The 54,184-nt window shown below is 45.3% G+C and carries 52 protein-coding genes, 1 pseudogene and 1 riboswitch; of the genes and pseudogenes, 17 read left to right on the forward strand and 36 right to left on the reverse strand.

Annotated features, from left to right (window positions below; genetic code table 11):
• Positions 1 to 594: 594 nt before the first annotated feature.
• On the forward strand, positions 595 to 1,050 hold the full coding sequence (locus R7P36_RS22120) for an RNA-binding protein (protein WP_017821270.1): 456 nt from the start codon (positions 595 to 597) through the stop codon (positions 1,048 to 1,050).
• On the opposite strand, the gene murI is transcribed toward R7P36_RS22120, so the two are convergent.
• Genes murI through btuB form a run of 3 tightly spaced genes read right to left on the reverse strand, consistent with a single transcriptional unit; the run spans position 1,013 to position 4,435 of the window.
• Positions 1,013 to 1,816: a glutamate racemase gene (gene murI, locus R7P36_RS22125; protein ID WP_213900082.1), complete on the reverse strand. Its 804-nt coding sequence runs from the start codon at positions 1,814 to 1,816 to the stop codon at positions 1,013 to 1,015. The genes R7P36_RS22120 and murI overlap by 38 nt on opposite strands.
• Before the next feature lie 31 nt (positions 1,817 to 1,847).
• The gene (locus R7P36_RS22130) at positions 1,848 to 2,540 is read right to left on the reverse strand and encodes an ATPase (RefSeq protein ID WP_005378675.1); all 693 of its coding nucleotides are present in this window, start codon (positions 2,538 to 2,540) and stop codon (positions 1,848 to 1,850) included.
• Between the two features lie 59 nt (positions 2,541 to 2,599).
• Positions 2,600 to 4,435, reverse strand: coding sequence for a TonB-dependent vitamin B12 receptor (gene btuB / locus R7P36_RS22135; protein WP_213900081.1), 1,836 nt, complete (start codon positions 4,433 to 4,435; stop codon positions 2,600 to 2,602).
• Between the two features lie 55 nt (positions 4,436 to 4,490).
• Positions 4,491 to 4,691: riboswitch (cobalamin riboswitch) on the reverse strand.
• 184 nt (positions 4,692 to 4,875) lie between these two features.
• Here btuB and trmA point away from each other — a divergent pair.
• Entirely contained in the window at positions 4,876 to 5,985 is a 1,110-nt protein-coding gene (gene trmA / locus R7P36_RS22140; protein ID WP_005389691.1) for a tRNA (uridine(54)-C5)-methyltransferase TrmA, read from the forward strand.
• 64 nt (positions 5,986 to 6,049) lie between these two features.
• Here trmA and R7P36_RS22145 read toward each other — a convergent pair whose 3' ends face one another.
• On the reverse strand, positions 6,050 to 6,415 hold the full coding sequence (locus tag R7P36_RS22145; RefSeq protein ID WP_005378634.1) for a YijD family membrane protein: 366 nt from the start codon (positions 6,413 to 6,415) through the stop codon (positions 6,050 to 6,052).
• The gene (gene fabR, locus R7P36_RS22150) at positions 6,415 to 7,056 is read right to left on the reverse strand and encodes an HTH-type transcriptional repressor FabR (protein ID WP_005378632.1); all 642 of its coding nucleotides are present in this window, start codon (positions 7,054 to 7,056) and stop codon (positions 6,415 to 6,417) included. Before fabR ends, R7P36_RS22145 begins: the two co-directional genes overlap by 1 nt.
• A gap of 263 nt (positions 7,057 to 7,319) precedes the next feature.
• Here fabR and sthA point away from each other — a divergent pair, with 263 nt between their 5' ends.
• The gene (sthA, locus tag R7P36_RS22155) at positions 7,320 to 8,750 is read left to right on the forward strand and encodes a Si-specific NAD(P)(+) transhydrogenase (protein ID WP_132937312.1); all 1,431 of its coding nucleotides are present in this window, start codon (positions 7,320 to 7,322) and stop codon (positions 8,748 to 8,750) included.
• Between the two features lie 57 nt (positions 8,751 to 8,807).
• On the opposite strand, the gene dinF is transcribed toward sthA, so the two are convergent.
• The 3 genes from dinF to lexA form a co-directional block, all read right to left on the reverse strand.
• On the reverse strand, positions 8,808 to 10,157 hold the full coding sequence (dinF, locus tag R7P36_RS22160) for an MATE family efflux transporter DinF (RefSeq protein WP_213900080.1): 1,350 nt from the start codon (positions 10,155 to 10,157) through the stop codon (positions 8,808 to 8,810).
• 55 nt (positions 10,158 to 10,212) lie between these two features.
• Positions 10,213 to 11,007, reverse strand: coding sequence for a class I SAM-dependent methyltransferase (locus tag R7P36_RS22165; protein WP_025768172.1), 795 nt, complete (start codon positions 11,005 to 11,007; stop codon positions 10,213 to 10,215).
• Between the two features lie 199 nt (positions 11,008 to 11,206).
• Complete coding sequence (gene lexA, locus R7P36_RS22170; protein WP_005378682.1) at positions 11,207 to 11,827, reverse strand: transcriptional repressor LexA; 621 nt, start codon at positions 11,825 to 11,827, stop codon at positions 11,207 to 11,209.
• Positions 11,828 to 12,195: 368 nt separating this feature from the next.
• Between lexA and plsB the strand changes: the two genes are divergently transcribed.
• Positions 12,196 to 14,622, forward strand: coding sequence for a glycerol-3-phosphate 1-O-acyltransferase PlsB (gene plsB, locus R7P36_RS22175; protein ID WP_213900079.1), 2,427 nt, complete (start codon positions 12,196 to 12,198; stop codon positions 14,620 to 14,622).
• A 64-nt stretch (positions 14,623 to 14,686) separates the two neighbouring features.
• Here the strand turns inward: plsB and ubiA are convergent, their stop codons facing one another.
• On the reverse strand, positions 14,687 to 15,541 hold the full coding sequence (gene ubiA / locus R7P36_RS22180; protein ID WP_005378684.1) for a 4-hydroxybenzoate octaprenyltransferase: 855 nt from the start codon (positions 15,539 to 15,541) through the stop codon (positions 14,687 to 14,689).
• Positions 15,542 to 16,081, reverse strand: coding sequence for a chorismate lyase (locus R7P36_RS22185; RefSeq protein WP_005378686.1), 540 nt, complete (start codon positions 16,079 to 16,081; stop codon positions 15,542 to 15,544).
• 161 nt (positions 16,082 to 16,242) lie between these two features.
• Between R7P36_RS22185 and R7P36_RS22190 the strand changes: the two genes are divergently transcribed.
• Positions 16,243 to 16,653 (forward strand): flagellar basal body-associated protein FliL, encoded by a 411-nt coding sequence (locus R7P36_RS22190; RefSeq protein WP_005378687.1) that lies wholly within the window; start codon positions 16,243 to 16,245, stop codon positions 16,651 to 16,653.
• A gap of 63 nt (positions 16,654 to 16,716) precedes the next feature.
• Here the strand turns inward: R7P36_RS22190 and glpG are convergent, their stop codons facing one another.
• The 6 genes from glpG to ftsY form a co-directional block, all read right to left on the reverse strand.
• Positions 16,717 to 17,559 carry a rhomboid family intramembrane serine protease GlpG gene (gene glpG / locus R7P36_RS22195; protein WP_213900078.1) on the reverse strand — a complete coding sequence of 281 codons (843 nt, stop codon included), beginning with the start codon at positions 17,557 to 17,559 and terminating at the stop codon, positions 16,717 to 16,719.
• Positions 17,559 to 17,879: a thiosulfate sulfurtransferase GlpE gene (gene glpE, locus R7P36_RS22200; protein WP_005378691.1), complete on the reverse strand. Its 321-nt coding sequence runs from the start codon at positions 17,877 to 17,879 to the stop codon at positions 17,559 to 17,561. The genes glpG and glpE overlap by 1 nt, the downstream gene beginning before the upstream one ends.
• Before the next feature lie 493 nt (positions 17,880 to 18,372).
• Positions 18,373 to 19,230, reverse strand: coding sequence for an RNA polymerase sigma factor RpoH (rpoH, locus tag R7P36_RS22205; RefSeq protein WP_005378693.1), 858 nt, complete (start codon positions 19,228 to 19,230; stop codon positions 18,373 to 18,375).
• Between the two features lie 176 nt (positions 19,231 to 19,406).
• The gene (gene ftsX, locus R7P36_RS22210) at positions 19,407 to 20,375 is read right to left on the reverse strand and encodes a permease-like cell division protein FtsX (protein ID WP_005378695.1); all 969 of its coding nucleotides are present in this window, start codon (positions 20,373 to 20,375) and stop codon (positions 19,407 to 19,409) included.
• The gene (ftsE, locus tag R7P36_RS22215) at positions 20,365 to 21,039 is read right to left on the reverse strand and encodes a cell division ATP-binding protein FtsE (protein ID WP_005393800.1); all 675 of its coding nucleotides are present in this window, start codon (positions 21,037 to 21,039) and stop codon (positions 20,365 to 20,367) included. The genes ftsX and ftsE overlap by 11 nt, the downstream gene beginning before the upstream one ends.
• 22 nt (positions 21,040 to 21,061) lie before the next feature.
• Positions 21,062 to 22,294 (reverse strand): signal recognition particle-docking protein FtsY, encoded by a 1,233-nt coding sequence (ftsY, locus tag R7P36_RS22220; RefSeq protein ID WP_064354405.1) that lies wholly within the window; start codon positions 22,292 to 22,294, stop codon positions 21,062 to 21,064.
• 230 nt (positions 22,295 to 22,524) lie between these two features.
• On the opposite strand from ftsY, the gene rsmD reads away from it, so the two are divergent.
• Positions 22,525 to 23,124: a 16S rRNA (guanine(966)-N(2))-methyltransferase RsmD gene (gene rsmD / locus R7P36_RS22225; protein ID WP_005378702.1), complete on the forward strand. Its 600-nt coding sequence runs from the start codon at positions 22,525 to 22,527 to the stop codon at positions 23,122 to 23,124.
• 25 nt (positions 23,125 to 23,149) lie between these two features.
• A complete protein-coding gene (locus R7P36_RS22230; protein WP_005378704.1) occupies positions 23,150 to 23,416 on the forward strand; it encodes a DUF1145 domain-containing protein in 267 nt (88 codons plus the stop codon).
• 56 nt (positions 23,417 to 23,472) lie between these two features.
• On the opposite strand, the gene R7P36_RS22235 is transcribed toward R7P36_RS22230, so the two are convergent.
• From R7P36_RS22235 to R7P36_RS22250, 4 genes are all read right to left on the reverse strand, one after another.
• On the reverse strand, positions 23,473 to 24,057 hold the full coding sequence (locus tag R7P36_RS22235; RefSeq protein ID WP_005389671.1) for a YhgN family NAAT transporter: 585 nt from the start codon (positions 24,055 to 24,057) through the stop codon (positions 23,473 to 23,475).
• A 106-nt stretch (positions 24,058 to 24,163) separates the two neighbouring features.
• Complete coding sequence (locus R7P36_RS22240; RefSeq protein WP_005378711.1) at positions 24,164 to 24,385, reverse strand: YecH family metal-binding protein; 222 nt, start codon at positions 24,383 to 24,385, stop codon at positions 24,164 to 24,166.
• Between the two features lie 69 nt (positions 24,386 to 24,454).
• Complete coding sequence (locus R7P36_RS22245; protein ID WP_005389670.1) at positions 24,455 to 25,075, reverse strand: lysoplasmalogenase; 621 nt, start codon at positions 25,073 to 25,075, stop codon at positions 24,455 to 24,457.
• 1,081 nt (positions 25,076 to 26,156) lie between these two features.
• Positions 26,157 to 26,525: a hypothetical protein gene (locus R7P36_RS22250; protein ID WP_005378717.1), complete on the reverse strand. Its 369-nt coding sequence runs from the start codon at positions 26,523 to 26,525 to the stop codon at positions 26,157 to 26,159.
• Between the two features lie 327 nt (positions 26,526 to 26,852).
• Here R7P36_RS22250 and R7P36_RS22255 point away from each other — a divergent pair, with 327 nt between their 5' ends.
• Complete coding sequence (locus R7P36_RS22255; RefSeq protein WP_005389668.1) at positions 26,853 to 27,182, forward strand: DUF2500 domain-containing protein; 330 nt, start codon at positions 26,853 to 26,855, stop codon at positions 27,180 to 27,182.
• On the opposite strand, the gene R7P36_RS22260 is transcribed toward R7P36_RS22255, so the two are convergent.
• The 7 genes from R7P36_RS22260 to rhtB all read right to left on the reverse strand — a co-directional run bounded on the left by R7P36_RS22260 (position 27,179) and on the right by rhtB (position 33,854).
• Positions 27,179 to 28,192, reverse strand: a complete 1,014-nt coding sequence (locus R7P36_RS22260; protein ID WP_017821298.1) for an acyltransferase — start codon at positions 28,190 to 28,192, stop codon at positions 27,179 to 27,181. The genes R7P36_RS22255 and R7P36_RS22260 overlap by 4 nt on opposite strands.
• A gap of 283 nt (positions 28,193 to 28,475) precedes the next feature.
• Positions 28,476 to 29,693 (reverse strand): organoarsenical effux MFS transporter ArsJ, encoded by a 1,218-nt coding sequence (arsJ, locus tag R7P36_RS22265; RefSeq protein WP_104979841.1) that lies wholly within the window; start codon positions 29,691 to 29,693, stop codon positions 28,476 to 28,478.
• A 254-nt stretch (positions 29,694 to 29,947) separates the two neighbouring features.
• Complete coding sequence (locus R7P36_RS22270) at positions 29,948 to 30,442, reverse strand: cyclin-dependent kinase inhibitor 3 family protein (RefSeq protein ID WP_005383629.1); 495 nt, start codon at positions 30,440 to 30,442, stop codon at positions 29,948 to 29,950.
• 12 nt (positions 30,443 to 30,454) lie between these two features.
• Positions 30,455 to 31,456, reverse strand: a complete 1,002-nt coding sequence (locus R7P36_RS22275; protein ID WP_005383630.1) for an ArsJ-associated glyceraldehyde-3-phosphate dehydrogenase — start codon at positions 31,454 to 31,456, stop codon at positions 30,455 to 30,457.
• 42 nt (positions 31,457 to 31,498) lie between these two features.
• Positions 31,499 to 31,834 carry a metalloregulator ArsR/SmtB family transcription factor gene (locus R7P36_RS22280; RefSeq protein ID WP_005378730.1) on the reverse strand — a complete coding sequence of 112 codons (336 nt, stop codon included), beginning with the start codon at positions 31,832 to 31,834 and terminating at the stop codon, positions 31,499 to 31,501.
• A gap of 154 nt (positions 31,835 to 31,988) precedes the next feature.
• Positions 31,989 to 33,212 carry an EAL and HDOD domain-containing protein gene (locus tag R7P36_RS22285; RefSeq protein WP_005378731.1) on the reverse strand — a complete coding sequence of 408 codons (1,224 nt, stop codon included), beginning with the start codon at positions 33,210 to 33,212 and terminating at the stop codon, positions 31,989 to 31,991.
• Between the two features lie 24 nt (positions 33,213 to 33,236).
• Positions 33,237 to 33,854 (reverse strand): homoserine/homoserine lactone efflux protein, encoded by a 618-nt coding sequence (gene rhtB / locus R7P36_RS22290; protein ID WP_005378732.1) that lies wholly within the window; start codon positions 33,852 to 33,854, stop codon positions 33,237 to 33,239.
• 65 nt (positions 33,855 to 33,919) lie between these two features.
• Between rhtB and R7P36_RS22295 the strand changes: the two genes are divergently transcribed.
• Together R7P36_RS22295 and R7P36_RS22300 are read left to right on the forward strand one after the other, a co-directional pair.
• Complete coding sequence (locus R7P36_RS22295) at positions 33,920 to 34,930, forward strand: alpha/beta fold hydrolase (RefSeq protein WP_005378733.1); 1,011 nt, start codon at positions 33,920 to 33,922, stop codon at positions 34,928 to 34,930.
• A 244-nt stretch (positions 34,931 to 35,174) separates the two neighbouring features.
• Positions 35,175 to 35,999: a Cof-type HAD-IIB family hydrolase gene (locus R7P36_RS22300; protein ID WP_017636084.1), complete on the forward strand. Its 825-nt coding sequence runs from the start codon at positions 35,175 to 35,177 to the stop codon at positions 35,997 to 35,999.
• Between the two features lie 50 nt (positions 36,000 to 36,049).
• Here R7P36_RS22300 and R7P36_RS22305 read toward each other — a convergent pair whose 3' ends face one another.
• Complete coding sequence (locus R7P36_RS22305; protein ID WP_172563449.1) at positions 36,050 to 36,520, reverse strand: EVE domain-containing protein; 471 nt, start codon at positions 36,518 to 36,520, stop codon at positions 36,050 to 36,052.
• Positions 36,521 to 36,567: 47 nt separating this feature from the next.
• Between R7P36_RS22305 and R7P36_RS22310 the strand changes: the two genes are divergently transcribed.
• Both R7P36_RS22310 and R7P36_RS22315 read left to right on the forward strand, forming a co-directional pair.
• Positions 36,568 to 38,118: a COG3650 family protein gene (locus tag R7P36_RS22310; RefSeq protein WP_213900077.1), complete on the forward strand. Its 1,551-nt coding sequence runs from the start codon at positions 36,568 to 36,570 to the stop codon at positions 38,116 to 38,118.
• Entirely contained in the window at positions 38,118 to 38,714 is a 597-nt protein-coding gene (locus R7P36_RS22315; protein WP_172563447.1) for a tRNA-uridine aminocarboxypropyltransferase, read from the forward strand. Before R7P36_RS22310 ends, R7P36_RS22315 begins: the two co-directional genes overlap by 1 nt.
• Positions 38,715 to 38,797: 83 nt before the next feature.
• On the opposite strand, the gene R7P36_RS22320 is transcribed toward R7P36_RS22315, so the two are convergent.
• From R7P36_RS22320 to lptM, 7 genes are all read right to left on the reverse strand, one after another.
• Positions 38,798 to 41,284, reverse strand: a complete 2,487-nt coding sequence (locus tag R7P36_RS22320) for an EAL domain-containing protein (protein ID WP_172563446.1) — start codon at positions 41,282 to 41,284, stop codon at positions 38,798 to 38,800.
• 138 nt (positions 41,285 to 41,422) lie between these two features.
• A complete protein-coding gene (yigB, locus tag R7P36_RS22325; protein WP_182039482.1) occupies positions 41,423 to 42,139 on the reverse strand; it encodes a 5-amino-6-(5-phospho-D-ribitylamino)uracil phosphatase YigB in 717 nt (238 codons plus the stop codon).
• 8 nt (positions 42,140 to 42,147) lie between these two features.
• On the reverse strand, positions 42,148 to 43,080 hold the full coding sequence (gene xerC, locus R7P36_RS22330; RefSeq protein ID WP_182039483.1) for a tyrosine recombinase XerC: 933 nt from the start codon (positions 43,078 to 43,080) through the stop codon (positions 42,148 to 42,150).
• The gene (locus R7P36_RS22335) at positions 43,046 to 43,777 is read right to left on the reverse strand and encodes a DUF484 family protein (protein ID WP_174844528.1); all 732 of its coding nucleotides are present in this window, start codon (positions 43,775 to 43,777) and stop codon (positions 43,046 to 43,048) included. Before R7P36_RS22335 ends, xerC begins: the two co-directional genes overlap by 35 nt.
• Positions 43,771 to 44,601, reverse strand: a complete 831-nt coding sequence (gene dapF / locus R7P36_RS22340) for a diaminopimelate epimerase (RefSeq protein ID WP_005383396.1) — start codon at positions 44,599 to 44,601, stop codon at positions 43,771 to 43,773. The genes R7P36_RS22335 and dapF overlap by 7 nt, the downstream gene beginning before the upstream one ends.
• Positions 44,602 to 44,611: 10 nt before the next feature.
• Entirely contained in the window at positions 44,612 to 45,865 is a 1,254-nt protein-coding gene (gene lysA / locus R7P36_RS22345) for a diaminopimelate decarboxylase (RefSeq protein ID WP_005378745.1), read from the reverse strand.
• Positions 45,866 to 45,926: 61 nt separating this feature from the next.
• The gene (gene lptM / locus R7P36_RS24830; RefSeq protein ID WP_005378746.1) at positions 45,927 to 46,043 is read right to left on the reverse strand and encodes an LPS translocon maturation chaperone LptM; all 117 of its coding nucleotides are present in this window, start codon (positions 46,041 to 46,043) and stop codon (positions 45,927 to 45,929) included.
• Positions 46,044 to 46,117: 74 nt separating this feature from the next.
• On the opposite strand from lptM, the gene cyaY reads away from it, so the two are divergent.
• Positions 46,118 to 46,432: an iron donor protein CyaY gene (gene cyaY, locus R7P36_RS22355; protein WP_047104004.1), complete on the forward strand. Its 315-nt coding sequence runs from the start codon at positions 46,118 to 46,120 to the stop codon at positions 46,430 to 46,432.
• 69 nt (positions 46,433 to 46,501) lie between these two features.
• Here cyaY and R7P36_RS22360 read toward each other — a convergent pair.
• Positions 46,502 to 49,029, reverse strand: a pseudogene (locus R7P36_RS22360) (class I adenylate cyclase).
• 346 nt (positions 49,030 to 49,375) lie between these two features.
• Here R7P36_RS22360 and hemC point away from each other — a divergent pair.
• From hemC to R7P36_RS22380, 4 genes are read left to right on the forward strand one after another with little or no spacing between them, the layout of a single operon-like run.
• Positions 49,376 to 50,314 carry a hydroxymethylbilane synthase gene (gene hemC / locus R7P36_RS22365; protein WP_033907277.1) on the forward strand — a complete coding sequence of 313 codons (939 nt, stop codon included), beginning with the start codon at positions 49,376 to 49,378 and terminating at the stop codon, positions 50,312 to 50,314.
• Positions 50,315 to 50,316: 2 nt separating this feature from the next.
• A complete protein-coding gene (locus R7P36_RS22370; RefSeq protein ID WP_005383386.1) occupies positions 50,317 to 51,045 on the forward strand; it encodes a uroporphyrinogen-III synthase in 729 nt (242 codons plus the stop codon).
• 17 nt (positions 51,046 to 51,062) lie between these two features.
• On the forward strand, positions 51,063 to 52,274 hold the full coding sequence (locus R7P36_RS22375; protein ID WP_151514311.1) for a uroporphyrinogen-III C-methyltransferase: 1,212 nt from the start codon (positions 51,063 to 51,065) through the stop codon (positions 52,272 to 52,274).
• Positions 52,274 to 53,455, forward strand: coding sequence for a heme biosynthesis protein HemY (locus R7P36_RS22380; RefSeq protein ID WP_213900076.1), 1,182 nt, complete (start codon positions 52,274 to 52,276; stop codon positions 53,453 to 53,455). The genes R7P36_RS22375 and R7P36_RS22380 overlap by 1 nt, the downstream gene beginning before the upstream one ends.
• Positions 53,456 to 54,184: the final 729 nt, after the last annotated feature.

Consider the following 54,184-nt stretch of genomic DNA (forward strand, 5'->3'; position numbering starts at 1 on the left):
GCCGCCAGCGTTCAATCTGAGCCATGATCAAACTCTTCAATTTAAGATTTTGTTCGGCTCAATGAATACTGAACATTACATAAGTAATGTTTGAATTGACTGTGCTGAATCCGAAGATTCAATGGTCACTTCGTTTCATTGAAACCTAATTTGATACCGAGGTATCGAATTGGATTATCATCAACGAGTGCCCACACAGATTGATAGGTTCTTATTTTTAAAGAGCTTTTCTAACATTTTCAGCAACTTAGTTGCTCGTCGTTAGGGGTGCGTATCTTACTTCACACCGTGAGAGAGTCAAGCATTTTTTTCAAATTTTTTTCTCTCTTCCCGACTCGCTGTGTGACTTTCGTCTCACTCCGTGTCGGTGGATGCGCAGTATAGGGGGTTGAGAAATTAGCACAAGCGTTTTTTGCAAATAAAAAACCAACCGGTCACAAATTAGCCAAAAGTGCGATATTTGCATATTTCTTCGTCACATTTGAGACATATCACAGCAATTGGTTGGAAAAACACCAACCATATACGTAAGATTCATGTGTCTATTCTGTTAATGGACAATCGATCTCTTTATCACTATGTGTAGTAATTAAAATGACGTCTAAAAAAAATCTGATTTTATGTGTTGGGCTGGCCATCGTTGGGGGAATCATTTTCTCTCAATTCATCATCCCACCAGCCTTGAGCTTCCTCATTGGTGTTATCGCTACTGCTTTTCTTTTTTCATTTTCTAGCAAAACACCTGTTCTTCAATCTTCGGAGCCTGATCCTTCAACTAAAACGCTGTATGTCGGCAACCTTCCTTATAAGGCCAATGAGAGTCATGTTCGCGATTTGTTTGCTGAATATGGACAGGTCTATGCGGTACGCTTAATGAAAGATAAGCGCACTGGAAAAAGAAGAGGGTTTGGTTTTGTAGTGATGGCTGCGGCAGATGCCAAGCCAGCTATCGCTAAACTTAATGAAAAGGAATATATGGAGAGAACGCTAAAAGTGAGAATTGCGAACGATCCTAAACACCCGGATGGTGGTAAACCTGAACAGGATTAAAACCCAGCTTCTTTAAACAAATGTTCAGTGCATCTTCCTGCCAAGGAGTTGCACTGGCATAAATCGACTTACTTCCCTCTTCTGTATCCTCAATTTCATCACTTAATAGCAATGCTTTTACTCGACGTGCAATCGCTGCGCCTGAATCAATTAAAGTAACGTCCCCACCCAAAGCTTGATGAATCTCCTCTTTGATTAAAGGGAAGTGAGTACAACCGAGCACCGCAACATCGACTTTATCGCGAAGGGGAAGCAGGATATTTGTCAGTTCGTCGAGAGAAACGCTGTTGCCCCGCAATTTCTCTTCGGCCATATCTACCAAGCGAGTTGATCCCACCAGCTCAACTGGTTTGCCTTGCGCAAAGTCCCGTATTAACTCGTGAGTATATTGGCGTGTTACTGTCGCCGGAGTGGCGATCAGCCCTACCCCTTTTGATGCTAAAAGCGATGCGGGTTTAATCGCAGGGACAACACCAACAACGGGAATCGATAAATTTTCGCGTAAGGAAGGAAGCACTATGGTGCTCGCCGTGTTGCAAGCAATGACGACAATGTCGACTTGGTGTTCTTCGACTAATGAAGAGACCAGTTGGTTAACTCGTGAAATGAGTACAGCCTGATCGAGTTCACCATAAGGGTAAGCCTGATTATCGAATAAGTATAAGTAGTCTAGCTGGGGCAATAGGCGATGTATCTCTTGGAATACAGAAAGGCCACCAACACCGGAGTCAAAAACTAGGACTTTTTTCTTACTTGCTACTCGCACGAGCCTTACCTAAAGAACAGAAACGTTGCGATCATACTGCGTAGATTTGTTTTGGCAATGCTTTAGCATGGTATCTTTGATGGCTGAATCTATCTCCAGATTCTACATCTCGCTTCGTCAACTCGATATGTCCTTGAAAAGATGGCGAAGACGTGACCAATGTGTGAAATTCACCATTTTCCCCACAGGGATCAATTTGACTTGGTAATGACTCTATTAGGGCTTTGTCATACCAGCGACCACACCATTCTGGAGGGAGAACTCTTCCGTCGATGGTGATTAACATAGTTTGAATACCACGCTCTATGATTTCCATCGCTAGTTTTTCGCTGCTCTCCCCTAATAGAGGAAAGACGCATTCCCAGCCAACAGGTTCAATATAGCTGCGTCGGTAATCGGCAATGCCATTACAAAACATATCACCAAATGCGACAGCTTCTATGTTCAGACCACTACTTTGTAATGCATTAACGATGGTCGATTGATAAATGTCGTTACTTGGAAAGATTTCAGGTAGCTCGATAGTAATGAGCGGAAGCGCAAGTAAGTCTGCTTGCATTTGTACGACTTCAAGCGGAGTTGCTTGGAAAGGGACTTCTTTCCCTACGTAAGTCGTGTACAAACCGACAACTTGATAATTTGGATTCTCGTTAAGGCGCTCAAGCGTTAATGTCGAATCTTTACCACTGGACCAACTGATCACCACTCGCTTGGGTTTCTTCATTCGATTTTCCACCACAAAATATTAAAAACCGCCCGAAGGCGGTTTGTGCTCATTCACGATTAGAATTCGTAGCCAACGTTGAGATAGTACGCTCGCTCCGCAGCAGGGTAACCTTTTGCCATCTCATACTCTTCATCAAGTAGATTATCGATACGAGCGCTAATAGAGGTCGACTCATTCGGATAGTAAGTCACCGCCGTATCAACCAACGAGTAAGAAGAAAGCGTGATATCTTGTGAAGGCCAAGTGCTGTAATCCACATCTGGACGCTTACCGACGTACTGATAGCTAACCGACCAATCCACTTTATCGAAGCTCACTAAAGCATTCCACTTATACATTTCTTTAGCGCGGCGCTGCAACTGATGCCCTTTATCGTCTTCTGCATCTTTATAATCTGCACTCAACTGGTGCTGCACAATCCCTGTGTCAAACTCAGCAACAAGCTCCACACCTTGGATATGTGTTTCACCATCGACATTCAAATATTTGTATGTGGTTGGATGGTAATCGATAAGATTCGTGATTTTATAGTCATAACCCGTTACGGACCAAAAAACGCCTTGGACATCACCGCTGAATGCTAGCTCCCAAGCATCTGACTCTTCCGGCTTAAGATCTTTCTCACCGTATGTTGGATCATACTGTTGATATAGGTTTGGAGCCTTAAACGCAGTACCAAAAGAAGCTTTAACCCCAAACTCTGGCACAAACTGGTAACCAGCCGCTAAGCTGTAAGTGAACTCACTACCGTATTCTTCGTTATCATCAAGGCGAGCACTGCCCTCAAGCATTGCTTTATCAATACTGGTGGTTGCCATACCGAACAGAGCGCCATTGGTACGATCAAACGTTTTATTCGCACTCTTGTCTTTATAAGACTCATTACGCCAGTCAATACCACCAGCAAACGTCGTATTGTTGTTTAGCAAGTAACTGTTGGTCCACTGGACATTTTGCTGCTCAAGTTCATCTTCAGTACCTGAGTGTTTGCCTTTTGCTTGCTCATAGTTCCAAGACTTCTGTTTCTGTGCTGTTACTTGTAGTTCTGACATCACATTATCAGACTGATACTTACCGCCCAGAGTGACAGAAAGATCGTCTTTTTCTGCTTCGTAGTAACCGCGACTGCCGTAGCTGCTGTCATATTGATAAACATTTTCGTAAGCACGCAGGTTACCAAATGCAGACCACTGGTCATTGAAGTTATGCACGTAACCTAGCAGACCATTCTTTGTATCAAAGCCATGGCGATCACCGTCATTAACTCCCGGTACAGGACGAACGTTATAACCATCATCACTTTCACTACCAAGCGCGATATTTAGCTGGCCGCTCTCTGTGACTTTAATACCAGATGCCACACTCAATTCCTGGTAATCTAAGCTGCCTAAACCCGCACTTAACTTCGTTCCTTCTTCGTCAGCACGCGCAATGGTGATGATATTGATCACGCCACCAATCGCTTCCGAGCCATAAAGTGACGCACGCGCACCACGCACGTACTCAATACGTTGAACGTAAGTAAGTGGGATTTGGTTAAAGTCCACAGCGCCCTTCGCTGCTCGTGCAAAACGTACGCCATCAACCAGTACTAAAACTTGGTCGGAACTGGTTCCACGAACAAATAAAGACGCTAACTGACCACGACCACCATTTTGTGAAACTTGAATCCCGGTAAGGCGACGCAATACATCTGGTAGGGTTTTCGCTTGAATGCGATCGATGTCTTGTCGAGTAACTACTTCGACATCTGCCAACGTACGGCTTTCGGCTTGCTCAAAACGGTTTGCCGTAACAACGATGGTTTGGTCAGTGGAGGTTTCTTGGGCCTGTAGATAAGAGACAGGTGAAAGCAGCGATGCCAAAGTGATCGCCAGTGCGGATTTTCTCATTGTATTGTCCTAAATCGCGTAATTCCTTCCGAGCCCTGTCATCATGACAGTCCAGTGCTGTGGCTCAGTTGTTGGCAGGTATTCGGACTCAAGAGCACGGGTTTACCGCCTACTTGCTCGACTTCCCACATAAACTAATGCAGTGTCTGATGAGCGTTCGTTCTCTTTTACCGCTGCGCGTCAGTTCTGGATTCACACCAGATTCCCATTTCAGCCATCTAGATTGCTAGATAGCACCAACTTGAGGCAAATATTATTCAGCTATTGATTATTTGTCCAGCCAATATTGCCCTTAGAAGTTGTAACGTCTTGATTGATTTTGCTTTCTACTCTGCCTGTACGCACTATCTTTAAATCAATTCCAGTACAAAACTGGACATCCTATTGAGATTGAATAAAATCTGCGCTCTTAAATTGAATGCACCATAAAAGGTAAGATCATGGCTACTCTTGATGTAAACCCACAACGCTACCAAGAACAACTGGCTGAAAAAGTCGAACGTCTCACTGATATGTTCGCGCCATACAACGTGCCAGAACTGGAAGTGTTTGAATCACCAGAGCAGCACTACCGTATGCGTGCTGAGTTCCGTGTTTGGCATGAAGGCGAAGATCTTTACTACATCATGTTCAACCAAGAAACTCGTGAGAAATACCGTGTTGACCAATTCCCTGCAGCAAGCCGTCTGATCAACGACCTGATGCCGCTATTGGTTGAAGCGATGAAAGACAACGACTCACTACGTCGTAAACTGTTCCAGGTGGATTTCCTGTCGACGCTAAGCGGTGAGATTCTGGTTTCACTCCTTTACCATCGCCAACTTGATGAAGAGTGGATTGAAAACGCGAAAGCCCTTAAACAGCGTTTAAATGATGAAGGCTTCAATCTAAACATCATTGGTCGTGCTCGTAAGATGAAGATTGTCCTAGACCGCGACTACGTGATCGAGAAGCTCGATGTAAATGGTCAAAGCTACATCTACCAACAAGTAGAGAACAGCTTCACTCAGCCGAACGGCAAAGTCGCAGAGAAGATGCTGGAATGGGCGGTCGACTGTACCCAAGAAAGCACTGGTGACCTACTAGAACTTTACTGTGGTAACGGTAACTTCTCGCTGGCGTTGGCACAGAATTTCGACCGCGTTCTTGCAACTGAGCTAGCGAAGCCATCGGTTGTATCTGCACAGTACAACATCGCCGCCAATAAGATTGATAACGTACAAATCTTACGTCTATCAGCCGAGGAATTTACTCAAGCGATCGAAGGTAAGCGTGAATTCCGTCGTCTACAAGATGCAGGTGTAGATCTGAAGAGCTACAACTGCAATACGATTTTTGTCGACCCACCACGTGCTGGGATGGATGTCGATACTTGTAAGATGGTGCAAGGTTACGAGCGCATCATGTACATCTCTTGTAACCCTGAGACTCTAAAAGAGAACTTGGACATTCTATGCGAAACACACAACGTGACGCGTTTTGCTCTGTTTGACCAATTCCCTTATACCCACCACATGGAAGCGGGTGTGCTTTTGGAACGCAAAGTGTAACCCACGGCGTCAAATACAAAAAAAGCGAGCTCAATGGCTCGCTTTTTAATTTGATTCGTTTTGCTTATTCCGCAGAAGTCTTCTTGCTGACAAAACCTAACTTCTTACCAATCCATGCGAGTAAAATCATTGAAACCATGATCGCAAAGAAGTTTGAGCCTGCTTCTGGGTATTGCGCTTTAATAAACGCAGAGTGACCAAACGCACCTACGAAGAAACACGCCAAGCCAACTAATGGGATATCTTCTGATACCGGATTATTTAGGTACTCTTGGTAAAGAGCTTGTACAGCCAGTACGAGTGCAATCAATGGGAAGATTGAAAAAGACACTTCACTCATGGTCAACCATGACAACAAAGCATCACCACACATACCTGCAACCAGTGCCAAAATCAGCGTTTTCTTTTCAGATTTATTTCCATTCGACATTATTCTATCCCGCCTTTTAATCGGTTACGTTCACGTTCTTTGCGATACCAATAGGCCCCTTTGGCTATCATTCGCAATTGCATGATCAATCGCTCGGCGAGTTCATCGCGCTCACGTCGATCTAAATCTAAAGCTTCAGCCCCCGAACTGAAAACCAAAGTCACAGACGCTTCTGCTTGAGTATACGCCTCTTCTCTGGTCACGCCGGTGCTCATTAAATACTCGGTTAATTCTGCCGCAAAATGCTGGATTTCTCGAGCAACAGCGGTACGAAATTCAGCAGAAGTGCCGGAGCGCTCACGCAACAACAAACGAAAAACGTTCGGACTACTTTCAATGAATTCCATAAAGGTTTCGACCGAGGTACGAATTACGCTACCTTCTTTCACAATACGTTGACGCGCCTGACGCATCAGTTGACGTAGTAGCAAACCGCCTTCATCAACCATGGTTAAGCCTAGCTCATCCATATCTTTGAAGTGGCGGTAAAAAGAAGTCGGTGCAATCCCTGCCTCTCGGGCGACTTCTCGCAAGCTAAGGCTGGAAAAGCTGCGATCCGCACTTAATTGACTAAATGCCGCATCGATCAATGATCGACGTGTCTTCTCTTTTTGCTGTGCGCGGATTCCCATCGATTTCATTCTTAACTTGCTCTTTTTCTGTAGGGTACAAGAGCCTCAATATAACGCAATTTGCTCCTACGGAGAAAGATATGTTGCTTCGCTCGCTCTGAGCCCCGAGAACGTTACTATTGGCATGCATCCAATTGCAATGTTCTCGATGCAATTTATAGACATACAACATACCAAATCACCCTTTTGGTCGATTCTGCGTGATCACTTCCACTCTCTAACAGGCATGACGTGTACCAATAGAGTAAATGAGTTAAAATCGCGCTAAAGCAATGTTAAGCAAATATAACAAGGAAGGCATCATGGCGCATGTTAATCACTATGACGTGATCGTAATCGGTAGTGGCCCTGGCGGAGAAGGGGCTGCAATGGGATTAACCAAAGCGGGACTGAATGTTGCCATTGTCGAGAAAGAAAGCAGTGTCGGCGGCGGTTGTACTCACTGGGGTACTATTCCATCAAAAGCACTGCGTCATGCCGTTAGCCGCATCATCGAATTTAATAGCAACCCGCTATTTTGTCGAAACAACACCAGCGTTCATGCAACATTTTCTGACATTTTAGGTCATGCTAAATCGGTCATTGATAAGCAAACTCGACTTCGTCAGGGCTTTTATGACCGTAACTCATGCACACTTTTGTTCGGAACCGCGCGATTTATCGATAACTACTCAATTGCAGTGATGCAAAGCGACGGTACAGAAGAAATCTATTCAGCGGATAAGTTTGTCATCGCGACGGGTTCTCGTCCGTATCAGCCTGACGACGTAGATTTCTTGCATGAGCGCATCTACGACAGTGATTCCATTTTGAGCCTGAAACACGATCCTCGCCATATCATCATTTACGGTGCGGGCGTTATCGGTTGTGAATACGCTTCTATCTTCCGCGGACTTGGAGTGAAAACCGACCTTATCAATACCCGAGACCGCTTGTTGGAGTTTTTGGATAACGAAGTGTCGGATGCGCTGTCTTACCACTTCTGGAACAGCGGTGTGGTAATTCGTAATGATGAGACCTATGAAAAAATCGAAGGCACAGAAGATGGCGTGATTATTCACCTACAATCTGGCAAGAAGATGAAGGCGGACTGCTTGTTGTATGCGAATGGTCGAACAGGTAACACCGATAAGTTGAATTTGGGTGCTGTGGGTCTGGAAGCGGACTCTCGCGGACAACTAAAAGTAAACCGTAACTACCAAACCGATATTGAGCACATTTACGCTGTAGGCGATGTCATCGGTTACCCTAGCCTTGCAAGCGCCGCTTATGACCAAGGGCGATTTGTCGCACAAGCCATTACGAAAGGTCAGGCAGAAAACTATCTGATTGATGATATTCCAACGGGTATCTACACCATCCCAGAGATTAGCTCTGTGGGTAAAACCGAGCAAGAGCTAACAGCTGCGAAAGTACCGTATGAAGTAGGACGCTCTTCGTTCAAGCATCTAGCTCGTGCACAGATCGCAGGAAAAGACATCGGTAGCTTGAAGATATTGTTCCATCGTGAAACCAAAGAAATTTTAGGGATTCACTGTTTTGGCGAACGTGCCGCGGAAATTATCCACATCGGTCAAGCCATTATGGAGCAAAAAGGCTCAGCGAATACCATCGAGTATTTCGTCAATACCACCTTCAACTATCCAACAATGGCCGAAGCGTATCGTGTCGCTGCGTTGAATGGTTTGAACCGCTTGTTCTAATCGATGCTTCTTGATAGCAGACAGAAAAACAGCAGGCTTGGACCTGCTGTTTTTATATCAACATTGTGCTAGGAAGGTATCCTTGTGCCATTGGTAGAGGAAGATAACCCCTAAACCAATACCCCGCATCAACATAAAGCTCGTCATTGCAAACCACAGCGCGTGATTTTCCCACTCGGCGAATAAGTAAAAGACAACGAAGAAGCTGCTGGTCGCGACAAACATACTATTGCGCATGTCTTTGCCTTTGGTTGCACCGACAAAAATGCCATCCAATAGAAAGCACCACATCGACGCAAGTGGCATCACCACCAGCCAAGGTAGATACACCGCTGCTTGCTTTTGTACCGCCTCAATTGAAGTGATCATGGCGATCAACTGCGATCCCGCCAAACCAAAGAGCGCGGTCAGTCCTAAGCAAATAACCAAACTCCAAAAGAAAGTGCCGACAAGCGATGCACTCAATTGTTGCCTATCTTTGGCACCAATCGCCTTCCCGACCATGGCCTCCATTGCGTAAGCAAAGCCATCCATGCCATACGAGATAATCATCAGGAAGCTCATCAGAACCGCATTTGCAGCGACAACCTCATCACCAAAGCTCGCACCTTGGAACGTCATAAAGCTAAAAGCCGCTTGCAGACACAAAGAGCGCAAGAAAATATCGCGATTCAATTTCACGAAGCGCCCTAAACCGTGTTGAGTGCTGGCTAGCAACTTTTGAGGTGATGGTAATTGCCTCTCTCGCCAGGTTTTCCAAACACACATGAGACCAAAACCCATGCCTGAGTAGTCAGCAATCACCGATGCAAGCGCAGCGCCTTCTACTTTCCACCCCAAACCAATCACAAACAACAAATCGAGGGCAATATTAGTCACGTTGGTGATGATCACCATCCACATTGGTGCTTTGGAATTTTGCGTTCCGAGCAGCCACCCCAACAACACAAAGTTCATTAGCGCAGCGGGGGCACTCCACACACGGATAGAGAAATATTGCATACCGTAGTGTTTTACCTCTGCGCTGGCGTCACTCCAACCAAAGATCAAATCAGCTATCGGGGTATGGGCAATAAGGAAGACTAACGCAAACAGCAGCGCCATAAGTGAGCCTTGCATAAACACCAAGGCAAGTTGCTTTCGGTCTTCACCGCCATAGGACTGCGCCGCCAACCCTGTAGTCGACATACGCAAAAAACCAAGCAGCCAAAACGTCACGCTGATCATGGTGCTGCCCAACGCAACACCGCCCAGATACCAAGCGTGGTCTAGATGACCAATCACCGCAGCATCGACCAAACCGAGCAATGGAACAGTAATATTCGACAGCACCATAGGTATCGCTAAAGCTAAGACTTGGCGATGAACTTTTGGGTTAGATAAAGGAGAGAAGATTGAATTTGTCACAGGCACCTCATCAGTAAGATCGACGAGTGTACCTGAGCGCTTAACGACTAGCCAATTACCACTTGATGTGAACGAGGACTGGCGTGAGGCGATGCTTCAACATTGGAATCTTATTAAGCCAACGCTGCCAAGCTTTCCAACGAGAACAGAATCTATCGAATGGCGAGAAAGCTTTCGCCCATTGTGCCCATGGTAACCATTGCAATATCTGTGCTGCAGGCGCTTCAAAGCCATGAGCATAACGATCAGAGCCAAGCTTTTTCCCCCACTTGGTTTCCGTTAAATCTCCTGCCAGCACCATACACAGTTCAGCAGAAACAAAATGTCGACCCAAGGTTTGAATAAATTTCGCGACTTGACGCTCTGTGCAATCGAGCAGTGCCATTTCACATAAAATGAGTACCGGTGCTTGCTCTGGAATGGCTAACGTCTCTAGCCACGACATTTCATCCACACTGCCACAGCGATGTTCATAACGTTCATTTTTGTGGAACAAACGCTGACGCCATACCAAATTTTCCGTCACATCCAGCTCTATCCAATGGCAGCGTCCATTATCCAAACGATAAAAGCGGGTATCCAACCCCGCTCCAACATTGATTATCCAAGCATCGGGATACTGCTGTAAGAAGTGACTAACCTGCTGGTCACAAAGCTGAGTCAGCGTCACGTGCAGCAATTGCTTCTGCGCAATATCACCACTCAAACAGTCCGGCGCCATCTTACAGCTCAAACACGCTTTAGCAGCTATCGGATCGTACACCAAGCCATTGTCGACCATGCTTTCACGGCTACGCAATAACAGTGGCTTTAATAAATGGTTAGGAACTTGATGTTTAGACTGAGACATGGGCATTTCCTGCGCCAGAGAGAAAACATAGACATTAATAAAGATGATAATGAATATCAGTTACATTATCAAGCTTATAAATTGGTCAAAACAAACAAGGTCAAGATGATAAGAAAGCTTTTGGAGGAGGTAGAAAAAGAGAAAAGAAAAGAAGAGAAAAGACAAAACAGCCCAGATGAACTGGGCTGCTTAAATGCACTTACATCCAATCGGTATTACGAATAATACCAACGGCTAAGCCTTCTATCGTAAGGTGCTGAGACGTTAAGTCCACTTGAATTGGGGCAAACTCTTCATTCTCAGCATGCAGTAATATGGTTGAACCTTTGCGCTCCAAACGCTTCACAGTCACATCATCATCAACACGCGCAACGACAACTTGACCGTCTCTCACGTCTTGGGTTTTATGCACCGCGAGCAAATCGCCATCCATAATCCCGATGTCTTTCATACTCTCGCCATTTACACGAAGTAAGAAATCCGCTTGCGGTTTGAACATCGCAGGATCGACTTGGTAGTGCGCCTCTACGTGCTCTTGAGCCAAGATTGGCTCACCCGCTGCGACTTGACCAATCAAAGGCAAACCCTGCTCATCATTGGCAGCGTCTTCAAGCAGGATACGAATCCCACGAGAAGCGCCTGGAATAATTTCAATTGCTTGCTTACGAGCAAGCGCTTTTAGGTGTTCCTCTGCGGCATTCGCAGAGCGGAAGCCAAGCTCACGCGCAATCTCTGCACGAGTTGGTGGCATTCCGGTGTCATCGATTTTACTTTTAATCAAATCGAAGACTTGTTGTTGGCGTGGCGTTAACGGCTTCATGTCTCACCTGTCTTTTTATACAGTTAACTGTGAGTATATCCAGTAAATGCTCAAATGAAAACCCAATTGGTTGTTTTTTAATTTATTTGTGGAGAGCTTTCAGCTTACCGATTAAGTTCATTCTTTATTCGTTTAAAACACCGACTTTTCAGTTAATCAAGTCAAAGCAATAACTTAGGGGTTCGACTAATTTACAGCCAATAAAATTAAAAGGTTTGACCAGTTTCTGGTATCCTTGCAGCGCTTAAATTTTATCGCCTAGGCTTATTTCTATTGCCGTACTCATCTCTTTTTATAGAGAAGACATGCAAAGCGGAAACTGAAATAAGCCTAGGCCTGTTTGAATACCTATTGAGGCTGTGAACTTTATGTCTTCTGGACAATCATTTTCACGTTCATTACTAAAACTACCTTTATCGGTACTGGTAAAGGGCACCACAATCCCGTCGAACCCGATTGAAGATCTGAACATCGACCTAACTAAACCGATTGTATATGCCCTGCCGTTCCGCTCGAACGTGGATTTGCTGACACTGCAAAAACAAGCCATGAGCCTTGGTCTACCCGACCCGCTCAGCCCGCTGGAAATCAATGGCAAAACGCTGAACCGTTTCGTCTTTATCGCTGCGCGTCCAACTGTGATGAACAACGATAATGATGTCCCAACCGATTCTGTTTCTCTGTTCACTGACTTACTGGAACTGCACAAGCTGGATAGTGAGTTGGATGTTCAAATGATCCCTGCAACCGTGCTTTGGGGTCGTAAGCCAGGTAAAGAAGAGAACCAAAAGCCTTACCTTCAACCGATGAATGGTCCGCAAAAAGCCAAAGCAGTAATGGCGGCGGGACGCGACTGCTTAGTTCGCTTTAGTCCCGTGGTATCTCTGCGTTATATGGCAGACTCTCACGGTACCGACAGCGCAATTGCGCACAAACTGGCTCGCGTGGCGCGTATCCACTTCTCACGCCAGAAACTGGCTGCTTCAGGCCCAAACCTGCCACAACGCCAAGTGTTGTTTGCTCGTTTACTAAAATCTCCAGCTATTGAACTGGCGATTGCTGACGAAGCCAAGATCAAAAACATCTCGATTGATAAGGCACGTAAAGAAGCCCACGACATCATGGATGAAATCGCCGCCGACTTCTCCTACAGTCTAGTGAAAAACGGCGACCGCATCCTGAGTTGGTTATGGACAAAACTATACCAAGGTTTGCACATCAATAACGCCTCGACTGTGCGTCGTTTAGCGCAAGACGGCCACGAAATTGTGTACGTTCCTTGTCACCGTAGTCACATGGACTACCTGCTTTTGTCTTATGTTTTATACCATGAAGGCATGGTACCTCCGCACATTGCGGCAGGCATTAACTTGAACTTCTTCCCGGCCGGTCCTCTTTTCCGTCGTGGTGGGGCGTTCTTTATTCGTCGTAGTTTTAAAGGCAACAAACTGTACTCAACCATTTTCCGTGAGTATCTAGCTGAGCTGTTTGCCAAAGGCTATTCAGTCGAGTACTTCAGTGAGGGTGGTCGTTCACGTACAGGTCGCTTACTGCAAGCGAAAACGGGTATGCTGGCTATGACCATCCAAGCAATGCTACGTGGTCTAAACCGCCCAGTAACACTAGTGCCGGTCTACATCGGTTACGAGCACGTAATGGAAGTAGGCACTTACGCGAAAGAGCTGCGTGGCAAACGCAAAGAGAAAGAAAACGCAGGGCTTGTACTGCGTACTCTGCGTAAACTGCGTAACTTTGGTTTGGGCTATGTGAACTTCGGTGAGCCAATTCAGCTCAACCAATACTTGAACGAGCATGCTCCTGAGTGGACGAAAGACATCGACAGCATGGGTGGTAACAAACCACAATGGATGAATCCTGTGGTGAACGACCTCGCTAATAAGATGATGACGCACATCAATGATGCGGCGGCGGCAAACGCGTTGACCTTGTGTGCAACCGCACTGCTTGCTTCTCGTCAACGTGCACTTTCTCGTGACTCGCTGATCAATCAGATCGAGTGTTACTTAAAGCTACTCAAAAATAATCCGTACTCAAGCACCTCCACTATCCCTACCGAAAGTGCTGAGGAGTTGGTCGATCATGCAATTTCGCTTGATAAGTTCGTGATTGAAACCGATAGCATGGGTGACATCATTTCGCTGGACCGTAGCCAATCCATCCTGATGACTTACTATCGCAACAACATCATTCACTTGTTCGCTCTGCCGTCATTAATTGCCCAAATGCTCATTCGTCAGCGCAACCTTTCGGTAGCCAAGATTCAAGCGAATGTCGCGCAAATCTACCCATTTTTGAAGAAAGAGCTGTTCTTAAGCTACCAAGAAGACGAGTTGGATGAATTGGTCGTTAAAACACTGCATGAATTTGCCGATCAGAAAATGATTAGTCTGGATGGTGATAAGCTGGAAATCAATCAGTCGAACAACCAGCCTTTGGTTCTGTTAGGTCGCACGATAACTGAAACGCTGCAACGCTACTCTATCGCGATGAACTTGCTTGTTGCTTACCCTGAACTGGGTAAATCGGACCTAGAGCAGAAGAGCCAAGATATTGCTCAGCGCCTAGGGCGTTTGCACGGTATTAATGCGCCAGAATTCTTCGATAAAGGTGTGTTTACCGCGATGTTCAATACGCTCAAACAGCAAAAATACCTCGATAACGATGGTAACTGTGACACGAAGAAAACGCAGCAATTTGCACGGCTACTGTTCACTCTGCTTTATCCAGAAGTGAAACTGACGATCGAAGAGAGTATTCACCAACTTCAGTCGTAACCGTTTTATCTTCTTTCAATAAGAAAAAAGGCATCCAATCGGATGCCTTTTTCTATTTCTTCGCTTACCAAAATGCGACCAGTAACCCTATCGCTATCACCATGCCAACATAATTGTTGTTAAGGAAAGCCTTAAAGCACAACTCACGCTCACGGTGACGAATTAAGTGCTGCTGATAAACAAACAACGACGCTGCAATCAAAAGGGTCCAGTAGTAACTTTGTCCCAATTGATAGAACTGCCCTAACCAAACCAACATCGCGAGTGTAATCAGTTGCAACACACCAATAATAAGCTTGTCATGACGACCAAACAGAATTGCCGTCGATTTAATGCCAATCTTTAGATCATCATCTCGGTCTACCATCGCATATTGAGTGTCGTACGCAATGGTCCACAAAGCGTTAATGAGGAACAAAAACCAAACAATCAATGGTAATTCCCCAGTTTGTGCAGCCCACGCCATTGGAATCGCCCAGCTAAAAGCCAAGCCTAAAAATAGCTGTGGAATATGAGTGTAACGCTTCATAAATGGATAGATGAACGCCAACACAATACCAGCGAAGGATAGCTGAATCGTCAGCGGGTTCATGGTCAGCACTAACAAAAACGAGCTGATACCCAAAACCAAAAATAATCCAATCGCTTCTTTTGCTGTCACTTTCCCTGATGGCAGTGGACGTTGCTTAGTACGCTTTACATGGCCGTCGACTTTGCGATCTGCAAAATCATTAATCACGCACCCCGCACTACGCATTAGGAATACACCCAATACAAACACGATAAATACATCCCAACTCGGCATCCCTTGGGCTGAGATAATTAGCGCCCAAATCGTTGGCCACATCAGTAACAGTGAACCAATCGGGCGATCCATGCGCATCAGTTGCCAATATGCTTTGGCTTTTTCTGCGGACATTTACACTGTCTCCTTAGCGTAAACTGGTGAATTAGATAAGAATAACTCGGCGACTAGCATCGGTTTGTGATTCATCCACAACCTTGAGCGTCGCGCTAACAAACGTCCTTCTGGTACGGCTACCCATCCCATTTGTAAAGAGTCTCGCTCAACGTTATCTGCGCTGAACACTGTTAATCCTAATGGGATATCCCCTTGTTGAGCCAAATCATACTGCTGATCAACTAAGGTTGAGCGAGGAATCAATGTCCGCCCAATAACCCAGTTATTATTGTCACCGCACAAAATTACCTCTCTCAGTAAGCAATCTTGTTCGGACAATAACTGGCTTTCGTCCTGTTTTAATGTCGCTGCAGTGACGATCTGATTTTGTAGCAATTCTACCGTTAACGCTTGGCAGTGCTGTTTTAAACGACGTGACAAAGACCCTTGCTCTTCAAGCCAATGCTTGGCAAATTCATTTGGAAATTCGAATTCTTCGGGGTTTTGCCACTCTACTTCCAATAAAGAAGCAAGATAGAGTGATGTTGGCTGATTCATACTAGTATTCAATTGGAGGCTTTATGCGTACAATAAAGCAACAACTTACCGTCCATAGTAATGTATGTAACCGTAAGTTCCGTTATTTGTTATAGACGGCCCATTGTATCAAGACTGAAGCGATTCGAATATCGCGATCCAGAGAAAGAAAAGTTAGAAATATGTACAAACGTTATATAGCCCAAATTATTTTTGCGTTAACCATACTATTCGCCGCACCAAGTTGGGCTGAAACGGAAGAAGCTGGACCTAAGTTGGCATACTTTACCCTAGAGCCTGATCTCACTACTAACTTTTACACCAAAGGCAAAAAGTTAGGTTATGTGCAAGTGCGCATCGACATCATGGTAATGAGTCAACAAGATTTATCAGTTGTTGAGCATCACCAACCTTTGATTCGCGATGCAGTGATTGAATTATTGGGTAAGCAAACAGAAGATACGATTAAGTCCCTTTCTGGCCGAGAAGATCTGCGCAAAACTTTAGTGACGACCCTCAACGAAACGCTTTTGCCTGAAACAGGTAAAACCATCATTGCCGATTTGTTGTTTACAAAATACCTTTATCAATAAACCCAAATTCGTTTTGAACATAAAAAAAGACCGCTCTTGAGCGGTCTTTTCATTTCATCTGCTTTAAGCTTGCTGTTGGTATTTCATCTTGCCAGAATCAAACAACGCAATCGCCATCCCCGACAGTAGCCCAACTAAGTGAGCGGTGTTTGCAATCGCCATAAATGGCTGCACAAAACCAAGAACTAACCATACCAACATAAAGACGATGATTGGCTTAGGTAGCGTAAGGCCTAAATGTGGCAAGCGGTAACCTAATATCCACAAATAACCAAGCAGTGCATAGACCACGCCAGACAAGCCACCGAAGTTAGCCCCTTCAACATAGAACTGGCCTGCCCCTGAAAGCGCTGCCGACACCACAAAGAGTTGCAATAGCTTACCGGAACCGAGACGACGTTCGATGTCGCCCCCCAACTGCCACCACCATAGTAAGTTAAACACGATGTGAGTTACTGAAAAGTGCAGTAACGCATGACTTAGCCATCGCCACACTTGCCATTGTTGCCCCTCAAAAGCCGGGAAGTGCAACAACTTAAACACGCCATTGCCAAAGCCAAACATTTGTAACAAGTAGATGATGATACAGACTGTCATGATCAGCAAAGTCATGGGGCCAGCTTTCGCTTTGACCATGCTTATGATACTCGGGCTGGAATAATGAAATGTGCTCTTACGAGTATCGGCAACGTCCCACGAGGCGGCGCTGTATTTTGAATCAGACGGGTTAGCAAGGAACAGCTTAAGTTCGGCTTCCGCTTCTATTTCATGCTGGCTATCAGTCAGCCACAGCGCAAATTGCCCATCCCCTTCATGCATCATTTCGATGTCAATTTGGCGAGAGGCCATATAATCAATAAAGGCTTGCGCCATACGTGGATTATTTAACGTTACCAATCTCTTCATTAACTTCTCACTATCGGTAGTTCTGCTCGATGCCAGGCTTCAAAGCCACCATCTACACTGTACACCTGTTCAAAGCCTTGGTTAACCAAATATTGCGCCGCACCTTGGCTACTAATACCGTGGTAACACATCACTAGAATAGGTTGTTCGAACTCCACTTCATCCATAAACGCAACGATCGTATCGTTAGTTAAATGATACGCGGACTCCGCATGCGCAACGGCAAACGATTGAGGGTCACGGATATCTACAAGCTTCGCATCACCCTGCTCGAGCAGCGCTTGCGCACCTTGTACATCGATATGCTTAAACTGATCCATTTACTTTCTCATTGTCTTATTAATATACCCAAGCAACCTCGAACCTAACGTACTAATCAGCACCCGTGGTACAGCATAAAATCCATATTTGAAGCTGCTTGGGTATACTGCCGCTATTGTAACCTATCCAACAGCAAACTTAGACACATGGATAATCAGGGTTTTCAAAAGTGTACACATTCCAACCATTTGTGGATAAAGCTGTGAATTGCGTTGATAAAGTGTATTTGGATCTTTTGATCCACAATATGTAGTGATGATCCTGATCTAACTGTGTGTATATCTATAACTATCCCCAGATGGAAAAGTGCTTGAATCCCTTGTTTTGTCCGGGTTTCGAACAGTTGATAAATAATTACTTCACAGAGTTATACACAGGTAGCACATAAAATCCGGATCGCAAACGCTATCGATTTTCGATCGACAATAAAAAAGCCGAGATCACATGATCTCGGCTTTCTATGAAAATCTTACTTTCAATTAGCAGTGGAAATTAAAATTCACCCACGGCCAATTTTAGTTTCTTCATTGCATTTTTTTCTAGCTGGCGAATACGCTCGGCGGAAACACCGAACTCATCAGCTAAGTCTTGCAATGTTGCTTTCTCATCATCTAACCAACGAGAACGCACGATGCGCTGACTACGCTCATCCAAACTCGCTAATGCATGACCCAAGCGATTGTTGGTGTGCATTTCCCAGTTGGCGGCTTCAATATTGTCGGCCACATCAGACGATTTGTCTTCTAGGTATAGCATCGGCGCTGTGTAAGCGTTTGAGCTGTCGTCTTCATCAGTTGGCATATCAAAGGTTGAATCCACCGCCGCTAAGCGTGATTCCATCTCGCGAACTTCAGAAGGCTCAACACCTAACTCGCGCGCAACGGTTTCCACTTCACCGTTGTTAAACCAACCCAAGCGCTTTTTCGACTTACGCAGGTTGAAGAACAATTTACGTTGCGCTTTAGTGGTCGCAATTTTCACGATACGCCAGTTACGTAGCACGTATTCGTGGATCTCTGCTTTGATCCAGTGGACAGCAAAAGAAACCAAGCGAACCCCTACTTCTGGGTTAAAACGCTTAACGGCTTTCATTAGACCGATGTTACCCTCTTGCACAAGATCCGCCATTGGCAAACCGTAGCCAGAGTAACCACGAGCAACGTGAACAACGAATCGTAGGTGCGAAAGAATTAGACCTTTTGCAGCCTCAATCTCACCTTTATAGTGTAATCGTTCTGCCAGCTCACGCTCTTCGTCTGCAGTCAGCATTGGGTAGCTGTTTACTGAGCGAATATAGCTATCAAGGCTATCTTGCGTGACTAGAGCCATCGGATACGCTTCTTTTGTCATTCAATTCCTCATCAATCTCTGATCTGGAGCATTACATTGCAATTTAGCTTCGATATCTTGAACTCAAAATGAACAAGTTTCAAGAAGGGGAAGCAATTATCCATAAACATTTGGTCTAAGCAAGGGTTCAAAATTAGCTAGTGCTAATGAAATCCAAGTAATAAGACCGCCATCACTTAAACTGGTTCAATTTCTTTTAAATGTCGTTGCGCAGAAAAGCGCGCCGCAATACATCCCAAAAGACTCCCAATGATGATTAGTAACAAAGATTCATCCCAACTTAGACCAATCAGGCGGAACTGGCTATCGTACAACGCAGCAAGGTCTTCCACCGCACTATTCATGACAATGGTCACTAAAGCCGTTACCAACCACGCAATAGTGGCACCTAACACGCCAAACCACATACCTGTGTACAAGTAAGGGCGCAGAATGAAACTGTCCGTCGCACCGATCAGTTTCATGGTTTGAATCTCTTCTTTATTCGCCAGCACATTAAATCGCAATGTATTGCCAACGATTAAAAATACCGCACCGAGCATCAGCACTGTCAGGGTAATGACAATAATACTCGCGAGAGTTTTGATGGCATCAAGACGCGCTAGCCAGTCTTCGTCAAGTCTCACGTCGGTCACATCTTGTTGCTCTCGAACGTCTTTGGCTAATGACTGAATATCACTTTTTAGCTCCGAATCTGGCGTAATCACCAACACACCAGGTAGCGCATAGCCACTTAAGAGGCTGATAGCTTGGTCGAACCCTGCATATTGGCTTAAATCAGATAGACCTTGTTGCGGTGAAATATACTCTACCTCTTTTACCAAAGGCCAAGTTTCAATTTGATCTTTGAGAACCATCACTCGCGCATCCGGCATACCTTCAACTAAGTAAGCACTAACTTGTGAAGGAGAAGCGACATCTTCCGCTGCCCCCGCAACGTTTTTCCCCAATAGATACAAACAAGCTGGCATGGCAAGTGCCATGGAGATGACCGCTAGGGTCAGAATGTTGCCTAGTGGTCGTTGCCATAAGGCGCTAAAAGAGGATTTAGCTTGTTTTGCGTGGACAGAGAAAAAACCATCGGTATTCGCACGCTTGGCACTGCGGCCTTTCCCCTTCTTTTGGGAGTGCTTGTTACCTGCCATAGTCTTCTACCTCACTTAGGAAGCCTTGGTTCAATTCAAAATGACGATACTGTGGGCGAGTGTTTACTAACCCCACATCGTGCGTGGCAAGTAGGATAGTCACGCCCGCACGGTTAAATTCTTCGAATAGACGCAACACACGGTTGGATAATTCTGGGTCAAGGTTACCCGTAGGCTCATCAGCCACCAGCAACGTTGGTCGATTAACCACAGCACGGGCAATACCGACGCGCTGTTGCTCACCACCAGAAAGTTGACTAGGTAGACAACGAGCTTTATCGAGTAAGCCCGTTTTATCTAACGCCGCAGAAACACGGCGTTTGATTTCGTTTTCAGAAATCGATTCGATACGCATTGGCAGAGCGACATTGTCGTACACACTGCGATCCATCAATAGGCGATGATCTTGAAAAACAATCCCAATATTGCGGCGCAAAAAAGGGATGTCTTTGCTTGGAATACGCGTGATGTCGTGACCATTAAAATGGATTTTGCCATCGGTTGGTCGCTCTATCGCGCAGATCAATTTCAGCAAGGTACTTTTACCAGCCCCGGAATGTCCGCCTAAAAACGCCATTTCACCGCGCCTCAGGTGAAAATCGACTTTTTGCAGTGCTTGTCGACCACCTCGGTAAGCTTTGCTTACTTGCTGAAATTTGATCACCGTTGATTTCCTCTAACTCTTTTTATTCTTCACGACTAAACAGTGCGTCAATAAACTCTTGAGTTTCAAATGGACGCAAGTCTTCGATACCTTCACCCACACCAATGTAACGAATTGGAATACCGAACTGATCAGCGATAGCGAAAATTACGCCGCCCTTGGCTGTACCATCCAGCTTAGTCAAAGTAATCCCGGTTAGAGGGGCAACATCACTGAAAAGTTTCGCTTGGCTAATGGCATTTTGTCCTGTACCTGCATCAAGCGTTAGCATGATCTCATGTGGTGCAGAGTCATCAATTTTCTTCATCACACGTACAATCTTACGCAGCTCTTCCATTAGGTTCGCTTTGTTCTGTAGACGACCTGCTGTATCAGCAATCACGACATCCACACCACGTGCTTTTGCCGCTTCAATCGCATCATAGATAACAGAGGCACTGTCTGCGCCAGTATGTTGAGCAATCACAGGAACATTATTACGCTCACCCCACACTTGTAGCTGCTCAACCGCTGCGGCACGGAAAGTATCTCCCGCTGCAAGCATCACTTTTTTGCCTTGAGTTTGGAACTGCTTCGCTAGCTTACCGATGGTCGTGGTTTTACCCACGCCATTTACACCCACCATCAAGATGACGTAAGGCGTTTTGTTGCTATCGATTTCTAGTGGCTGTTCGACTTTAGAAAGAATCTCAGCCATTTCTTCTTTCAACAAACCATAAAGGGCTTCGCCGTCTTTCAGATCGCCACGTGTGGCTTTTTCTGTCAGGTTGTTGATGATTTTTGTTGTGGTATTCATGCCCACATCAGCAATAAGCAGTTGCTCTTCTAGCTCTTCAAATAAGTCTTCATCGATTTTCTTACCGCTGAACAGACCGAAGAAGCCAGCACCAATATTTGCTTTTGTTCGGCTTAGGCTGCGTTTAAGACGAGCAAAAAAGCTTTCTGTTGGCTTTTCTTGTTCTTGAACACGAGGCGCGGCCGATACGACTTCTGGCTCTTCTGCTTCTGCTTCTGCTTCTGCTTCTGCTTCTGCTTCTGCTTCTGCTTCTGCTGGGGCAGCCTCTGATTGTTTCTCTTCTTCTTCAAGTTCTGGTGTTGCTTCCGCTTGCTCAGCAACCGCTTCGGTTTGCTGCTCTTCAGAAGGCGCTTCCACTGCTTCTTCTTTTACTGTTTCTTCAGTTTTTGGTTTTGGGCTTTGTTCTTCGTCACCAAAACCTAGCCACGAAAGTAATCCGCGCTTCTTTTTTTCCGTCATCTGGGGCTATCCTAGATTGTTCTTTTATCTATTAATGACTCTTTTTTGACAAGATTATTATCTGTCTAAAAAAGGCTAATGACAAAGTTCTGAAAACTTTCCGATTAGGTAATTCTAATCTTATTAGTGTTACACTCTGTCATCTTGAATATTCTGGGCTGTATCCAAGCTCCAAGCTCATTGCTTGGGCGATTAGATATAGTATCACTTTATTAGCGGTCAAAAAATCTATGGTAAGACGTCGCCAGCAAAACTCATCACAAAAAAAGCCAACAACGGGCTTTGTTCGCATTATTAGTGGCTTATGGAGAGGCAGAAAACTTCCTGTACACGATGCTGAAGGCTTACGCCCCACGACCGATCGCGTCAAAGAAACGCTGTTTAACTGGTTAGCTCAAGATGTACCACAGGCAAAATGTCTCGACTTGTTTGCTGGCTCTGGCGGCTTGGGATTTGAGTCAGCTTCGCGCCAAGCAGAGCAAGTGACCATGGTTGAGCTAAACCCACAAGCTTTCCAACAGTTACAAAAGAATGTTGCCTCTCTTAACGCGAACAACATCCAAGTGGTAAATACCGACGCACTGAGTTTTTTGAAGCAACCGGGTTCTGCTCATCATGTGGTGTTTATTGACCCACCGTTTCGCAAAGGCCTATTGGATGAGACCGTGGCTCTGCTAGAACAAAATGGCTGGCTCGCGGAAGATGCGATGATTTATATTGAAACAGAAAAAGAACTCAATATTGCCGACTTACCAGAAAACTGGCAATTACATCGAGAAAAAACAGCAGGCCAAGTGAGCTATCGTCTGTACGAACGTACCTCCGCATAACGCCTCGATTTAAAAGGATACTTAAATGAAAGCACTAATTATGCTGGCCAAAGCGGCTATCGCCTTTGTTTGGTTAGTATTAATCCTAAATATTTTTATGCCCTTTCCCGGCAATGCCGCGATTGCGCTATACATCATGACCGCTTTTTTGTTCATCATGCACGGTTTACAAATGGCCATCTTCATTGGTGCATTTGGCGACAAAATAAAAATGAGCAGTTGGGAAAAATATTCAATACTGATTTTTGGTATTTTTGCCCTACTCGATATTCGTCGTAAACACATGATGTAATCGCTCAGATACGAAAAAGCCGCTCTTGTGAGCGGCTTTTTTCTGCGTTTCGTTCGTCACCCAATGTAACTTTTTACACCATCTAAGAACATTTGAGTGGAGATCATCACCAGTAACAAGCCCATTAAGCGTTCTACCGCCTTCAAGCCACGTTCACCCAACAAGCGATTAAAGAAGCCATAAAACATCAGTATAAAAAATGTTGCGCCCCACGCAATTACGACTGATGCTGACATTTCCAACATTTTCTCTGGATGTTGCGAAGACAGTAAAAGCAAGGCTGCAATCACTGAAGGGCCCGCGATCATAGGAATGGCCATCGGAACAATAAAGGGCTCCTCGCCTGCTGCCAGTCCAGTGATGCTGCCAGCACTCGGGAAAATCATCTTAATCGCAATAATGAAGAGAATAATGCCACCTGAAATGCTGAGCGTTTCTGGCTGGACATGCAAAAAACTTAAGATGCTTTGTCCTGCAAACAGAAATAGCATCAAGATCAGTAAGGCAAACAGTAGTTCACGAATCAATACCTTACGACGACGCTTGGGATCGATATGTTTGAGAATAGACAACACAATCGGCAAGTTACCGAGAGGGTCCATGATTAGAAACAGCATGGTCGCTGCAGAAAGAATGTCCATATTCTGGCCTCACCTAAAAAATGGCGGCCAGTGTATAGCAAACTGACAACATGAGTATATGACTGAGGGCGAAAACACCATATTCACCCTCGATCTTAGCCGCCGTTTAGTGATTGCAAACTCGCGCCATATTGACCACAAACTTACCTTCAAGCTCACGAATTTTGTCGCGCTTGAGCAAAAATGCTAGTAATGCATCTAAGTCTAGATCATTCAGTTTACAGGTGTGAAAGCGAACGCTAGCGCCAAAGTGCTGTGTGAGGGCTTCGCGATCCATTGGCGTTTCTCTAAGTAGGTTTAGCAGCTCGTGAGCATGGATTTCACTCATTATTGACTCCAGTTATTAAGAACAATGCGTTCAGTTTACTGAAATCCTCAAGAGCTGCTTTGACTTAAATTAGTAAATGATTGAGGCAACAATGAGGGCATGAGCAAAAAAGTAACTGCCACTCACCCACAAATAGGCGTGTTTCATCGGTTTTCGATAACCGTGTATCGCGTATGCCAGCGCCGAATAGATCAGAACTAAGGTTCCGCTAAAGCCGATAGCATTGGCGTAACTCGGCACTTGTAACCAAACTTCACCGGCAGCCCAAGCAAGTTGAACCAGCATCATCCCCATGATCACAACGGGGAATACCAGAGAGTCGAGTTGAGGTAGCAACAAAAAGAACGCTACGATACTCGCTGCAAGCAGCAGGGCCAGCAGCCACCAGACAATCTCACCATTAAGCTGCACCCAAAATGACTTGCTGTAGCATACCTGGGCAACCAGATAAGCCGTAAAATAGATTAGCTTACGAGTTTTAAACGAGTGCAGCGTATCTGCCACCATAGACACAATCAGCCCACCCGCAATCCAGTAGGTATATGTTGCGGATGCACCTTGAGTTAACACCAACACAAGAAGAAGTAGCAGAGTAAAGATTTTAAACACGAGGGATTGTGTCGGGTTAGCTTGCTTTGCTCCCAACACGGAATACACACCTGATAGCCCTATCGCCAGCCAACTCCACATGCAGTATACACCTTTTACTTAAACTCGCCGCTAGTCTAGGTAGACCAGTTTTGATGTAAAGACGCAATCTACGAAAGTTGGATCTCGCTAGCGATTCGAAACATTTTGTAACCCTCAGCCTACGTAATAATAAAGCCGATGAGCCTGAATGATGCCACTAAACATTGGGGCCAAGCTTTGCTCATCAGCCGAACCCATCAAATCACACGACACAATAACCAACGCTTTCTAAAACTATTTAACTGAAAAACAGATAAGTGCTCCAGGTAAGCCGCTACTTCACAAACTGACGATTAAACCACCAGGATGTATGCAATGCAGGCAACAAGAATAAATAACAGACACAAAATAGAAAATAGTCTTAGTAGCGCCCTAAGAGAGGAAAAACTACTGATGACTAGGGGTAAAAACTAAGAAAACCGACCTTAATTCAGTAAAAAAAACATCAGACAAGAAAAGTAAGTCAATGATAAATAAAACCATAATTTCAATAACAGATAAAAGTGCGGACTTCATAAACCATAAAATCACTAAACACTTTTGAAGCCCATATTTTCTCATAAGGTAAGAAAATCTCACTCCATGCTTTCGATTTGACGATGCAACCTCATAGCACATTTTTTAATTTTCTCAATTTTTGAGAAATACAGACAAAATAAAGACCCAACATACCATTCGAAACAAAAAACAATTACAAAGCCAACACCACAAACCATTTAACATTATAAAATCAAACACTTAAAACCCAAAAGGATAAAAACAAAACAATGTGAACACTTTAAATACAGGACAAAAAACATAGTTTCATTAGTCAGAATCATGTAAAACCAGACAAGTTAAGTGTGGTTTTTGAAAAGATTAACGAGCATATGTTGATCAAACCCCAAAAACAGTGCTATATTAAATTCATCGAGTTCATCAAAGATTAAGGGGTAGTGTTATGATTTCATCTTCTCAAAAACAAGGGCTGGTTATGATTGCAGTGGTTGTGGGTTTAATGACACTGCCAATGATGTACTAACCCAATGATTTAAAATAAAAAAGGACGCAAATGCGTCCTTTTTTATTTATCTGTATAGCTCTACTGAATGTGCTTAGACAAAATATCCCAGTGCATATAGTAGAAACCAAGAGCGGCCAGCGTAATCAACGTCATTAGCAAAATTGCTGTACGCCAAATAAAGCGAGAGCTTCTTGGTGTCAGCTCTTTTTCACAAGCATCACATGCCGCCATAAAGCCTTTACGATCATCCAGCTTGTAATCGTCTTCGTGCACCACTTTGTTACGCACGGTTGCGATGAATCGAAGCTTTGCTATCACGTCATGCGGTAAACGTTCTTCACAACTATTAATAAGTTGGTGCAACCCTTTCCCTTCTGCATGGTACTGAGTACGCAAAAGTTTTTCGATCGTTCGGGTACGCATGACTACTTTTTCAATATCTGACATCGTAACCCTCCTTACCAGACCCTTCCTATGTTCATTATTTTTATTCTTCTATAAATTTAGAGCTTTTTCGAGCCGTTAAGTGCAATTTTACTTTCAATTTGTGCCCTTGAGCTCATATAGCCTAACAAGTGAAAGCCGCTTCGTTCAGCTTTAGTGACTTCGCTTGCAGATGAAGCGACGATTTCATCGTGCATCATTAAGATAAATCGTGAAGTGCGCCGAATAATCTCCATATCCCTTTCATTAGATTATGAATAAGCTACCTCAACTCATCGTTTCGTCAGCGAGTTCTGTAGAATGGGACCCGATAAAACATTGGAGGTTAATATGCCAATCTCACTTATTGTCGCCCTATTCGCCCTTATTGCCTTGGGCGCGTGGGTGTTTTTCCGTTTTTATAGTAAGCACTATGTGGGCGAAGACGCTCCAGAGCAAAGCGCGCAGGTAACGGTTTTAGATAAACAAGCGATAGACATACCAAACGCACCACCAGGTCAAGACGATCAAGAGTATTGGATTTACGTTCAACGTGGTTCTATCGGTCCAAAGCGTGAATTCCAAATTGGAGTGCATTACTACCATGCACTCAACCCTGGAGATAAGGGAACACTGACCTATCGCGGCAACAAGTTCCTTCACTTCGCTATCAAACGTTAAGGCAGTAACCAACGAGTCTTGGCAGAACGAGAAAAGAGATAGCTCATCGCCAAGGCTCCAGATCCACTTAGAACGATCCAGACTGGAATCACCCAAGCAGGATGTCCTGTGTACCAACCGAACTCTTTCATCGGCCATAAGAAAATAGGGTGAAGTAAGTAAATCCCCAAGCTGTGCTGACTGATCACACTGACCGCTTTTTGTACTTTTGGTGATAAGCCTTCACCAAAGTAACGCCCGATCATAAAAATCATCGAAGCCGCTAGAATCACATTCAGTGTTTTATAAGAGAGCCAGCGCCCAACCGTATACTTCTCCGCCTCTAAGCTATTTGTCACAACCATCGTAAAGGTCACTGCCAACGCCACGAGTCCTAGCCCAACAAATAAGGTCACCATAGAGCGATTCAAAGGTACCTTTTGAAATAAAACATACCCCAGTGGAAGGTAACCCATATAAAGCCACATCTGATTACTCCAAGGGCCATCAATCTTGAACAAGAACAGAGTGCTGGTGAAAAGCCAAAATGCGAGATAGGTATACAAGACGTTGTCATCCACGTTGCGTACCATCCATTGAAACAGCGGAATCACAAAATACAGTGGTATAAAGTAATAGAAAAAGCCGAGATGGTAATACGTTGCGTGGAATGGGCTATTGCTTAATACCTCTTTTACGGTTTCAAAATCAAAGCCTTGAGAAGTCCAGCCTGAAAGGTATGCATAAAACATCGACCAAATAAGAAATGGAACTAAAACTTTGCCCAAACGCCTTTTGATATAATACTTACCGTCAAATGGTCGAGTGTCACTGAGCATTAGCGCTCCGGTGATCAAAATAAAAACTGGCACTGCCCAGCGGGTTACGCTATTCACGCCTACCGCTGTCAGCCATTGGTCAAATGGAATCACTCCTAACTCATTTCGATACGGTGCCAAGACGTGAATGGCGATCACTGCTACCGCTGCGAAGCAGCGCAATAAATCAAAAAACAGAACCCTTTCTCTCATACCTTTCCCTACTTTGAGTCGCTTATCGTTTATAGCATAGGGTAAATCTCAACCAGTGAAATGGTTAACAATCTGTTTTTGCTTATTTTTAACTCAACAATGACCTACAACGGGGATTTCATCACCACTCTAATCACTTAACGAGAACCAAAAACCAAGCATCAGTATTCACTCTCGATGCCAAACCGACACAATCTGATTACAGCAAACGGCGCATAAGAAACAAAAATGGCTCCGATTTGGAGCCATTTATACCATCGACAGATAGCGATACTGGGGATAGTTACGCAGTAGCAACATTAGCTTTTGGCAACTTAATTGAAATCAGCGTCGTCATTGCCAAGAAAGCAAAAGAAACCCATAAGCACGCTGCAAGACCAGCCTCTTGGTAGATCCAACCCGATAATACCGTGCCAATCAAACGTCCCATCGCATTGGCCATGTAGTAAAAACCGACATCCAACGAGACGCCATCGCCTTTAGCGTAGCTCACTATCAAGTACGAGTGCAGCGAAGAGTTAATGGCAAACACAGCGCCAAAAATCATCAAACCTACCACAATCACCAATTCAGGCTGCCAACCGATTTGCACACCATAAGCAATACCAGCCGTAATTAACGCTAGGACTCCTGCCCACACCAATGCTGCACTACCATCAGGCACACGACCTTGCGCTTTGCCAGTAATACGCGGCGCAAAGCCTTGCACAAACCCATAAGCAATGACCCACGCTGCGAGAAAGCTACCAACCCACAAGTGATCCCAGCCAAACACGCTACCAAGATAAATAGGCAGAGCAACGACAAACCACACATCACGAGCACCAAACAAGAACATGCGTGCTGCGGATAAAATGTTTATCGATTCAGACTTGGAGAATATTTGGCGAAACTTAGGTTTACTCTTTGCTTTACCCATGTCCGCTTCTAGCCAGATCATGCTGCAAACAAACACTAATGTAAGTACACCCGCCATAATAAACATCGAGTTTTGAAAACCCACCCAAGACAGCAGCAAGCCACCAACAAAAAAGCCCGCTCCTTTGAGTGCATTCTTCGAGCCAGTCAAAATCGCTACCCATTTGTAGAGCGCACCTTGCTGTTCGTCTGGTACTAGCGTTTTAATCGCGCTCTTAGCACTCATTTTGTTCAGATCTTTGGCAATCCCCGACAGAGCTTGCGCTGCCATCACCCAAGGAATGGTCAGCCATGCATTTGGTACTGCGAGCATCAGCAACGCAAACACTTGCATCGCCAAACCAATGTTCATGGTTTTATTTAGGCCTAACCTTGCGCCCAACCAACCACCAACCAGGTTTGTCACCACACCAAAAAATTCATAGAAAAGAAACAGTGAGGCAATAGCTAACGTGGAATAACCTAAGTCATGAAAATAGAGCACCACCAGCATACGCAGTGCGCCATCGGTCACCGTAAAGTTCCAATAGTTAAACGTCACTAACATGTACTGACGAATACTTTTGCTTAATTGAGAAATCATATTGACCTCATATGTACAGCGATAGAAGCATTTAGATCATCATGTTCTAAATACTTCCTAACCTGTACAGCAACATTGACCAATACAATGTTGCTGTGATTTTCAAAAAATGCCCCAACATCAATAAAAAGCAAAATACACCTTAAAAACAATGTATTAGTTAATATTAATGGCTTTTTTTGTAAACAGTCGTATCCTGAAGAAGCTCGAATTTAGCTTTTGGATCATAATGAACCAAAAGCTATTTAAGCTGATCAAGCGTCTTGAGCCACGCGTTCGATGTACTCAACTTGCACAGGTTTTGTAAATGCACCAGGGCGCAATGCCTGTACTTCTCGCACGATATCTTCTAACTGCCATTCCTTTTCTAGGAGTAGGTGAGCAGCGAACAAACCTGTGCGCCCCGAACCACCCATGCAATGCATCGCAACTTTGCCACCTTGAGCAAGAATCGCGTGCAGTTCCGGACTGGCTTGTTGCCACTTCGTCGCAAATTCTTCATTTGGTGCGCAGTCGTCTTCAATCTCGATCTGGAACCATTTCATTCCCAGTTGCTGAGTGGCTTCACCCAATGCAGAGACATTCTTCGCAGCTAATTCACTATCATCTAATGCAGTAACGACCGCTTGAACACCCTGCTCTTTCAACTGTTCTAACGACGCATGCAAATCGACACCTTTCGTTCCTGGGCACGGTGTTAAGATTAAAGCACCGGAGTCCAAATCTAATTGCCATGTAGGATGAGACATTGTGACCCCCTTTTAAGCCAAACCAACGTTACGAACCAGCTCTGCTGTGCGCGTTGCATAACCCATTTCGTTATCGTACCAAGCGTAAATCTTAACCATACGAGAACCCACAACCATGGTTGATTGCGCATCAACGATGGTTGAACGTTGGTCGCCTTTATAATCGATAGAAACTAAAGGACGCTCTTCGAAGCCAAGGATGCCTTTCAAATCACCTTCAGATGCTTCTTTTAACAGTGCATTCACTTCTTCTGCCGTGGTATCACGCTTCACATCAAAAATGATGTCTGTTAACGATGCGTTTGCTAGAGGTACGCGAACCGCATGACCATTAATTTTGTCTTTTAATTCTGGGAAAATTTCGACAATCGCCTTCGCGCTACCCGTAGTGGTTGGGATAAGGCTCATGCCGCATGCTCTTGCACGGCGTAGATCTTTGTGTGGCGCATCCAAAATAGTTTGCGTATTCGTCAGGTCGTGAATGGTCGTAAAAGAAGATTGTTCGATACCCAATTTCTCATGAATGACTTTAACCACAGGTGCGATACAGTTAGTCGTACACGAAGCTGCTGTCACGATACGATGTTTTTCAGGGTCGAAAATATGGTCGTTCACGCCCACCACAATGTTCGCAATACCTTCTTCTTTCACAGGTGCGCTTACCACGACACGTTTCACGCCTTGCTCTAGGTATTTGTTTAGGAATGATGTTTTGCGATGTACGCCTGTCGCTTCAATCACAACATCACAATCAGACCAGTTCACCGCATCGATATCGCGTTGTTGAGTCGTGGCAACACGCTTGCCGTTGATGACGAGCTCACTGCCTTCGACCTGAACTCCATGATGCCAACGACCTTGCACTGAATCGAATTCTAATAAGTGACCAAGCGTAGCTGCGTCACCTGCGACATCGTTGATTAACACAAACTCCAATTCTGGCCAATCAAATGCCGCTCGCAGCGCTAAGCGACCAATTCGGCCAAAGCCATTAATTCCTACTTTAATTGTCATAGTTTTACCCTCTAATCTTCTACCTTGAATCTCTATTCGCTGTTAACAGCAAGCCTCACGACTTTTATCGTGTAAGCGTGTGATGTCGTCTTGGTATTCCTGCTTCAAACAGTTTGATGCCACTAAGTCTTCAATTAACTTTCGCATCCAACCTGGTAATTGCTGTGATAACTCGTAATACACCCATTGCCCTTGGCGTTTATCCACCAAGATGCCACTGGATCGTAACTGAGCAAGATGACGAGAAACTTTCGGCTGGCTCTCTTGTAGAGCAAACGCCAAATCGCCAACGCAAGTTTCACCTTCACGGGCCACGAGCATTAAACAACGTACGCGTGTTTCATCGGATAACAGCTTAAAAAACTGATGTGGAAGCATAATGAACATACCTATATATGGATATGCGTATATGTTTATTTAATTAAGATATATCGTCAAGAGGAAACCGTCCATCGTCATAAAAGTTTCACATCTAACGAACAGCTTGATTGTAAAGAGAGAGATTCAAAGAGATAAAAGATAAGACAAGAAATTATGCAGTCGCGATGCTTTGACTCCAGCGAGCCGCTTCACCTAAGGAGAGCTTCACTTCCTCTAAAGGCAACCCCAATTGCATCGTGATTTTTTCAACCCCTGACCAATCGGCACGCTCGTAGCACTCTTCGAGGGAAATAAGTGCACCATAAACCCCTTTGCGATGTAATAGCGCTTGTTGTACTGAATGACTAAGCGGTAACTGCCTAACTAAAGATTCCACCGAAAGATCCAGCAGCGCATCTAGAATCGACAGCAAACCAACCATGAAACCTTGCTCGTTGAGGTGAGAGAATGGCTGATAGCGCGACATCAATTGGCAAAATTGAGCTCGTTGCAATGAAAGGTGATACAGCTCTCGAGGCTTGTTACTGGAGATATACGATGCCACAACCAAAGAGACAAACTGCTTAAGGTTATCCTGGCCAAGATAAATCAATGCCTGACGAAAAGAGCTGATTTCGACAGCCAAATTCGGCGCTTGCGTATTTACAAAACGCAATAATTTATATGACAACGCGACATCTTGCGTAATGATGGACTCGATACGAGTAAAGTCAGGCTCAGGAGCACAAACTTCACGAAACAGTTGCAATGCCAACACTTGCTCAGGACTGACGTATTTAGTCTGCGAGACGAGTGGCTTGCTAAAAAAATAACCTTGGAAAAATTTAAAGCCAGCCGCTTTCGCTTGCTCAAACTCTTCTGCGGTTTCAACACGTTCTGCTAAAAAGTGGTATTTGACGCGTTTGGCAAGGTGTGTTTTGACCAGTTCACAGGCCTTTTCGAGCCCCATCGCCATAATGTCGAGCTTCACAATATGCACATATGGCAAAAAACGACGCCATTCTGGTGTTAGGGTGAAGTCATCCAAAGCGATCAAGTAACCTTCTCGATAAAACTCACGAATCGCATCAAGAAGCTCATCCGTAGGTTGGCACGTTTCCAACACTTCGATGACAATTTTGTTTTTCGGCAAACTGCGCGGCAAACGTCGCACCAAGCTTTGATGAGGAAAGTTAATAAAGCATCTTGAAGAGGCAATCACTGGGTTAGTACCCAGTGATAGGAAGTTTTCGACGATCAGTCGGTATGTCGCTCGATTTGAATCAATATGTGAAGGGTATGCGTTACTCTCCCCGTCTCGAAACAACAATTCATAACCCAGCGTCTGTCTTTTTCGGTTAAAGATCGGCTGGCGAGCGACATACGTTGTATTCATGCTAAAGAAGGACCTATAAATGGCTTATGACTTTGCAGCTGCTAATAATGCACCACAACCCATGAACATTGAACCGAATACTTTGTTTATTTTTCCCATGATTTTATCGGAGCGAATAAAGCGTCCCATTTGTGCTGCCAAGCTCGTGTAACCCAACATTACACACGCATCAATCACGACCGTAGTGACGCCAAGCACCAACAGTTGCGTGATTTGGTCTTTTGCCGGGTCAATAAACTGCGGAAACAACGCCACCAGAAAAACAATCGATTTAGGGTTGGTGAGGTTAATCAACACTGCCTTGTACAACAGCGCCGTGCCTGACATCTCGTTATGGTTTTCAGCTGCGACTAAGCTTGATGTATCGCGCCATTTCTGAATCCCCAGCCAAACCAGATAAGCGGCACCAACCCATTTAATGACAGAAAAGGCGGTTGCTGACTGCGCGACAAGCGCACCAATACCCGCCCCCACCAGCGCGATGTGGATAACTAAACCAATTTGTAAGCCAATAATGGCACCCAGTGATTTACGGGTACCGTAACTCAAACCATTACTGATTGAGTTCACCGTGCCAGAGCCCGGAGCCAAACTAAAAACGATTGCTGTTACTACATAAGCTAACCAGACATGGGTATCCATTGCATTTCCTCACTAATTCTTCGATGATACATCGCGTAAACAACGTATCTTCAGGTAATCAACTAATGGCGACTAACCATTCACCTTTGACTTATACTCAAGAGACATTATTTGAGCAAGCAATTGGTGGTCCGATCGCAGCACTTTGGCAAACTCGCCAAGAGGGCTTTGTTAAAGGGACTGAGAAAAAGAACATTTACTGGTGCAAGCTAACCAACCCAGAGCATAAAAAAGCCGTGCTCATCGTAAATGGACGCATTGAGTCTTCCTGGAAATACCAAGAGCTGTTTTACGATCTCTACCGCCAAGGTTTCGATGTCTATTCCTTTGACCACCGCGGTCAAGGTTTATCAGATCGTTTATTATCTGACTCAGATATGGGTCACGTCTATGACTTTACTGATTATATTGATGATATGGACATCGTCGTAAAAAAACACGACCTTAGCGAATATCAACAATGCTTCATCATCGCGCACTCTATGGGCGGCGCGATCGCCACACGTTACCTGCAAACTCACCCAGAACACCCTTTTACTGGTTTGATTCTAAGTGCGCCCATGTTTGGCATTAACCTGCCATGGTACCTATCACCAATAGCGATTCCGGTCACACAAATTATGTCAGCGGTATCGACTTTGCCACGCTATGCACCAGGACATCAGGCCTACTTCCCTAAGCCCTTTGAAGATAACCCACTTAGCCAAAGTTACGGCCGCTACCAATGGTTCCGAAACCTATATACGGAAAAACCGGAACTGCAAGTCGGTGGGCCAAGCACTCGCTGGGTTTGGCAAGGGCTCATGGCCGCTAAGCAGTGCTTTTTATTAACTCGCCAAGTCAAAATACCAGTCATCCTAATCCAAGCCGGAAACGATCGGATTGTTAGCAATCTCGCGCAAAAGCGTTTTATTGATAAATTGCGGAAAACCAACCCGCACGCGGAGCTGCTTTCTATCGAAGGCGCACAGCATGAAATCTTGTTCGAGACCGACAAGTATCGTAATCAAGCGCTCGATGCGATTTTCCGCTTTATGAATGACCCTAAATCGCCATCAAACGAACAAGCACAATAAGAACTCTAGGCGACCATTTCACGACTAAGATTAAAGAGGAAATGTCTACACATCGATTTACCCTCTTTTTCATCCTCATTTTGGCGTACACTGCTTGAACTTGGCTACTTTGACACTGTGTTTAACCACATAGTGCTACGAGCCCAAGTTCCCCCGCATTCGGAGCAGTACGATCTAGTCAGTCTGCTGTACTCCGTTTGCAATTCACCTGTTCCACACTATCCAAACCGTTTACGAGGACTTCATGAGCACATCGCTACCTTGCAAAGAGATCACCAAAATCGTTGCCTCTGATCTGGATGGCACGTTACTCGCACCTAACCATCAGCTCAGTGCTTACTCAAAAGAGACGCTAAAAGCGCTGCATGAAAAGGGTTATACCTTTGTCTTTGCAACCGGCCGTCACCACGTAGACGTTGCGAGCATCCGTCGCCAAGTTGGCATTCCAGCTTATATGATCACGTCGAATGGTGCCCGAGTGCATGACCAGGAAGATCAGCTAATGTACAGCGAGAATGTCCCTGCGGAACTGGTACAAGGCGTGATCGACACGATCAAACATGATCAAGAAATACTTATTCACATGTATCAAAATGATAGCTGGTTGATGAACAAGGATGATGAAACGTTACGTGACTTCCACGATGAATTCACTTACGTCTTATTTGATGAAGACCACGCCCCAACTGACGGTATTGCGAAAGTTTTCTTCACGCATCCAGGAGAAGACCACGAACGTTTGGTCGTATTTGAAAACAAACTACGTGAGCAGTTTGGTGATAAGCTGAATATCGCATTTTCAACGCCTTGGTGTTTGGAAGTAATGAGCGCTGGCGTGTCTAAAGGTCATGCTCTTGAAGCGGTAGCGAAAAAACTCGACCTCACGTTAGAAAACTGCGTAGCATTTGGTGATGGCATGAATGACGTAGAAATGCTGTCGATGGCAGGTAAAGGGCTAGTTATGGGTACATCACACGAAAAAGTGATGAAAGCTCTACCAAATAATGAAGTAATTGGCAGCAATGCAGAAGATGCGGTTGCACACTACCTACAAGAACACTTGCTGTAAGCTTCAATACTCCAAATAATGAAGGGCTGCACATTCGCAACCCTTCTCTTTTATCGCTGACTTGGCAGCTTCTCTTTGCCAAGAATCGCGTCCCATTCTTCTTCTGTCACGGGCATAATCGACAAGCGATTTCCACGTTTCACCAACGGCATGTTCTCAAGTTCTGGCATCGCTTTCATCACCGACAACGGAATCACTCGCGCCGTTTTACGTACAAACTCGACATCCACCATAATCCAACGCAGGTTGTCTGGGTCTGACTTTGGATCGTAATAATCGCTTTCGGGATCGAATTGGAAATGATCGGGATAGGCTTCTCTCACAACTTTAGCAATACCTGCCACGCCAACATGTTTACAAGAAGAGTGGTAAATCAGGACTAAATCGCCCACCTTCACTTGGTCACGCATCATATTGCGCGCCTGATAATTACGAACTCCCTCCCAACATGAAACCTTTTGGGTTCGAAGCGTGTCAATAGAAAAGGTATCTGGTTCAGTTTTAAATAACCAATATGCCATAATGCCATCCGATGCCGATTGAGTAACAATAATGAGGAAGATATAACATGAAGGCTTTGAAAAACCCAGTGGCGCTTGCCACCCTGCTGGTTCTGCAAGCATGTAGTTCACAGTCGCCACAATCTGGTGCCGCTGACCTAACCTCTCCACCAGCAACCTTAGATAAGCCTGAAACCATTCAACCTCAAACTTTTATGCTGCTCGGAAAAGTGATCGTCGGTCACGAGAGCCAATACATCATGCCTTGTGGCAGCGACAAGCAATATTGGTTGCAACTGTCACCACAGCAAATGCAACGAGCAATTCAGTTAAATAACGAGCCTTACCAGACCATGTATGGCGAGGTTATCGGCCACCTCAACCCACCGGGCATCGATGGGTTTTCTGCTGATTTCGATGCTAACTTTGTCGTGGAACAAGTGAACTTCCTCACAACGGAAAATCCAAACCGTTGTCAGCAACCAAACAAACCAACTCGCGTGTTTGGTAATGAGCCTTCTTGGTCGGCAAGCTTTGAGGCTAATGGACTAACATTCCAGCAAATCGGCAAACAAACCACAAAATTAGCGATTAAAAGCAGTCAGCTTCAACCTCGCCAGCGCACTTATCAACTGCAAGGTGGTGAGCTTCGCTTAACAGAAAACCTCTGCTCAGACACAATGAGCGATTCTTTGTATGGCTGGAAAGCAACACTAAAACATGATGGCGAGACGTATCAAGGTTGTGGTATGGCTGCAAACGTCGATGCAACGCTTGGCTGGGCTAATACCTATGTCGCGACCTCAACCCAATCACAAGGCTTTGAAGTACAAATGACCTTAAACCCAGACCACAGCGCCACAACAAAATACCGTTACGCCAATGGACAAGCACCATTAATCGAGCGTGGTTACTGGCAACAGTTAAGTCCGTCTCAGGTTCAAGTTGTCATGACGCATCATCAACAGCAAAGGCTAATGTCAGAGCGACTGTTTACTCGAGAAGGCAATCAGCTCAAAGCGACCAAAGAAAAAGTCGGTAACTTGGTCTACCCAATCGCCGATGGTGGTTTAGTCCTTTATCCTGCCACCGTTCGTGATGAAGGCATCATGCAACCAGCCGAAAAACGCACCAACAACCCCATCGGTAGTGCTGACGTACCTTCTAGTGCAGAGTTTGATTCAAAAGTAGATGCCGCGGTGCGCAACTACTTCTTTATCCATCAAACCAACCCCAACAATAACCAATACCGTTGGCTAACTTACGACCTAAACAGCGATGGTAACGAAGAGCTATTGGTACAGTTGGATTGGTGTGGTTCCGGTGGCTGTACATTGCTAATATTTGAACATCACGAAAAGGAATGGCGCTTTAATAGCCGCATTACACTAGTGCAAAGCCCGATTATGCTCGGCCAACAAACCTCTCATGGTTGGCGAGATCTGATTTTTAATGTCAGCGGTGGCGGAGCTAAAGCGGCTCAACATGTTATGCAATACACTGGGGTTAGCTACCCACTCAACCCAAGCATGGCGCCAACGGCAACGCCAAACCAAGTCAGTGGTGTGCGTCTGTTCTCTGATGGGATAAGCCCGGTGCGAGAAGGAGTTCGTCTTTAATGTCTCAACCGTGTCCAACCTGCGGTTTTCAATTCAATTGTATGTGCTCGCTGATGCCGAAACTTACCAGTGAGCACAACATCCTGCTGTTAATGCATCCGAATGAACTGAAGCGTGATACTAATACCGGCCAGCTACTAGAGCATTGCCAACTCAACATTGAGCGAGTAATCTGGGATCGCAAACAGCCACCAGCAGAATTACTCTCTCTATTAGCTGATCCGTCGCGGTATCCGGTGTTGCTCTTCCCCTGTGAAGAAAGTATCACACTCGAAGATGTGGTACTCCAAAGCCAGCAACAAACCAAAACTCCGCTGTTTATTATTTTGGATGCCACCTGGCAAGAGGCGCGCAAGATGATCAATAAGAGCCTTTGGTTAGAAGGTATCCCTACTATGGGATTGTCTGCGTCGGCGGACTCACAATATCAGCTGCGACGCAACCAACAACAAGGTAACTTGTGCACGTTTGAAGTCGCTGCACATTTGCTCGGGCAACTTGGAGAACAAAACAACCAACAACAAATGCAGCGCTTTTTTGCCCATTACCTCGCTCTGTTCCAAGCTGAAAAGAGTGGACACGCTCTTAAGCGTTAACCATTAAGCTCAGTAGAAGAACCAAACAAAAAACGCAGCCTACGCTGCGTTTTTTACGACAAGAAGTTTCACGTGAAACATCATTAAAACAGTCGAGTCGGCTCGCCAAGATAGTAACCCTGCAAATAATCCACCCCCATGTCTTGTGCAATGGTACACACCTCCTGATTGTGGACAAACTCCGCCACCGTCTCCGCGTTAAACACCTGGCACAAACGCACCAACTGGGAAGCGATCTTGCGCTGTTTTAAGTCTTTATCAATATCACGAATCAAGCTGCCATCGAGCTTTATGACTTCTGGCTCCAACTTTAGGATTTCATCGATATTCGAATAGCCGGCCCCAAAGTCATCAACAATGATACGCGCCCCTAAGCTTCTAAAATGACTGCACACTTCTATCATTCGGCCGTAGTCTTTGATCTGCTCAGATTCCAGCACTTCTAAACCAATTCGCCTTGGGTCATTTAGCTGGCTAATTTCATGCTCTAAAAGCATTAAAGTTTTATCACTGAGCAAATCTTGCGGCGATAAGTTTATAGAAAAGTCACCTTGCTTATCTCGCATATAATGCAACGTAGAATGAATCATATGCCGACTTAGTCGAGTGTAAAGATGCGTATCAGAGATAATTGGCAGAAAACGCCCTGGCGCAATCACCGTCCCATCGGCTTCCAGAATACGAACCAAACATTCTTGGCTTGCCAATTTGTGGCTACCCGCATGCACAATAGGTTGGCTATAAGTGATGATATTCTGTTTGAGAATGGCTCTACTGACGCAACTTAGCCATCCAAGTTGCTCTTTACGCACATCCTCACTGACTTCAATATCTTTCGCATTACAGATATGAGTATTACTGCGTACACCGGAGCGTCTCGCTTCGATGCCTTTGAGTAAGAGCTCATCCACTGAAGCGGATGGAAAATCTCGACGACTCACTAAGCCGCCGCATAGCGAGATAGAAAGATAATCTATTTCACGTAGACCAATTGGCTCAAAATTAGTTTGTTCTACCGCATCGGCAAAACGCGTAAAGTGCTGTTTGATGGTTTCGCTGCTTTGGTCAGCTTTAAATATGAATGCCCACTCACCAACCCCAATACTATAAAGCTGTAAAGCCGTTGGCATGCCAAAACGCTTTCGTAGTCGATTCGTAAAGTGCATTGAGAGATCTTTGAGTAATTGATCTCCCACTCGGTAGCCGTATTTTTCGTTGATATGACTAAAGTTAAGTAGCTTTAGAGTCAACAAATGCTCATCCAAATCGATGTTACTCAGCCGCTCTTGCAATGCGACCCGGTTTTGTAACCCCGTGCGACTGTCGCGTCGATAGCTTTCTTGTAACTTGCGCGTTTGGCGATCGAGTTGATATCCCATATGCGCGTTCATATGGTTGAGATCGCCGATCGCATTTCGAATCAAGCTAAACAGCGGTGAAATAGAGGAGCTAACGGGCGACTTAGGCAAGTTCAATGTTTGCACTTCGTCTCCCTCTCGCATCGCTAAATACGTCAGGCTGTGATGAAGAATTTCGGGCTGACCAATACCACCATGCAGTTCCCCCATACAGTAACTACCAAACGTCGTCGCAATATCTTTGAAGGCTTGGACTTCGTCGCTGCTGTCAATAAAGTCTAACCGTGACGCGCAGTTAAAAATCATCACGACTTCAGGTTGGTGCATGGCTAACTCAACCACACCATGCCGCACTTGCTCGAGCGTTAACGAGGGATGGTTATAGCAAAATTGCACTTCGTCACCAAGACACCAGGGCCTGTCGAAGCTCATACTGCCATCAGCGTGTAGCTCCGTTACCGTACAAACTTCCTTTCGCCCTAAGCTTTCTCGATACAATGGAAAGCTGAGCAGTTGACTCAGCGTCACGTCATGGCCATCCGCCAAGTAACGCTTGTATACGTCCAGCGCTTTCTTCTCACCTAAACAATACAAGCGCGTTCCTTTTGCATGAGTGACTTTGTGTGGCATGCCAATCGGGTTCCATTCCGAATACGCATCAGTCCATAGCTTCAAAGTATCACTGTGCAAAGCTACGGCAACCACAGCGTTATCGTAAACTCGGTTTTGATATAGCACCCAGCAGCCATCGTCAATACTCTGCGCCAACCCTCCAGAAATCACTACTTCTTCACTGGCGAAGGTTTGAAACAAGGGATAGTCACGTCGTTCAATTTGCACAGCAAAGCTGAGGATCACCTGTGAATTATGCTGCATTAGAAGAGAGCGCTTGAGCTCCCCGCCATCAATGTCAGGGGAGTAAGAGTATGTTTGTACCGCAGAAGTCAACGTGGTTTGCTCAAATTCAATCACACTCACTAGGCAACCAGAGGTAAATATCTCCCCTTCCAGAATCACATTACGCGTACTATGCCCCATAACATGAGCATTCGGCAGCGACGACAAAACGGCGTCTGCAAGTGTGGTCGTAATTTCGCGCGATTGCGTCGACAATATTTGTACTAAATATTGTTTATCTGAGGAAGTCGGAAAAGTGACTAAAAAGTCATTCAGTTGACTGACATCGTGAACCAGTTTTGAAAAAGCTCGCATGGACCTACCACTGCCGTAACACTATCTTCACCACGACGTGTGGCGTTACTATTTTTATTTAATAGAGAATAATTTACGTGGCTTTGCGCTGCTTTTCTAGACACAAAATGAGATTAGAATGGATTAATGCGAAAGCAATTAAAAAAGTGTGAGTAACGGCTGCAAACTATTGATTTCAATATCAGGTAAAGTACGTGTTTTTGAATGGTTAATGACATTTTTATTCATATCATTAAACCAACAGGCTGCAAAACCAGCCAACTTTGCACCATGCACATCCGTGGTTAGATGATCACCGACATGCAGAATATTCTCCGCAGGAATATCCAAGAATCGCTTCGCTTTAGTAAACATATCGGTTGCGGGTTTCGCCAATCCATCTGGTCCTGCTTTAAGTACCTGTTGGAAATAAGGCGTAAGACCGATGCGGTCTAAATCCACATTACCGTTGGTGATTGCCACCAACGGGATGTGCTGCGCGAGTTCCTCCAATACATCGAGGCTTTGCTGCGGCACTTCAAAACGGTTACGCCAGTCCAACGCAACGTCCACTGCGGCTTTCGCGGCGGCATGTGCTGTGTCTTCGTCGTAGCCTACTTGGGAGAAGGCTTGCTGAAGTTGCACTAAACGCCATAAAGTGACATCGCTCTTCAGCTCGGGTTGTTGCTGCACAACACGCTGCTTGAGAGCAAACCAATCCGCTTTGTTCATATGAGCAACCGCTGGATGATGGTGCTTGAGCCAAGATAGCAACTCACGCTCCATGCGAACTATCACAGGATAGTTGTCATAGAGGGTATCATCTAGGTCAAAGGTCATTGCCTTAATAGGCTCGATACGGCGATAAAATTTCATACTTCGGCTCACTCCCCGTTCTTTTTACGTGCGCGTGGGTGGGCTTGGTCGTAGGCTTGCGCCAAATGTTGGAAATCCAAGTGCGTGTAGATTTGGGTCGTCGAAATGTTCTCGTGCCCTAAAAGCTCCTGCACCGCACGTAAGTTATTGCTTGATTCGAGCATATGTGTCGCAAATGAGTGACGCAATTTATGCGGACTAATATGGCTTGCGACAGACTGTTTCTGCCCCCATTCAGCCATGCGCTTTTGCACGCTACGATGCGAAATACGCGTTCCAAGCTTAGACACAAACAAGGCGGGCTCACCTGGAGCGGCTAAATCACCACGAACGCGTAACCACTTCCCGACCCACTCGGTTGCCATCCCAGAGAACGGCACTTTACGTTCTTTATCGCCTTTACCAATAACACGAAGCTCACCACTACGCAGTTGTACGTCACGTACATCCACACCCACCAGTTCAGCCAAACGTAAGCCGGCGCCATACATCAGCTCCATCATGGCGCGATCGCGCACAGCCAGCGGGTCGTCCTCGTTGACTTCAAGTAATTGGCTCACTTCGTCAACATCGAGGTTTTTGGGCAACGGGCGTTTTTTGCGAGGTGCTGAAACCCCTTTGGCTGGGTTAGCCGACATCTCGCCACGCAGAATAAGGAAATCGAAAAAGCTACGCAGCGATGAGAGGCGCGTTGCCAAACTGCTGGCTTTCATGCCTTCTCGCATGCCCTTACCTGCTAATTGGCGCACCCAACCAGCATCCACTTGAGACCAATCTTTGAGCCCCATTTCAGCTAAGTGCTGCGCCATTGTTTCTAGCTGCTGTTTGTAATTGCGCTGAGTATGTAGGCTAAGCCCCTTTTCGCTTCGTAAGAATTCATAGAAGCGCTCAAGAGGCTTTTGCAGACTATTTGGCAGAGGAATGTTGGGAGTTGTCGTCATCGTAACTTTGCCATACCAGTGTTTGAGCGAGATGTGCCACTACTAATGATAGGTGACGCAAAAACAAGGTATCCATATCTGGCTGAAAATGGCCGCCATCTTCACTAGAAAAAGCAAGCACGCCCAGTGTTTGCTGTTTCACGAGCGGCAGTACCACATAGGACCCCATTTCCGGCACTTCCATGTTGCCAAACAAAGCTTCACGATCCACTTTGCGAAGACGTCCTAAGTACGCATCTTTGCCATTTAAGTGAGTGGTCGCAAAGCGTTGATAACTTTCCTTACTCAATTGAATCGATGCGTCGCATTGACTAAACAATCGAACAAACGCACGTAAGCCCAATGCTTTGGCTTTATCTTCGATAGAATGAATGACTTGTTTAAAGTCACCACACTTTAGAATCTGCCCCTGCAAATCCATAAATTCGTAAAAGGTGCGATCATTGTTCGCCGCAAGCGACATTAGTGTAGTGATCTCTTCCTCTAACTCTTCAATGCGCTGACGTTGGCGATTCATTTGGATGTGTACCAAAGATACCGCGCCTAAGTCTGAGTGTGGGAAAGATAAACGATCCACAAGCTCCGGACGTTGCACAAAAAAGTCTGGATGATCTTTGAGGTACTCGGCCACTACTTCAGCCGTTAAGGCATCTGTTTCTACTTGAGACAAACCGTTTCCTTTTTCTTCAACTAGCAAGACAATTGACCATCAAATACATGCGTTGTAGGTCCGGTCATAAACAACGGCTTGCCAGGGCCTTGCCATGCAATTCGCAATTCACCACCAGGTAGAGAAACCTTAACGTTTTCATCCAACAAGCCCTGCAGAATCCCAACCGCGACTGCCGCGCATGCACCACTACCACAAGCCTGTGTTTCTCCTGCGCCTCGCTCGTAAACTCGAAGACGAATATGGTCACGACTCACCACCTGCATAAAGCCAGCGTTGACGCGCTCTGGGAAACGCTCATGCGACTCAAGCAGCGGACCGAGAGTTTCCACTTCTGCCGTATCCACATCGTCGACCACGGTCACTACGTGCGGGTTACCCATGCTCACAGCACCACAAAACAAGGTATTGTCGCCTGCTCGCATGATGTAAGTTTTCTCTTTTTGCTTCGCTTTGAAAGGAATTTTGTTCGGTTCAAACTCTGGCACGCCCATGTTGACCGTCACTTCCCCATCATCTTCGATGTTGAGAATCATCTTTCCTTTCTTGGTGCTCACGCTGATGCTGTATTTATTGGTCAGCCCCTTCAAGCGAACAAAGCGGGCAAAACAGCGTGCACCGTTACCACACTGTTCAACTTCACTACCATCGGCATTAAAAATCCGATAATGGAAGTCGGTTTCAGGGTCGTAAGGGGCCTCTACCACAAGCAATTGGTCAAAACCAACGCCAGTATGACGATCCGCCAAGCGGCGGATCAGGTCTTGCGAGAAAAACACGTTCTGGGTAATACAGTCGACGACCATGAAGTCGTTGCCCAAACCGTGCATTTTGGAAAAGTGGAAATGCATTTGTTGTGTGTTACTCCGGTAGAATCTGTTCCAGCTGCCACAAACTGGTCAGCTCCTCACGCTGGCGAACTAAGTGGCTTTGTTTACCGTCCACCATCACTTCTGCCGCTCGGGTACGAGTATTGTAGTTCGAAGACATCACAAAACCATAGGCACCTGCTGAACGAACCGCGAGTAGATCACCTTCTTGCAAAACGAGTGCGCGATCTTTACCCAAGAAGTCGCCGGTTTCACAAATAGGACCAACTAAGTCGTAAGTCTGTGCTTCACCCTTTCGCGGTGAAACTGGCACAATATCTTGCCATGCTTGGTATAGCGCAGGACGCATCAAGTCGTTCATTGCAGCGTCGATAATCGCAAAGTTTTTATGCTCAGTATGTTTTAAAAACTCAACACGCGTTAGCAAGATACCTGCGTTCGCAGCAATTGCACGGCCTGGCTCAAAGATCAGCTCCAAGTCTTGGTGATTTTCAAGACGGCCTAGTAACGCTTTGGCGTAATCAGAAGGCTGAGGTGGTAATTCATCACGATAGACCACACCCAAACCGCCGCCGACATCAAGGTGACGAATGTTAATGCCTTGCGCTTTTAAATCATCAATCAGGGCTAATAAACGGTCTGTCGCGTCGATAAATGGGTCTATATTGGTCAGCTGAGAACCAATGTGGCAGTCGATGCCTTGCACATTCAAGTTCGGCAGGCTTTGCGCGAATTTATAAACATCTGGCGCACGATCAAACGCAATGCCGAATTTATTGTCGCGAAGACCAGTCGAAATGTAAGGGTGTGTTTTCGCGTCGACATCTGGATTGATACGCAGAGAAATTGGCGCAATCACACCAAGCTCACCCGCAACCTTGTTCAAACGTTCTAGCTCTGGCTCAGATTCAACGTTGAAACATTTGATACCTAGCTCAAGAGCGCGCTTCATCTCTGCCGGTGTTTTACCAACACCAGAGAAAACGACTTTTTTCGGATCACCGCCTGCGGCAATCACACGCTCAAGTTCACCACCCGACACGATGTCAAAACCCGATCCCAAACGCGCTAGCGTGTTCAATACGCCTAAGTTTGAGTTGGCTTTCACCGCGTAGCAAACCAGGTGAGGATGCTGACCCACAGCACTATCAAACGCCTTCCAATGGCGCTCTAGCGTGGCTCGAGAATATACGTAAAGAGGAGTGCCATATTGCTCTGCAAGAGCTTGAAGTGGGACGTCTTCGGCCCAAAGCTGGCCATCATCCTGATAGTTGAAGTAATCCAAAATTCGCTTCCCTTATTTTATTCGACTGCTGAACCCTAATTTCACCCTAAGGTGCGGTTATTTATTGTGATTGCTCATTCTGTTGAGTGTCATCTGGAATGTATAGTGAGCCAGACTGACCACACCCCGCTAAGGTCGCGGCAACCATCACAAACAACACAGTAACTAATTTTTTCATTTCGCATATCGTGATTATTGAATCAATGCCCCCTATAATCGCACCACACTCAGGAAAAGCAATAGGATAGACGGATGAACGATACTGAATTTCATCAACTGGTGGATGCGCAGATGCAAATCATCGAAGAATCCATCGATGATTCAGGCGCAGACATTGATTACGAAGTCACTGGCAACGTAATGACATTGGAATTTGAAGACCGCAGCCAAATCATCATTAATCGCCAAGAGCCGATGCAGGAGATCTGGCTAGCGTCCAAATCTGGTGGTTTCCACTTCAAGCTTATTGAAGGTAAATGGACCTGCTCAAAAACGGGTATGGAGCTATTTGAAATGGTGAAGCAAGAGTGTGAAAAGCACGCGGGCGAAGCCATTGATTGGGTATAATACTGGTCAATCGTCACCAAAACAAAAAGAGCACCGAAGTGCTCTTTTTGTTTATTGATAAGGGTTTAATTACGCGTTCACAGTTTTGGTCGGGCGACTCGGTGAACAACCGTCATTACGGTAAGGAATGATATACGCATTCCCCTCTTCAGGGTGAATAATTTGATAGTACTGAGGCAGGTTAAAATTAATAAACTTCGACGCGACGCGACTATCGTCTTTTACCGACGTGTAGAAACTGTTTACAGACGAAATCATTTCATCTTTGGAGCCACTAAATTGGTGATACACTTCTACTTGATTTGACTCATCCAACACATAAATATTGAAGCCATCTTCGTTATCTTCAAAGAAGAACTGCACCAGACCTTCACTGGCAAACCCATCCACCGCTTCCGGCATTTGATATTCTTGCTCACGATCGAGCATTAACAGCGGCGAGCCTTTGAGTTTGTTAGTAGAAATGCTGCGGTAGAAATCGATGGAATTTTCTAGCTTCTGCACCGACACACCACGACGTTCAAAGAACAACCCATAAGTCTGGTTACCAAGACGCATCGCTTTAAAGCGGCGACGTTTCTCTTGCTCTACTGGTTTCAAGCGTAAGTCGATACATTCAGCTAAAAGCTGGTAAACCATATTACGCATCACACCACGCATGTTCTTCGCATAGCAGAACACATCCACTGATTCTGGTGGCAACGCATCTTGGTGCATTTTGCCCAAAATGGTTTTCAGTGCATCCAGCATCGCCGTTTCCCCTTTGAAATGCAGCGTACGCACTTCATGCCAAGAGTTACGGTAAACAAGGTCAACACTGCCGACTAAATTTTTATGTTCTGGACCAAAGCTAAAAATATCGGTGTTCTTAACATCCACTTTCAACGAACGACCAGAAAGTTCAGACGTCGGATCATTTTCGAAGTTGATGAACATCGCAAGCTGGCTTATTTCACAAGGACTCGCTAGCGCCTGCATAGATGGACGACGCTTACGCAACGCAAAAGTATTTCGTAAGTCACTCACCATTTGGTAAAACTTATCAATATCTAGCTGCGCTTCACGTACCACGGCATGTAAACGAGTCGATTCAGTGATCAAGCCATTGAAGAATGCCCAAGCAACCAACTTACTCAAGTATTCATGATGCTCTAGATATGGTTGCCCCAAAATGCGGTGCGCAATAAGCGGTTGTTTATAGAGGTACCAACCAGACTTGTTTACCCCCCCTTTTTTCACTTCGATAAAGCTCAAGTCAGGCTCGTGCAGATCAGGTGAAATCTGTGGGTTTAGTAACGTTACTTTGCCCGGCAATACTTCAAAAGCAGCGTAGAGTTTACGGGCCAAAATACTGATGTCTTGCGGACTGATAGCAGAAGTGATGTCGTTACGACGCGCAAATTGAATCAAGTTACGGTAGCTTTGCATCAACGCATCCAGCAATGCATGATGTACCACCTTTACTTGTTCAACCTTCCAATTACGGCGGTCATCGAGCTCTGCAACGACACTGGCATCCCAATTCCATTTTGCAATCATATCGCTCAGTGCTTCACGACGCCAAGCTACTGAGCCAATATTCGGCTCACGAGATAGTTTTTCATGGGTTTTGAGATAGAAACAGCGACGCACCAAATCCAAACGTGTATCGTCTTGAATTCGCTCTAAGTAACGGGTTACTTTTTCCAACATTAAGTAGTACGCATCCATGCCATAGAGATCAGGCTCATGGGCAAAGAAACGACGTTTAGTGTCGATGCTTAACAATTGAGTATGCGGGTATTCCCACGAGTAAGCTTCTAGCAAGATGGCTTTTAATACCGATTTGTAGGGAGAGTCGATGCTTTTGTATAACTGCCACAAGTTCGAGCCGAAGTATTCTTCAGCAGGAATGCAGTTCAATTTACCAAAGTCGATCCATTCACTACAGTCGATGTAACCATCACTGCACAGTTGAGAAACGTACTCGTCGTAACACTCTTCCATTTCTGGCGGCACGATTTGCCATAACAAACGCTGTCCGGCAATACGCACCGCACTACGATAGAATTCATCTAGCAAAAGTAAGTGCTGAGATGAACCACAGTTATCACCCGTCATCTCTTCAGAATGATTGCTTCTAAAGCGCTCTTTATCCATTAAGAAAAAGTTCGCTTCCACGCCTTTGCTTTGTGCCCAATCCGTGATGAGTAAGCATTTATTGGTCAATAACTCGCGTTCGTCACAATCCATCTCTGGTGAGATACACACCCAAATATCCAAATCACTGGAAGTACTTTGACCAATCGAGGAGGTACTGCCCATGGTGTACAAACCCAATATAGCGGGCTTTTCTACCGTCTTGAGCGGCTGACCAATGGCAAGTTGAATATCATCTATGAATTGTTGCTGAATGCTATTTAGTTCAAGCCCATGCACACCAAAGGGACATCGGCATCATAATAGCCAGGAATTACAGGATGGTTGTAGTTCAACAAGGCAGGAATCAAGTGGAAGACTTGCTGGCTTTGCGAATCCATAAGCGCCAGCGCGCGATCAACTCGCTGCTGATTCAAATTATCTAGTCGCTGGATGATTTTTTGGGTGTAAGCCTGCAAGGGGAATTCCTTGGTTGAACAATCACGAAAATCTGCTGACGTTTTAAACCAAAACGGCTTAAAAACGTGATCAATTTAACACTTTTATTGGTGCGGGTAAAGCTTCACGCCCGCGTATCACTCTGGATACAAAACCATACTTTAGTCACAAAATTAATCGCGCGGTAGTGTCGCTCTTATTACCTATTACTAATAATAGTCCTTAGTCTAATTGAGAATCCAGTCACACTATTTTCATAACGTCATGTAATTCCATTCATAGCCTTCAGAGATAACGAACTAACAGTAAGCATTTCTTGATGAGAATGGTAGGATAAACCCAAATCCAAACAGCATTGAGAAGATCATGACACAATCCACACCGATTCGCATTGCAACTCGAAAAAGCCCTCTTGCTTTATGGCAAGCTTACTTTGTTAAAGACGCCCTTCAAGCCGCTCACCCTGGCTTGGAAGTCGAGTTAGTAACCATGGTGACTAAAGGTGACGTGATTTTAGATACACCACTAGCAAAAGTTGGCGGCAAAGGCTTGTTCGTAAAAGAGCTTGAAGTCGCGATGCTAGAAGGACGTGCAGACCTCGCCGTTCACTCAATGAAAGACGTGCCCGTCGATTTCCCAGAAGGCCTTGGCCTCGTGACCATTTGTGAGCGTGAAGATCCTCGTGATGCCTTCGTCTCTAATACCTATAGCCACATTGATGAGCTCCCTCAAGGTGCCGTGGTTGGTACTTGCAGTTTGCGTCGTCAATGCCAACTGAAAGAATATCGTCCGGACATCATCATCAAAGAGCTTCGCGGTAATGTGGGCACTCGCCTTGGTAAGTTAGATGCGGGTGAGTATGATGCAATCATTCTTGCTGCGGCTGGCCTCAAACGATTGAAGCTTGAAGAGCGCATTCGTAGCTTTATCGAACCAGAGCAATCACTACCAGCGGTAGGGCAAGGTGCTGTCGGTATTGAGTGCCGCCTTGACGATGAAAGACTGCTTAAGCTGCTTGAGCCACTTAACCACCAAGACACCGTAGACCGCGTTTTGTGTGAGCGCGCAATGAACCTTACGCTAGAAGGCGGCTGTCAGGTACCTATCGGCAGCTATGCCCTGCTAGACGGCGACAACATTTGGCTACGCGCATTAGTTGGCGAACCAGATGGCAGCGAAATTGTGCGTGGTGAAATTCGTGGCCATCGTAAAGACGGCGAAGCATTAGGAGTGCAGCTAGCCAATGAGCTGCTAGATAACGGCGCTCGTGAAATCCTAACTAAGCTGTACGCAGATCACGAATAACCATGGCAGTGTTGGTCACTCGGCCGGGAGAGCAAGGCAACGCGCTTTGCTCTCTGCTCGAAAGGCACGGCATTTCCGCATATCACCATCCTCTGATCGACATTGTCGCCGATCTCACGGACACGCACCTCTCTAAACATCTACATCAAGCTCAAATTGTTATCGCTGTTAGTCGACATGCAGTGCAATGTGCACAGCAAATCTTAGCCAGCAACGGGATGTCATGGCCGAAACAAGCTATTTACCTTGCCGTTGGTCAAAAAACAGCACACTATTTAAGCAAATGTACCCAACAGAAAGTACACTATCCCCAAGTCAGTGATAGTGAACACTTATTGCGACTGCCAGAGCTCAACAATGTGGCACAACAACAAGTTCTTATCCTTCGTGGTAACGGCGGAAGAGAGCTGATCAAAGATGCATTGGTGAGGCGTGGCGCAAAAGTTCACTATAGTGAGACTTACAAGAGAGAATTCATCCCATTCGATCCAGTAAGCTGTATCTCACTATGGAAAAACCTACAAATTAACCAGATTATTGTCACCAGTGGTGAACAACTGGATTATTTGTGCAGCCAATTGACGTCGGAGCAATTGACTTGGCTTAATCAACAAGAGTTGTATATCCCCAGTCAGCGTATCGCTGACATCGCAATTCAAAGGGGGTTCACTCGCGTGAGATGCACGGGAAGCGCATCCAACCAAGAATTACTGGCGGCTCTCCAGCCCTAGCTACACAGGATATAGGCATGACAAGTAAAAATAACGACCAAAAAAATAACGATAAAAACCTTTCCGAAGAAACCTCATCGGCACCGCTAGTCGAAAAAAGCACATCGCAGCAGGATGCGGACCTTAAAAAAGAGCAACCACAAGCGGCCGAGCCCCCAAAAACAGCGGAGCCAACCAAAGTCGAGTTTGAAGAAAAACAAGGTAAACGCGGTGTCAAACTAGGCACGGTCGCTATCATCTTATCGATTATTTTTGGCGGTGGCCTCGCGTACAAGCTGCATCAACAGCAAGCCGATTACCAAGCGCAGATCGCCCAACTAAAAAGTCAGCTAGAAAGCACTCAAGCTTCCATGAAGCAAGAGCTCAGCCGGGTACAAGAAGAAACCATCGAGAAAGCAACAACCGTGACACACAAAGCGGAAGTGGTACTTGGACAGCAACAGAAGAGCATTGAAAGCTTACAGCTCGCCGTTGCCGATGTGAAAGGTCGTCGACCAAACGACTGGCTATTGGCGGAAGCCGATTACCTCGTCAAATTAGCCGGCCGTAAATTGTTCTTAGAGCACGATGTAGAAAGCGCGACTCAACTGATGGAAAGTGCAGACCAACGCATTGCAGCGCTGAATGACCCTAGTCTCGTCAAACTACGTAAAGCAATGGCGAACGATATCACCAAACTTCGCACTATCCCGCTGATTGACCGTGATGGATTGGTACTACGCTTAACTGCCCTACAACAGCAAGTAGACAAGCTCCCTCTCGCCAATGCACTGCTACCTGAAGCTGAAGCCGTAGAAAACACTGAAGTGTCTGAAGATATCGCAAACTGGCAAGATAACTTAATGACCTCTTTGAAGGACTTTTCAGAAAACTTCATTACCTTCCGCACGCGCGATGGTAACGTCATTCCACTGCTTTCTCCTGAGCAACACTTTTACCTGAAAGAAAACATCAAAGCCAAATTGGAAACGGCAATAAAAGCGGTGTACCAAGAGCAAGGTGAAATTTACACCACGTCTCTAAAAACAGCAGACAAATGGGCATTAGCTTTCTTCAACCAAGACGATAATTCTGTTAAAGAGTTCAACAAAACGGTTAACCTACTAAGTCAGCAAAATATTCAAGTGGAATACCCAACAAAACTGCAAAGTCAGTCTCAACTATCAGATGTCATCCGTGAACGCCTACGTCGTGAAGTCACAACGATGACAGGCATGGAGGATAAGTAATGTTTCGTCTTATTTTCCTATTTGTTGTACTAGGCGCAGGACTATTTGTTGGCACCCAGTTTTCTGGTCAGCAAGGCTATGTACTCATCTCCATTGCCGAGAAAACGGTCGAGATGAGCGTAACGACATTAGTGGTTTTCGTTATCGCAGCACTCGCAGGTCTTTTTCTGCTTGAGTACCTGATTAAGAAGTTAGTTTATGCTAGTTCTACAACATGGAACTACTTCAGTGTTCGCAAAATGCGCCATTCCCGCCGATACACCAATGAAGGCATTATTAAACTTCTAGAAGGTGACTGGAAAGGTGCTGAGAAGAAAGTAACTCGCTGGGCAAATCATCACGATATGCCGCTGCTTTGCTACTTAGTTGCCTCTGAAGCCGCACAAGGTCAAGGTGATAAAGCAAAACGAGATCACTATCTAGAGCTAGCGAGCCAACAAGAGAACGCCCATCTCGCAGTAGAACTGACTCGAGCGAAACAATTTATCCGCGACAACGAGTTCGAGTCCGCTTTCGATACCTTGCAATCGTTAAAAAGTCAGTATGCGAGTAACTCTATTGTATTGAACTTGCTGAAAACAACGTACATGCAGCTAAAGTTGTGGCAACCTCTTATTGACCTCTTGCCACAACTAACCAAAGCAAAACTCATCTCGGAAGAAGAACATGCAGAGCTGATTCAAAAGGCGCAGTGCGGCTTACTCCATGAAGTAGCGCAGCAACAGGGTAGCGAAGGGCTAATCTCCCATTGGAATAGCCTCTCACGTAAAGTGAAACAAGACACACACCTCATTGCCTGTTTTGCTCGAGAACTCATCACACGAAAAGCTGATGCAGAAGCCTTTACCGTGCTAAAAGAAGCATTAAAAAAACAACCAGCCCCAGAGCTTTATCAACTACTGCCAGATCTAAATCTGCCAGATACCCACTCTGTCGTGGTCTTCTTAGAGGGAGTAGTGAAGAAAGAACCGGATAACGCCGCTGCCCATAGCGCATTAGCGCACTTCTATTTCCGTCAAGAGAAGTGGCAAGAAGCCCAGGATCACTTTGAGATCGCCTTAAAGCTTCGCTCTGACGTCTCTGACTATGCATTCCTAGCAGACACACTAGAGAAGCAAAATCTAACCAAAGCTGCTCACGAAGTCTCTCGTAAAGCTCTCACGCTAGTACAGAATGACTAACTAAAGGTGACCTAACGAAGCCGGCAGCTTACTGTCGGCTTTTTTATTGCCTGCTACTAACCCTTTAGTCCTTGGTCATCAAGATGTTTATCAAATTCATTGGCTCCCAAGTAGTGCCCGACTTCCTAGTAACTCACTATCGTTTCACTTTCACTCTTCTCTTTTGACTACTCTGATCCTGTCATTCCAGCAGAATCCAAAACAATTTTAAAAGATGCAGGAATACGTAACTTTAGCCTGTAGAAGTATGGTTTTAAGACGTAGCTAGATTTAGGCAATAGAGCACGCGCGTCGCTAGACTGAGTAAAACAAAAAGATACATCAGTGAAACAGTGGCTATTTGAGTATGCTTATTCCCGTAAAAGGGGCTAGAGAAGCAATGGTAGTGCTTTAAGAAAACGATAAGGCAATAGATGGTTCAACAGCATCTCCAACAACCTTATCGGGACAGCATGCAGTGATGAGGATGAACAGCTTTAGAGGCAACTGCACTTCTTAGCAAAAATCAAAACGTCACAACCAATACCGATACCAATATTACTTTGTCGAAAAGTAGATCGCATATGGAATTGATTTTTGACAAGCACAGATAGAGTAATAAAGATCTGCGGAAATGAAAAAAGCCTCGCTATTTCTAGCGAGGCTTCTTAATAGTGGCGGAGAGATAGGGATTTGAACCCTAGATACGCTATTAACGTATGCCGGTTTTCAAGACCGGTGCTTTCAACC

Origin of the sequence: Vibrio sp. 397 (assembly GCF_033339395.1) — a bacterium.
GTDB classification, from domain to species: domain Bacteria; phylum Pseudomonadota; class Gammaproteobacteria; order Enterobacterales; family Vibrionaceae; genus Vibrio; species Vibrio alginolyticus.

Excerpts from the sequence above, each read along its gene's own strand:
- hemC (WP_033907277.1), top strand. The coding sequence starts at position 49,376 with ATGACACAATCCACACCGATTCGCATTGCAACTCGAAAAAGCCCTCTT.
- R7P36_RS22370 (WP_005383386.1), top strand. The coding sequence starts at position 50,317 with ATGGCAGTGTTGGTCACTCGGCCGGGAGAGCAAGGCAACGCGCTTTGC.
- R7P36_RS22320 (WP_172563446.1), bottom strand. The coding sequence starts at position 41,284 with ATGCGAGCTTTTTCAAAACTGGTTCACGATGTCAGTCAACTGAATGAC.
- glpG (WP_213900078.1), bottom strand. The coding sequence starts at position 17,559 with ATGAAGAGATTGGTAACGTTAAATAATCCACGTATGGCGCAAGCCTTT.
- lptM (WP_005378746.1), bottom strand. The coding sequence starts at position 46,043 with ATGAAAAAATTAGTTACTGTGTTGTTTGTGATGGTTGCCGCGACCTTA.
- R7P36_RS22270 (WP_005383629.1), bottom strand. The coding sequence starts at position 30,442 with ATGTCTCATCCTACATGGCAATTAGATTTGGACTCCGGTGCTTTAATC.
- R7P36_RS22280 (WP_005378730.1), bottom strand. The coding sequence starts at position 31,834 with ATGCTTCCACATCAGTTTTTTAAGCTGTTATCCGATGAAACACGCGTA.
- R7P36_RS22190 (WP_005378687.1), top strand. The coding sequence starts at position 16,243 with ATGTACAAACGTTATATAGCCCAAATTATTTTTGCGTTAACCATACTA.
- rhtB (WP_005378732.1), bottom strand. The coding sequence starts at position 33,854 with ATGGATACCCATGTCTGGTTAGCTTATGTAGTAACAGCAATCGTTTTT.
- R7P36_RS22240 (WP_005378711.1), bottom strand. The coding sequence starts at position 24,385 with ATGAGTGAAATCCATGCTCACGAGCTGCTAAACCTACTTAGAGAAACG.
- R7P36_RS22235 (WP_005389671.1), bottom strand. The coding sequence starts at position 24,057 with ATGGACATTCTTTCTGCAGCGACCATGCTGTTTCTAATCATGGACCCT.
- yigB (WP_182039482.1), bottom strand. The coding sequence starts at position 42,139 with ATGAAATTTTATCGCCGTATCGAGCCTATTAAGGCAATGACCTTTGAC.
- R7P36_RS22145 (WP_005378634.1), bottom strand. The coding sequence starts at position 6,415 with ATGTCGAATGGAAATAAATCTGAAAAGAAAACGCTGATTTTGGCACTG.
- R7P36_RS22380 (WP_213900076.1), top strand. The coding sequence starts at position 52,274 with ATGTTTCGTCTTATTTTCCTATTTGTTGTACTAGGCGCAGGACTATTT.
- dapF (WP_005383396.1), bottom strand. The coding sequence starts at position 44,601 with ATGCATTTCCACTTTTCCAAAATGCACGGTTTGGGCAACGACTTCATG.
- sthA (WP_132937312.1), top strand. The coding sequence starts at position 7,320 with ATGTTAAGCAAATATAACAAGGAAGGCATCATGGCGCATGTTAATCAC.
- R7P36_RS22250 (WP_005378717.1), bottom strand. The coding sequence starts at position 26,525 with ATGTCAGATATTGAAAAAGTAGTCATGCGTACCCGAACGATCGAAAAA.
- btuB (WP_213900081.1), bottom strand. The coding sequence starts at position 4,435 with ATGAGAAAATCCGCACTGGCGATCACTTTGGCATCGCTGCTTTCACCT.
- R7P36_RS22245 (WP_005389670.1), bottom strand. The coding sequence starts at position 25,075 with ATGTGGAGTTGGCTGGCGATAGGGCTATCAGGTGTGTATTCCGTGTTG.
- R7P36_RS22230 (WP_005378704.1), top strand. The coding sequence starts at position 23,150 with ATGAAAGCACTAATTATGCTGGCCAAAGCGGCTATCGCCTTTGTTTGG.
- R7P36_RS22285 (WP_005378731.1), bottom strand. The coding sequence starts at position 33,212 with ATGAATACAACGTATGTCGCTCGCCAGCCGATCTTTAACCGAAAAAGA.
- glpE (WP_005378691.1), bottom strand. The coding sequence starts at position 17,879 with ATGGATCAGTTTAAGCATATCGATGTACAAGGTGCGCAAGCGCTGCTC.
- plsB (WP_213900079.1), top strand. The coding sequence starts at position 12,196 with ATGTCTTCTGGACAATCATTTTCACGTTCATTACTAAAACTACCTTTA.
- R7P36_RS22165 (WP_025768172.1), bottom strand. The coding sequence starts at position 11,007 with ATGTCTCAGTCTAAACATCAAGTTCCTAACCATTTATTAAAGCCACTG.
- R7P36_RS22375 (WP_151514311.1), top strand. The coding sequence starts at position 51,063 with ATGACAAGTAAAAATAACGACCAAAAAAATAACGATAAAAACCTTTCC.
- R7P36_RS22275 (WP_005383630.1), bottom strand. The coding sequence starts at position 31,456 with ATGACAATTAAAGTAGGAATTAATGGCTTTGGCCGAATTGGTCGCTTA.
- R7P36_RS22295 (WP_005378733.1), top strand. The coding sequence starts at position 33,920 with ATGGCGACTAACCATTCACCTTTGACTTATACTCAAGAGACATTATTT.
- lexA (WP_005378682.1), bottom strand. The coding sequence starts at position 11,827 with ATGAAGCCGTTAACGCCACGCCAACAACAAGTCTTCGATTTGATTAAA.
- trmA (WP_005389691.1), top strand. The coding sequence starts at position 4,876 with ATGGCTACTCTTGATGTAAACCCACAACGCTACCAAGAACAACTGGCT.
- R7P36_RS22255 (WP_005389668.1), top strand. The coding sequence starts at position 26,853 with ATGCCAATCTCACTTATTGTCGCCCTATTCGCCCTTATTGCCTTGGGC.
- ftsX (WP_005378695.1), bottom strand. The coding sequence starts at position 20,375 with ATGGCAGGTAACAAGCACTCCCAAAAGAAGGGGAAAGGCCGCAGTGCC.
- fabR (WP_005378632.1), bottom strand. The coding sequence starts at position 7,056 with ATGAAATCGATGGGAATCCGCGCACAGCAAAAAGAGAAGACACGTCGA.
- R7P36_RS22185 (WP_005378686.1), bottom strand. The coding sequence starts at position 16,081 with ATGAATCAGCCAACATCACTCTATCTTGCTTCTTTATTGGAAGTAGAG.
- cyaY (WP_047104004.1), top strand. The coding sequence starts at position 46,118 with ATGAACGATACTGAATTTCATCAACTGGTGGATGCGCAGATGCAAATC.
- R7P36_RS22130 (WP_005378675.1), bottom strand. The coding sequence starts at position 2,540 with ATGAAGAAACCCAAGCGAGTGGTGATCAGTTGGTCCAGTGGTAAAGAT.
- R7P36_RS22305 (WP_172563449.1), bottom strand. The coding sequence starts at position 36,520 with ATGGCATATTGGTTATTTAAAACTGAACCAGATACCTTTTCTATTGAC.
- rsmD (WP_005378702.1), top strand. The coding sequence starts at position 22,525 with ATGGTAAGACGTCGCCAGCAAAACTCATCACAAAAAAAGCCAACAACG.
- ubiA (WP_005378684.1), bottom strand. The coding sequence starts at position 15,541 with ATGTCCGCAGAAAAAGCCAAAGCATATTGGCAACTGATGCGCATGGAT.
- R7P36_RS22260 (WP_017821298.1), bottom strand. The coding sequence starts at position 28,192 with ATGAGAGAAAGGGTTCTGTTTTTTGATTTATTGCGCTGCTTCGCAGCG.
- rpoH (WP_005378693.1), bottom strand. The coding sequence starts at position 19,230 with ATGACAAAAGAAGCGTATCCGATGGCTCTAGTCACGCAAGATAGCCTT.
- xerC (WP_182039483.1), bottom strand. The coding sequence starts at position 43,080 with ATGACGACAACTCCCAACATTCCTCTGCCAAATAGTCTGCAAAAGCCT.
- ftsY (WP_064354405.1), bottom strand. The coding sequence starts at position 22,294 with ATGACGGAAAAAAAGAAGCGCGGATTACTTTCGTGGCTAGGTTTTGGT.
- R7P36_RS22310 (WP_213900077.1), top strand. The coding sequence starts at position 36,568 with ATGAAGGCTTTGAAAAACCCAGTGGCGCTTGCCACCCTGCTGGTTCTG.
- R7P36_RS22300 (WP_017636084.1), top strand. The coding sequence starts at position 35,175 with ATGAGCACATCGCTACCTTGCAAAGAGATCACCAAAATCGTTGCCTCT.
- arsJ (WP_104979841.1), bottom strand. The coding sequence starts at position 29,693 with ATGATTTCTCAATTAAGCAAAAGTATTCGTCAGTACATGTTAGTGACG.
- R7P36_RS22120 (WP_017821270.1), top strand. The coding sequence starts at position 595 with ATGACGTCTAAAAAAAATCTGATTTTATGTGTTGGGCTGGCCATCGTT.
- R7P36_RS22315 (WP_172563447.1), top strand. The coding sequence starts at position 38,118 with ATGTCTCAACCGTGTCCAACCTGCGGTTTTCAATTCAATTGTATGTGC.